This window comes from Mesorhizobium sp. A623 (genome assembly GCF_054489405.1).
In genome coordinates this window covers 1-54,036 of the sequence record NZ_JBTMXB010000028.1, presented here as the reverse complement: position 1 = coordinate 54,036, position 54,036 = coordinate 1, and the positions used below count along the sequence as shown (strand labels likewise).

The 54,036-nt window shown below is 59.3% G+C and carries 58 protein-coding genes and 8 pseudogenes (1 of these 66 only partly in view); 45 read left to right on the top strand and 21 right to left on the bottom strand.

Annotation, left to right across the window (positions count from 1 at the left end):
• The 4 genes and pseudogenes from ACX3P1_RS21680 to ACX3P1_RS21665 form a co-directional block, all read right to left on the bottom strand.
• Window positions 1–142, bottom strand: a pseudogene (locus tag ACX3P1_RS21680) (IS6 family transposase); its annotated part reaches 524 nt to the left of the window's first position; the annotation flags it as partial.
• A 258-nt stretch (window positions 143–400) separates the two neighbouring features.
• Window positions 401–1,054 carry a protein-methionine-sulfoxide reductase heme-binding subunit MsrQ gene (msrQ, locus tag ACX3P1_RS21675; protein ID WP_459081677.1) on the bottom strand — a complete coding sequence of 218 codons (654 nt, stop codon included), beginning with the start codon at window positions 1,052–1,054 and terminating at the stop codon, window positions 401–403.
• Window positions 1,054–1,998, bottom strand: coding sequence for a protein-methionine-sulfoxide reductase catalytic subunit MsrP (gene msrP, locus ACX3P1_RS21670; protein WP_459081676.1), 945 nt, complete (start codon window positions 1,996–1,998; stop codon window positions 1,054–1,056). The genes msrQ and msrP overlap by 1 nt, the downstream gene beginning before the upstream one ends.
• A 301-nt stretch (window positions 1,999–2,299) precedes the next feature.
• A pseudogene (locus ACX3P1_RS21665) lies at window positions 2,300–2,605 on the bottom strand (class I tRNA ligase family protein); the annotation flags it as partial.
• Between the two features lie 419 nt (window positions 2,606–3,024).
• Here ACX3P1_RS21665 and ACX3P1_RS21660 point away from each other — a divergent pair.
• From ACX3P1_RS21660 to ACX3P1_RS21635, 6 genes and pseudogenes are all read left to right on the top strand, one after another.
• Window positions 3,025–3,729: a glutathione S-transferase family protein gene (locus tag ACX3P1_RS21660; protein WP_459081675.1), complete on the top strand. Its 705-nt coding sequence runs from the start codon at window positions 3,025–3,027 to the stop codon at window positions 3,727–3,729.
• A 24-nt stretch (window positions 3,730–3,753) separates the two neighbouring features.
• The gene (gene yghU, locus ACX3P1_RS21655; protein WP_459081674.1) at window positions 3,754–4,632 is read left to right on the top strand and encodes a glutathione-dependent disulfide-bond oxidoreductase; all 879 of its coding nucleotides are present in this window, start codon (window positions 3,754–3,756) and stop codon (window positions 4,630–4,632) included.
• A 154-nt stretch (window positions 4,633–4,786) separates the two neighbouring features.
• A pseudogene (locus tag ACX3P1_RS21650) lies at window positions 4,787–5,502 on the top strand (IS6 family transposase).
• A gap of 371 nt (window positions 5,503–5,873) precedes the next feature.
• Window positions 5,874–6,437 (top strand): cysteine hydrolase family protein, encoded by a 564-nt coding sequence (locus ACX3P1_RS21645; RefSeq protein WP_459081673.1) that lies wholly within the window; start codon window positions 5,874–5,876, stop codon window positions 6,435–6,437.
• Complete coding sequence (locus ACX3P1_RS21640; protein ID WP_459081671.1) at window positions 6,434–6,862, top strand: helix-turn-helix domain-containing protein; 429 nt, start codon at window positions 6,434–6,436, stop codon at window positions 6,860–6,862. Before ACX3P1_RS21645 ends, ACX3P1_RS21640 begins: the two co-directional genes overlap by 4 nt.
• Complete coding sequence (locus tag ACX3P1_RS21635) at window positions 6,859–7,323, top strand: NAD(P)/FAD-dependent oxidoreductase (RefSeq protein ID WP_459081670.1); 465 nt, start codon at window positions 6,859–6,861, stop codon at window positions 7,321–7,323. Before ACX3P1_RS21640 ends, ACX3P1_RS21635 begins: the two co-directional genes overlap by 4 nt.
• Window positions 7,324–7,458: 135 nt before the next feature.
• On the opposite strand, the pseudogene ACX3P1_RS21630 reads toward ACX3P1_RS21635, so the two are convergent.
• The 3 genes and pseudogenes from ACX3P1_RS21630 to ACX3P1_RS21620 form a co-directional block, all read right to left on the bottom strand.
• Window positions 7,459–7,590, bottom strand: a pseudogene (locus ACX3P1_RS21630) (IS110 family transposase); the annotation flags it as partial.
• Window positions 7,591–7,821: 231 nt separating this feature from the next.
• Window positions 7,822–8,397 carry a peroxidase-related enzyme gene (locus ACX3P1_RS21625; RefSeq protein WP_459081669.1) on the bottom strand — a complete coding sequence of 192 codons (576 nt, stop codon included), beginning with the start codon at window positions 8,395–8,397 and terminating at the stop codon, window positions 7,822–7,824.
• Window positions 8,394–8,876 (bottom strand): CMD domain-containing protein, encoded by a 483-nt coding sequence (locus tag ACX3P1_RS21620; protein ID WP_459081668.1) that lies wholly within the window; start codon window positions 8,874–8,876, stop codon window positions 8,394–8,396. Before ACX3P1_RS21620 ends, ACX3P1_RS21625 begins: the two co-directional genes overlap by 4 nt.
• A 170-nt stretch (window positions 8,877–9,046) precedes the next feature.
• Here ACX3P1_RS21620 and ACX3P1_RS21615 point away from each other — a divergent pair, with 170 nt between their 5' ends.
• From ACX3P1_RS21615 to ACX3P1_RS21580, 8 genes and pseudogenes are all read left to right on the top strand, one after another.
• Entirely contained in the window at window positions 9,047–10,036 is a 990-nt protein-coding gene (locus ACX3P1_RS21615) for a LysR family transcriptional regulator (RefSeq protein WP_459081667.1), read from the top strand.
• Complete coding sequence (locus ACX3P1_RS21610) at window positions 10,033–11,529, top strand: NAD(P)-binding domain-containing protein (RefSeq protein ID WP_459081666.1); 1,497 nt, start codon at window positions 10,033–10,035, stop codon at window positions 11,527–11,529. The genes ACX3P1_RS21615 and ACX3P1_RS21610 overlap by 4 nt, the downstream gene beginning before the upstream one ends.
• A gap of 1 nt (window position 11,530) precedes the next feature.
• Entirely contained in the window at window positions 11,531–12,268 is a 738-nt protein-coding gene (locus ACX3P1_RS21605; RefSeq protein WP_459081665.1) for an amino acid ABC transporter ATP-binding protein, read from the top strand.
• 16 nt (window positions 12,269–12,284) lie between these two features.
• Window positions 12,285–13,109 (top strand): amino acid ABC transporter substrate-binding protein, encoded by an 825-nt coding sequence (locus ACX3P1_RS21600; protein WP_459081664.1) that lies wholly within the window; start codon window positions 12,285–12,287, stop codon window positions 13,107–13,109.
• A 55-nt stretch (window positions 13,110–13,164) separates the two neighbouring features.
• Window positions 13,165–13,872: an amino acid ABC transporter permease gene (locus ACX3P1_RS21595; RefSeq protein ID WP_459081663.1), complete on the top strand. Its 708-nt coding sequence runs from the start codon at window positions 13,165–13,167 to the stop codon at window positions 13,870–13,872.
• A 20-nt stretch (window positions 13,873–13,892) separates the two neighbouring features.
• Window positions 13,893–14,585, top strand: a complete 693-nt coding sequence (locus ACX3P1_RS21590; protein ID WP_459081662.1) for an amino acid ABC transporter permease — start codon at window positions 13,893–13,895, stop codon at window positions 14,583–14,585.
• 262 nt (window positions 14,586–14,847) lie between these two features.
• Window positions 14,848–15,059: pseudogene (locus ACX3P1_RS21585) on the top strand (NYN domain-containing protein); the annotation flags it as partial.
• Window positions 15,056–15,270, top strand: a pseudogene (locus ACX3P1_RS21580) (IS5/IS1182 family transposase); the annotation flags it as partial. The pseudogenes ACX3P1_RS21585 and ACX3P1_RS21580, both read left to right, overlap by 4 nt.
• A gap of 155 nt (window positions 15,271–15,425) precedes the next feature.
• Here the strand turns inward: ACX3P1_RS21580 and ACX3P1_RS21575 are convergent.
• Window positions 15,426–15,677 (bottom strand): DUF982 domain-containing protein, encoded by a 252-nt coding sequence (locus tag ACX3P1_RS21575; protein ID WP_459081661.1) that lies wholly within the window; start codon window positions 15,675–15,677, stop codon window positions 15,426–15,428.
• A 710-nt stretch (window positions 15,678–16,387) separates the two neighbouring features.
• On the opposite strand from ACX3P1_RS21575, the gene ACX3P1_RS21570 reads away from it, so the two are divergent.
• The 5 genes from ACX3P1_RS21570 (at window position 16,388) to ACX3P1_RS21550 (ending at window position 21,113) form a co-directional block, all read left to right on the top strand.
• The gene (locus tag ACX3P1_RS21570; protein WP_459081660.1) at window positions 16,388–18,100 is read left to right on the top strand and encodes a ParB N-terminal domain-containing protein; all 1,713 of its coding nucleotides are present in this window, start codon (window positions 16,388–16,390) and stop codon (window positions 18,098–18,100) included.
• Window positions 18,101–18,192: 92 nt separating this feature from the next.
• A complete protein-coding gene (locus tag ACX3P1_RS21565; protein ID WP_459081659.1) occupies window positions 18,193–18,669 on the top strand; it encodes a hypothetical protein in 477 nt (158 codons plus the stop codon).
• Entirely contained in the window at window positions 18,666–19,556 is an 891-nt protein-coding gene (locus ACX3P1_RS21560; protein WP_459081658.1) for a DUF7007 domain-containing protein, read from the top strand. Before ACX3P1_RS21565 ends, ACX3P1_RS21560 begins: the two co-directional genes overlap by 4 nt.
• Complete coding sequence (locus ACX3P1_RS21555) at window positions 19,553–19,765, top strand: hypothetical protein (RefSeq protein ID WP_459081657.1); 213 nt, start codon at window positions 19,553–19,555, stop codon at window positions 19,763–19,765. Before ACX3P1_RS21560 ends, ACX3P1_RS21555 begins: the two co-directional genes overlap by 4 nt.
• Before the next feature lie 760 nt (window positions 19,766–20,525).
• Window positions 20,526–21,113 (top strand): hypothetical protein, encoded by a 588-nt coding sequence (locus ACX3P1_RS21550; protein WP_459081656.1) that lies wholly within the window; start codon window positions 20,526–20,528, stop codon window positions 21,111–21,113.
• A 131-nt stretch (window positions 21,114–21,244) separates the two neighbouring features.
• Here the strand turns inward: ACX3P1_RS21550 and ACX3P1_RS21545 are convergent, their stop codons facing one another.
• Complete coding sequence (locus ACX3P1_RS21545; RefSeq protein WP_459081655.1) at window positions 21,245–22,156, bottom strand: DMT family transporter; 912 nt, start codon at window positions 22,154–22,156, stop codon at window positions 21,245–21,247.
• A gap of 136 nt (window positions 22,157–22,292) precedes the next feature.
• Between ACX3P1_RS21545 and ACX3P1_RS21540 the strand changes: the two genes are divergently transcribed.
• Complete coding sequence (locus ACX3P1_RS21540; protein ID WP_459081681.1) at window positions 22,293–23,177, top strand: LysR family transcriptional regulator; 885 nt, start codon at window positions 22,293–22,295, stop codon at window positions 23,175–23,177.
• Window positions 23,178–23,276: 99 nt separating this feature from the next.
• On the opposite strand, the gene ACX3P1_RS21535 is transcribed toward ACX3P1_RS21540, so the two are convergent.
• Entirely contained in the window at window positions 23,277–24,071 is a 795-nt protein-coding gene (locus ACX3P1_RS21535; protein WP_459081654.1) for a PhzF family phenazine biosynthesis protein, read from the bottom strand.
• A gap of 170 nt (window positions 24,072–24,241) precedes the next feature.
• Entirely contained in the window at window positions 24,242–25,429 is a 1,188-nt protein-coding gene (locus tag ACX3P1_RS21530; protein WP_459081653.1) for a trans-sulfuration enzyme family protein, read from the bottom strand.
• 40 nt (window positions 25,430–25,469) lie between these two features.
• Between ACX3P1_RS21530 and ACX3P1_RS21525 the strand changes: the two genes are divergently transcribed.
• The 5 genes and pseudogenes from ACX3P1_RS21525 to ACX3P1_RS21505 all read left to right on the top strand — a co-directional run bounded on the left by ACX3P1_RS21525 (window position 25,470) and on the right by ACX3P1_RS21505 (window position 28,339).
• A complete protein-coding gene (locus ACX3P1_RS21525; RefSeq protein ID WP_459081652.1) occupies window positions 25,470–26,093 on the top strand; it encodes a helix-turn-helix domain-containing protein in 624 nt (207 codons plus the stop codon).
• 65 nt (window positions 26,094–26,158) lie between these two features.
• On the top strand, window positions 26,159–26,809 hold the full coding sequence (locus ACX3P1_RS21520; protein ID WP_459081651.1) for an FMN-binding negative transcriptional regulator: 651 nt from the start codon (window positions 26,159–26,161) through the stop codon (window positions 26,807–26,809).
• 50 nt (window positions 26,810–26,859) lie between these two features.
• Window positions 26,860–27,002 (top strand): annotated as a pseudogene (locus tag ACX3P1_RS21515) (type II toxin-antitoxin system RelB/DinJ family antitoxin); the annotation flags it as partial.
• Window positions 27,003–27,249: 247 nt separating this feature from the next.
• The gene (locus ACX3P1_RS21510) at window positions 27,250–27,450 is read left to right on the top strand and encodes a hypothetical protein (RefSeq protein ID WP_459081650.1); all 201 of its coding nucleotides are present in this window, start codon (window positions 27,250–27,252) and stop codon (window positions 27,448–27,450) included.
• A 442-nt stretch (window positions 27,451–27,892) separates the two neighbouring features.
• Complete coding sequence (locus tag ACX3P1_RS21505) at window positions 27,893–28,339, top strand: hypothetical protein (RefSeq protein WP_459081649.1); 447 nt, start codon at window positions 27,893–27,895, stop codon at window positions 28,337–28,339.
• Window positions 28,340–28,467: 128 nt separating this feature from the next.
• Here the strand turns inward: ACX3P1_RS21505 and ACX3P1_RS21500 are convergent, their stop codons facing one another.
• Entirely contained in the window at window positions 28,468–29,070 is a 603-nt protein-coding gene (locus tag ACX3P1_RS21500) for a hypothetical protein (RefSeq protein WP_459081648.1), read from the bottom strand.
• A 97-nt stretch (window positions 29,071–29,167) separates the two neighbouring features.
• On the opposite strand from ACX3P1_RS21500, the gene ACX3P1_RS21495 reads away from it, so the two are divergent.
• Entirely contained in the window at window positions 29,168–29,686 is a 519-nt protein-coding gene (locus ACX3P1_RS21495; protein WP_459081647.1) for a helix-turn-helix domain-containing protein, read from the top strand.
• Between the two features lie 39 nt (window positions 29,687–29,725).
• Here the strand turns inward: ACX3P1_RS21495 and ACX3P1_RS21490 are convergent, their stop codons facing one another.
• The 3 genes from ACX3P1_RS21490 to ACX3P1_RS21480 form a co-directional block, all read right to left on the bottom strand.
• Window positions 29,726–31,015, bottom strand: coding sequence for a sensor histidine kinase (locus ACX3P1_RS21490; protein WP_459081646.1), 1,290 nt, complete (start codon window positions 31,013–31,015; stop codon window positions 29,726–29,728).
• On the bottom strand, window positions 31,012–31,566 hold the full coding sequence (locus tag ACX3P1_RS21485; protein ID WP_459081645.1) for a putative pterin-binding protein: 555 nt from the start codon (window positions 31,564–31,566) through the stop codon (window positions 31,012–31,014). Before ACX3P1_RS21485 ends, ACX3P1_RS21490 begins: the two co-directional genes overlap by 4 nt.
• A gap of 194 nt (window positions 31,567–31,760) precedes the next feature.
• Window positions 31,761–32,390 carry a response regulator gene (locus tag ACX3P1_RS21480; RefSeq protein WP_459081644.1) on the bottom strand — a complete coding sequence of 210 codons (630 nt, stop codon included), beginning with the start codon at window positions 32,388–32,390 and terminating at the stop codon, window positions 31,761–31,763.
• A 135-nt stretch (window positions 32,391–32,525) separates the two neighbouring features.
• Between ACX3P1_RS21480 and ACX3P1_RS21475 the strand changes: the two genes are divergently transcribed.
• Window positions 32,526–32,870 carry a hypothetical protein gene (locus tag ACX3P1_RS21475; RefSeq protein WP_459081643.1) on the top strand — a complete coding sequence of 115 codons (345 nt, stop codon included), beginning with the start codon at window positions 32,526–32,528 and terminating at the stop codon, window positions 32,868–32,870.
• Here ACX3P1_RS21475 and ACX3P1_RS21470 read toward each other — a convergent pair.
• Genes ACX3P1_RS21470 through ACX3P1_RS21460 form a run of 3 tightly spaced genes read right to left on the bottom strand, consistent with a single transcriptional unit; the run spans window position 32,867 to window position 34,174 of the window.
• Window positions 32,867–33,031 (bottom strand): hypothetical protein, encoded by a 165-nt coding sequence (locus tag ACX3P1_RS21470; protein WP_459081642.1) that lies wholly within the window; start codon window positions 33,029–33,031, stop codon window positions 32,867–32,869. The genes ACX3P1_RS21475 and ACX3P1_RS21470 overlap by 4 nt on opposite strands.
• Window positions 33,028–33,576 carry a thermonuclease family protein gene (locus tag ACX3P1_RS21465; protein WP_459081641.1) on the bottom strand — a complete coding sequence of 183 codons (549 nt, stop codon included), beginning with the start codon at window positions 33,574–33,576 and terminating at the stop codon, window positions 33,028–33,030. Before ACX3P1_RS21465 ends, ACX3P1_RS21470 begins: the two co-directional genes overlap by 4 nt.
• Entirely contained in the window at window positions 33,563–34,174 is a 612-nt protein-coding gene (locus ACX3P1_RS21460) for a hypothetical protein (protein WP_459081640.1), read from the bottom strand. Before ACX3P1_RS21460 ends, ACX3P1_RS21465 begins: the two co-directional genes overlap by 14 nt.
• 89 nt (window positions 34,175–34,263) lie before the next feature.
• Between ACX3P1_RS21460 and ACX3P1_RS21455 the strand changes: the two genes are divergently transcribed.
• The 14 genes from ACX3P1_RS21455 (at window position 34,264) to ACX3P1_RS21390 (ending at window position 48,110) form a co-directional block, all read left to right on the top strand.
• Window positions 34,264–34,914 (top strand): lytic transglycosylase domain-containing protein, encoded by a 651-nt coding sequence (locus ACX3P1_RS21455; RefSeq protein WP_459081639.1) that lies wholly within the window; start codon window positions 34,264–34,266, stop codon window positions 34,912–34,914.
• Between the two features lie 42 nt (window positions 34,915–34,956).
• Complete coding sequence (locus ACX3P1_RS21450; RefSeq protein WP_459081638.1) at window positions 34,957–35,241, top strand: TrbC/VirB2 family type IV secretion system protein; 285 nt, start codon at window positions 34,957–34,959, stop codon at window positions 35,239–35,241.
• A 4-nt stretch (window positions 35,242–35,245) separates the two neighbouring features.
• Entirely contained in the window at window positions 35,246–35,539 is a 294-nt protein-coding gene (locus ACX3P1_RS21445; protein WP_459081637.1) for a VirB3 family type IV secretion system protein, read from the top strand.
• On the top strand, window positions 35,536–37,938 hold the full coding sequence (locus ACX3P1_RS21440) for a VirB4 family type IV secretion/conjugal transfer ATPase (RefSeq protein WP_459081636.1): 2,403 nt from the start codon (window positions 35,536–35,538) through the stop codon (window positions 37,936–37,938). The genes ACX3P1_RS21445 and ACX3P1_RS21440 overlap by 4 nt, the downstream gene beginning before the upstream one ends.
• Window positions 37,922–39,079: a transglycosylase SLT domain-containing protein gene (locus ACX3P1_RS21435; protein ID WP_459081635.1), complete on the top strand. Its 1,158-nt coding sequence runs from the start codon at window positions 37,922–37,924 to the stop codon at window positions 39,077–39,079. Before ACX3P1_RS21440 ends, ACX3P1_RS21435 begins: the two co-directional genes overlap by 17 nt.
• A gap of 9 nt (window positions 39,080–39,088) precedes the next feature.
• Window positions 39,089–39,823 carry a type IV secretion system protein gene (locus ACX3P1_RS21430; protein ID WP_459081634.1) on the top strand — a complete coding sequence of 245 codons (735 nt, stop codon included), beginning with the start codon at window positions 39,089–39,091 and terminating at the stop codon, window positions 39,821–39,823.
• Between the two features lie 254 nt (window positions 39,824–40,077).
• Window positions 40,078–41,049, top strand: coding sequence for a TrbL/VirB6 family protein (locus tag ACX3P1_RS21425; protein WP_459081633.1), 972 nt, complete (start codon window positions 40,078–40,080; stop codon window positions 41,047–41,049).
• A gap of 50 nt (window positions 41,050–41,099) precedes the next feature.
• Window positions 41,100–41,819 (top strand): VirB8 family type IV secretion system protein, encoded by a 720-nt coding sequence (locus ACX3P1_RS21420; RefSeq protein WP_459081632.1) that lies wholly within the window; start codon window positions 41,100–41,102, stop codon window positions 41,817–41,819.
• A complete protein-coding gene (locus ACX3P1_RS21415) occupies window positions 41,816–42,613 on the top strand; it encodes a TrbG/VirB9 family P-type conjugative transfer protein (protein ID WP_459081631.1) in 798 nt (265 codons plus the stop codon). The genes ACX3P1_RS21420 and ACX3P1_RS21415 overlap by 4 nt, the downstream gene beginning before the upstream one ends.
• Complete coding sequence (gene virB10, locus ACX3P1_RS21410; protein ID WP_459081630.1) at window positions 42,613–44,079, top strand: type IV secretion system protein VirB10; 1,467 nt, start codon at window positions 42,613–42,615, stop codon at window positions 44,077–44,079. Before ACX3P1_RS21415 ends, virB10 begins: the two co-directional genes overlap by 1 nt.
• A complete protein-coding gene (gene virB11, locus ACX3P1_RS21405; protein WP_459081629.1) occupies window positions 44,076–45,101 on the top strand; it encodes a P-type DNA transfer ATPase VirB11 in 1,026 nt (341 codons plus the stop codon). Before virB10 ends, virB11 begins: the two co-directional genes overlap by 4 nt.
• An 11-nt stretch (window positions 45,102–45,112) precedes the next feature.
• The gene (locus ACX3P1_RS21400) at window positions 45,113–47,266 is read left to right on the top strand and encodes a type IV secretory system conjugative DNA transfer family protein (protein WP_459081628.1); all 2,154 of its coding nucleotides are present in this window, start codon (window positions 45,113–45,115) and stop codon (window positions 47,264–47,266) included.
• A 65-nt stretch (window positions 47,267–47,331) separates the two neighbouring features.
• A complete protein-coding gene (locus tag ACX3P1_RS21395) occupies window positions 47,332–47,622 on the top strand; it encodes a type II toxin-antitoxin system TacA family antitoxin (RefSeq protein ID WP_459081627.1) in 291 nt (96 codons plus the stop codon).
• Window positions 47,619–48,110, top strand: a complete 492-nt coding sequence (locus ACX3P1_RS21390) for a GNAT family N-acetyltransferase (RefSeq protein WP_459081626.1) — start codon at window positions 47,619–47,621, stop codon at window positions 48,108–48,110. Before ACX3P1_RS21395 ends, ACX3P1_RS21390 begins: the two co-directional genes overlap by 4 nt.
• A gap of 145 nt (window positions 48,111–48,255) precedes the next feature.
• Here the strand turns inward: ACX3P1_RS21390 and ACX3P1_RS21385 are convergent, their stop codons facing one another.
• Window positions 48,256–49,146, bottom strand: coding sequence for a LysR family transcriptional regulator (locus ACX3P1_RS21385; protein WP_459081625.1), 891 nt, complete (start codon window positions 49,144–49,146; stop codon window positions 48,256–48,258).
• Between the two features lie 166 nt (window positions 49,147–49,312).
• Between ACX3P1_RS21385 and ACX3P1_RS21380 the strand changes: the two genes are divergently transcribed.
• Complete coding sequence (locus ACX3P1_RS21380; protein WP_459081624.1) at window positions 49,313–50,209, top strand: DMT family transporter; 897 nt, start codon at window positions 49,313–49,315, stop codon at window positions 50,207–50,209.
• A 465-nt stretch (window positions 50,210–50,674) separates the two neighbouring features.
• On the opposite strand, the gene acuI is transcribed toward ACX3P1_RS21380, so the two are convergent.
• A complete protein-coding gene (gene acuI, locus ACX3P1_RS21375) occupies window positions 50,675–51,661 on the bottom strand; it encodes an acrylyl-CoA reductase (NADPH) (protein WP_459081623.1) in 987 nt (328 codons plus the stop codon).
• 123 nt (window positions 51,662–51,784) lie between these two features.
• Here acuI and ACX3P1_RS21370 point away from each other — a divergent pair, with 123 nt between their 5' ends.
• Genes ACX3P1_RS21370 through ACX3P1_RS21360 form a run of 3 tightly spaced genes read left to right on the top strand, consistent with a single transcriptional unit; the run spans window position 51,785 to window position 53,573 of the window.
• Complete coding sequence (locus ACX3P1_RS21370; RefSeq protein WP_415726361.1) at window positions 51,785–52,285, top strand: winged helix-turn-helix transcriptional regulator; 501 nt, start codon at window positions 51,785–51,787, stop codon at window positions 52,283–52,285.
• The gene (locus ACX3P1_RS21365) at window positions 52,282–52,875 is read left to right on the top strand and encodes a DsbA family protein (protein WP_459081622.1); all 594 of its coding nucleotides are present in this window, start codon (window positions 52,282–52,284) and stop codon (window positions 52,873–52,875) included. The genes ACX3P1_RS21370 and ACX3P1_RS21365 overlap by 4 nt, the downstream gene beginning before the upstream one ends.
• A complete protein-coding gene (locus ACX3P1_RS21360) occupies window positions 52,872–53,573 on the top strand; it encodes an SDR family NAD(P)-dependent oxidoreductase (protein ID WP_459081621.1) in 702 nt (233 codons plus the stop codon). The genes ACX3P1_RS21365 and ACX3P1_RS21360 overlap by 4 nt, the downstream gene beginning before the upstream one ends.
• Before the next feature lie 305 nt (window positions 53,574–53,878).
• On the opposite strand, the pseudogene ACX3P1_RS21355 reads toward ACX3P1_RS21360, so the two are convergent.
• Window positions 53,879–54,036 (bottom strand): annotated as a pseudogene (locus tag ACX3P1_RS21355) (TetR/AcrR family transcriptional regulator); the annotation flags it as partial.

Sequence of the window (54,036 nt, the reverse complement as noted above, 5' to 3'; positions counted from 1 at the left end):
CGATGATGCCGCGGGCCGCCAGCATCTCCTCGACCATGCGCAGGCTGAGCGGAAAGCGAAAGTAGAGCCATACCGCATGCGCGATGGTCTCAGCGGGAAAGCGGTGGCGACGATAGAGCGGATCACGAACAACTTCTAACATGGCCCATCGTCGCAGATCTTCATCTGCCGTCGGTTAACTTTACGGTGCCAGCCGGACAGCTATTTCGCGCTGGCGCGTGCAGCAGACAAGCTCAGCGAGTTGCCGCGATCAGAAGCCACGTGCAGTGATTTGATGGTTCATCGGACCGTTAGGAATCGACACGCTGAGCACTCATTCGCGGAAGGCGCAATGAACGGGTCGATTGAATTCCTTTTGGCCATGACGGCGCTTAAGGGTCCGAAGCGCAACAATGCCAGGTCAATTCACCACCGCCGAGGGTACACGCTGCGCCTGCTTTCGTTTGCCCGATCTGGGTTTGCGTTTCAGCGCAGGCCGGACGATCCTGTATATCAGCAGGAGCCCAAGTAATCCCAGGTAGAGATATTGCTGCGGCGACAGCACTTTCGTCGCCAGAGAAAAATGGATGCCCCCAGATAAAGCGACAACGTAGACGAGCCGGTGCAGCCGGACCCAGTATTTCCCCAGCCTGCGGATCGAGAAACTGTTGGAGGTGACCGCGAGCGGCACCAGGAGGGCGAACCCCGCCATCCCCAGCATTATGAAGGGCCGCTTCGCCACGTCCGCGATGACGGTGTGTAGCACCAGTTCCTGGTCGAGCACCAGATAAACGGTGAAATGGAACAGGACGTAGTAGAAGCACAACAGGCCGAGCGCGCGGCGGTAGCGGGTGAGGTTCAATCCGAACAGTTCGCGCAACGGCGAGATCGCGAGTGTCAGTATCAGGAAGCGAACCGCCCACAGACCGAGGAACAGTTCGAATGTCTTGACCGGATCGGCCCCGAGATTGCCAGTCGCCCCACGATAGAACTGCCAGGCCGCCGGCAGGAGCCCGACCACGTAGAGCAACCAGATAGCGGCGCCCTTCCAGCGGCGTCCCGCTACCACCCCCATCAGATATTCGCCTTGAGATCCATGCCGCTGTAGAGGCTGGCCACCTCGTCGCCATAACCATTGAAGATCTCAGTCGGAATTCGGTTCGAGCTGAAGAAGCCACCGCCGCCGATGCGCCTCTCGGTTGCCTGGCTCCAGCGCGGATGCGGGACATTCGGGTTCACATTGGCGTAGAAGCCATATTCGTTCTGGGCTGTCAGGTTCCAGGTGTTCGGCGGCTGCTTATCGGTCAGGCTGATACGAACGATCGACTTGATGCCCTTGAACCCGTATTTCCACGGCACGACAAGACGAATGGGAGCACCGTTCTGGTTGGGCAGCGTCTCGCCATAGACACCCACGGCCAGGATCGTCAGCGGGTGGCGCGCCTCGTCGAGACGCAACCCCTCGACATACGGCCAGGCCAACGGCTGGAAGAGCCCCTTCTGGCCGGGCATTTCATCCGGCCTGACAACGGTCTCGAACGCGACGTATTTTGCACTGCCCAGCGGTTCAACCTTGTCGAGAAGGGCGGATAGCGGAAAGCCATCCCACGGGATCACCATCGACCACGCCTCGACGCAGCGCATACGGTAGACCCGCTCCTCCAAGGGAAACATCCTCATAATGTCTTCGAAAGAAAATGTCGTCGGTCTGGACACCATGCCATCGACTTTTATCGTCCAAGGAAGCGGCTTGAAGGCCCCGGAGTTCTCAGACGGATCCGATTTGCCCAGGCCGAACTCGTAGAAATTGTTGTAAGTGGTCACGTCCTGTTTCGGCGTCGGCTTATCGGGAACCGTGTACTCCGTGCTGGCAGCATTCAAGGGGGCTGAGAGCGCCGCAGTGGGGAGGATTGAGCCGACGCCTGCGGCAATGCTACCGGTAAGGAGGGACCTGCGGGAAAGCCATGCATCCTTCGAGGTGATGCATGACGCCGGAATCTTGGGTGGGCGATAGGTCATCTTCATATCCGGGAATGTTCGAGCCTGGAGGTTAAGCTGGCAAGCATGGTCTGAGGTGCTAAAATAAGCATCGCATTCGAAGGATCACACGCACAATTACGTGTATCGAATTTGAAGATCAGTGCTGCCCCACCATCGCAGAGCGGTACAGAGACTTCCAATGCGCCGCGGGTATAATTTCCATAGAGGCGAAGAATATCGCCGCGAAAGTCCGCATCGATCAGCCGAGACACAGAGGATTGCGAAACTCGCCGCGATCATCAATTACCCGCCCCTATGGAAACCATTCGGCACGGGTATTGGGCAAATCGGCTACGCTCGCGCCCAGTTCCGCGCGCGAATCGACGAAGATGTCCATCGTGTCGGTATCGCGCCGCGCTTCCCTGCCGCAGTTCGGGCAGGCGACATGCTTCCAGGTCGGGTGGTGGTCGAGCGGGTTGCCCGGTTTGTCGAACGACACGTCGTCGGGCAGCCGCACCGGCAACTGGTCGGCGGGGACCGGCACCGCGCCACAATCGTCGCAGTGGACCACCGGGATCGGGCATCCCCAGTAGCGCTGGCGCGAGATCAGCCAGTCGCGCAGGCGGAACTGCACCTTTCGGCTCGCCCGCGGCCTGCTGCCGATTGTCACGCCCGACAGACGTTTACGCCCATCAGCACGGGATCATGCACGGCGAGTGGGAAATGACACCACGTCATGAATTCGATAGCCGCGAGTTATGATAGTCATCAGGCACACGAGCGACTCAAGGAGGAGCTTGGGCGAGATCACTTTGAAAGCCGATCCTGGACGGGACGGCATTGTCTCAATTGCCGGCGTGTATCGTTACCATAGCGACTGGTAATTGACCGGCGACGGTGGAGACGGCTATGGAAATCCCTGACCTTCGTAGCCGCAGTTCCCACTATCGTCTTGCACGTCCATGGATCTAACCATGTGATGGTATGGCGGCGGCGCTGATCGTCACCGTGCAGGCTGCTGCTGCCTGTTCGGTTCGAAGCAATCGAACCCGAAGAGAGATTCCCGTGATCTGCTTTTATTTTCATCCGACGCCGAACCCCGCGAAAGTCGCACTCTTCCTCGAAGAGGCCGGCCTGCCCTACGAAGCCATCCCGGTGGACACCAGCAAGGGCGAGCAGCACGCGTCTTCGTTCCGGCTGATCAATCCGAATGGCAAGGTTCCCGCGATCGTCGACACCGACGGTCCGGGTGAACGCGAGGCGCGGGTTTTCGACTCGACTGCGATCCTCATTTATCTCGCTGAGAAATCCGGGAAATTTCTGGGCACGCCTGAGGATCGTCCGGAGCTTCTCTCTTGGCTTTTGTTCATCGGCTCCGGTCTAGGTCCATTTTCTGGCCAGGCCGTGCATTTCCAGTTCGCCGCACCCGAAGGGCTCGATTACGCGGTGAACCGCTACCGCCGCGAGGCGGAACGCCACTATCAGGTCTTGAACGATCACCTTGAAGGTCGAAACTTCATCGTTGGCGACACTTATACGATCGCCGACATCTCGGCCTGGGGCTGGCTCGACCGCGCCTCACGCGTAAGGAAGGGTGCCGAAGATCCACTCGCGCCGTTCCCGAACCTCAAGCGCCTGTTCGAGGCAGTCGATGCGCGACCGGCCGTGGCCCGTGCGCGAAACATCGGCAAGGGCCACACGTTCAAGACGGTCAATGACGAAGAGACGAAGCGGGCGCTCTTCCCGTCGAACGTCCCGCCAGCGCCTTAACAATACCCATGAGGAGGACACGTAGTGAGCGATAGCGGCGAATACATTCCGCCGAAGGTGTGGACTTGGGACAAGGCCAGCGGCGGCGCGGTCGCCTCCATCAATCGTCCGATTGCCGGTGCAACCCACGAGAAAGAACTTCCGGTGGGCACGCACCCATTGCAGCTCTATTCGCTCGGCACGCCGAACGGCAAAAAGGTCACCATCATGCTGGAGGAGCTGTTGGCGCTTGGCCACAGCGGCGCCGAATATGATGCATGGCTGATCAACATCGGCGATGGTGAACAGTTCGGCTCCGGCTTCGTCGAGATCAATCCGAACTCCAAGATCCCTGCCCTGACGGACCGCAGCGGACCGAAGCCGATTCGTGTCTTCGAATCCGGCGCAATCCTGGTGCATCTCGCCGAAAAGTTCGGCGCCTTCCTGCCCGCGGATCAGGCCACCCGCACCGAAACACTCTCCTGGCTGTTCTGGCAAATGGGCTCGGCGCCGTTTCTCGGCGGCGGATTCGGCCACTTCTATGCCTATGCCCCAACCAAACAGGAATATCCTATCAACCGCTACGCCATGGAGGTCAAACGCCAGCTCGACGTTCTCGATCGGCGTCTTGCCGATAACGAATTCATCGCCGGTGCTGATTATACCATCGCCGACATGGCAATTTGGCCTTGGTACGGCGGGCTCGTAAAAGGCTGGCTGTACGACGCGGGCGAGTTCCTCTCCGTGCAGGACTACAAGAACGTCACGCGCTGGGCCGATCAGCTCTTCGCACGCCCGGCCGTCTATCGCGGTCGAAAGGTCAACCGCACGAGCGGCACCCCGTCGAGCCGGCTTCATGAGCGACACGACGCGAGCGACTTCGATACGAGGACGCAGGACAAGCTCATGGGAGAGAAGGTATGAACATCGCCGGCAAGCGCGTCCTCATCACCGGCGGGTCGAGCGGTATAGGTTTATCCCTGGGTGCACCACAGAATAACGTCGGCGCGTTGTTCGGAGCCGTCCGGCGGCACCGTAACGTTAACTGAGCATCGACCAAAATGTGGGATCTGGCGGTATGACCATATTTGCCCGTGATCCTCTTTATCGCCGTCACCGATTTCCAGCGGACGTGATCGCCCATGCGGTGTGGCTCTATTTCCGTTTCCCACTCAGTCTGCGAATGGTCGAAGATATGCTTGCGGCGCGTGGTGTCATCGTCTCTCACCAGACCGTGAGGCTCTGGGCGGAAAAGTTCGGCAGGCATTTCGCCAATGATATCCGGAGGCGATCAACCGGCATGCTCGGCGACAAATGGCACCTCGATGAGGTTGTCATCACGATCGCCGGCAAGAAATACTGGCTTTGGCGTGCCGTCGATCAGGACGGCTTTGTTCTGGACGTCCTGATCCAGAGCCGCCGCAATGCCAAGGCTGCAATGCGTTTGATGCTAAAGCTTTTGAAAGGGCAAGGCCGTTCGCCACGTGTGATGATCACCGACAAGCTTCGATCCTATGATGCAGCCAAGCGGGAGATCATGCCCGGCGTCGAACATCGCTCGCACAAGGGCCTGAACAATCGGGCAGAAAACTCCCATCATCCGATCCGAAGGCGTGAGAGGATCATGAACGCTTCAAGTCAGCGAGGCACCTTCAACGCTTTGTTTCCATTCACGACCCGATCGCTAACCTCTTTCACATTCCCCGCCAGGACATTTCATCCACCCACCATCGCGAACTGCGAGCCGCAGCCATGGAAGCGTGGTGCCAAATCGCACGCTTCCACGCCGCCTGAACCAAAGCCATGCTCCCAAATCTTGCCTTCGCACAGTTAAGTTTACAGTGCCCTCGGAACAGCTACAGTTTCGCAGGGGCGCAGGTCAATTTGAGCCTAAAGCGGACTGTCATTTCTAGACCTGCGGACGGCAGGTTTGCGCCCCATGCACTAACCCGCTGCGCGGTAGCAGTCGCCAGGTTGCTGCGGGCCTTCACACGAAAGGTTCTAACGTCCGGTTTTTCTCCTCGCAGGTACCAGCCGCAGAAATCAGTTTGGTTTGACTATCCTTGTTCGTCTTTTTTTGTCCGATCTTTGTCCGGTGAATGGCTGGATTACCCTGATACAAGGGCTACGTTTGCAACACCCCATGGCTCACGGAGTGTCCAGAAATGACCGATACTGCCCTACTTGTAATTGATGCCCAGGAAAGCTTCCGTCAGCGCGCTAGCTGGGAGGAGGTCGATAGCCCGACCTATCTCAGAAACCAGCAGGCGCTCATCGACGGTGCAATTGATAAGGGCTGGAGGATCGTGCGCGTGTTCCATGCTGAGTCCGAAGGCATTTTCTCCCCTACTTCGGGCTTCGTTAGACCACTCGCCGAACTCAAGCTCGACAAGCCCGATCTCGAGTTCTTCAAGTTCAGGCATTCGGCCTTCGTCGGCTCACCGCTCGAGGTATACCTGATCGAGAACGGCATCCGTCGCCTCGTCGTCTCGGGCATTCGTACCGAACAATGCTGCGAGACGACCACTCGCCATGGTTCGGATCTCGGTTGGCAAATCGACTACGTCACCGAGGCGACCCATACAATGCCGCTTACCGACGCGACCGGAAAAACCTGGACGACCGAAGAGATTAAGGCCCGCACGGCAGCTGTGCTCGATGGCCGCTTCGCCCGCGTCTGCACGATCGCCGAGGCGCTGGCCGATGAGACGACGGCTGCCGCGGCATGACGACGCCGCGTCGGGTTCCAACCTACGTCGTACTACCGGCGCGGACCCTGTTGCTCGATGTTGCGGGGCCAATGGAGGCCCTGCGCTATGCCAATCGGCTGCAGCAGGAAGTGCAGTTCGACGTCGACTACATTGGCGCATTGCCCGAGGTCACGACCTCGATTGGGCTGCGCGTTGCCGGCATCTCGCCACTGCCCGAGGCCGTGGAGGCTGGCGCCATGATCGTGATCGCAGGTGATACCGACGAGCCGATGGACGCCGGGCAGCCGTTCGATGCACTCAATCAAGGGTCCGACGAATTGGTCCAGTGGCTCCGGCGCAGCTGGAAACCCGGCATGTTGCTCGCGTCGATCTGCTCGGGCGCTCTCCTGGCCGGGCGAGCGGGGCTGCTTGATGGCGTCAAGTCGCCCTCAATCGGACGATGATCTTCGCAGAGCGCAAGTTCGTGGCGACGCCGCTTACGATTGGTCTAAGAATCGGAGGTGCGGCCGAATTCGGAGGATTGCGAGCTACCCCGAACCTTGCTCGCTCGCGAGCCCTGGTCAGGCTTGCAAAGGTCTATCTCCCGGGCCTGGAGGATCATGGCGACGTCGCGTGGAGCGGCCACCGACCTGCGACTCCCGACACCTTGCCCGTTATCAGTCGTTCTCCGACCCACGCCCACATTTTGTATGTGTTCGGGCACGGCACCTCGGCCTCACACAAGGTCCAACCACCGGCAAACTCATTGGTGATCTGCTGTTTGGACGTGATCCGCCCATACCACTTGGACCCTACTCGATTGCGCGTTTCCGTGCTGCCAAGCGGACTGGTCCGGGAGCAGTGCATGGTCCGTATCCGCATGATGACTCACACAGATGAAGCAGTGAAAGGACACGAGATATGAGAGTTGGTTTTGTTGGTTTGGGGACGATGGGGCGCAACGCAGCCGCCAACTGCGAACTCACCTCATCCATCGTCCCGCGAAGGACGCCTTTCCACCGGCAGGTGGAACTTTATAGTCTCCTTCCTGGCAGTCTGTTCAGACAACTGCGGGCGAGCTCTCCCTTGTCCAGCGGAATTCGGTGCCGTCGCTCCACATGCGGTGCATGATCACCGCCAGCCGGCGTGCAAGTGCAACGATGGCCTTTTGCCGGCCTCGCCGCTTGGTGACGTTTGTTCGCCGTCAGCACCTCTGTCCCAGATTTGAGGTTGTGATTGAAGGAGGGTTTTGGTCTCGTCGTCTGACGAAGGCCCAAGATGAACCCTAAACCCTCAAGTACCAAAAAGCCTGCCGAGCAAGTGGTAAAGGGCAGCCAGACCTTGACTTTGTGACAGGATCGCCGGGTATTGCAAAATGGGCGCCTAAATGGCATTAACCGTTCGAGTTGAATCTCGTCGAAGGCTAGTCCTTTATCGGCTCGCCGAGTGTGTGCATCAGGCGGTTCGCCCAGCCGAAGATTGCCGACGAGAGGACGAGATCGAGTGCCTGGAGTTCGTCGAGGCCGACATCGGTCAGCATCTGAGCATCGCCAGCCGTGGCCACGGGCGGCGTTGGCGACAACCGGGCCGAGAAATCGAAGATTGCCTGGAGATGTTCATCGAGCGTGGCATCGAGCCCGTCGGCGAAGATGGCGTCGATCACGTCAGTGCGTTTCGTCTGGGCGGTGAACCGGGAGGCATGCACGGCGGCACAATAAACGCATCGGTTAACAACCGATGCTGCAACGGCACCCAGCTCGCGTTCGCTCGACGCCAAACCGTCTTTTCCATACATGATCAAGTTGAAGAGAGGCGAGCGGACGGCAAGCGTCTCGGGGTCGAGCGCCAAGGTGAGCACGTACGGCGAAATGCCCTTGTGAGACGGCGTCGTTTGCATCGCCGCATGCTGCTCGTCGGTCGCCGTCGCGAAATCAACCGGAACGACGTAGGGCTGCCAGCGGGGAACTGTGGTGGTGAAGGTGTGAACGATCTCGCTCATCGCATTTCTCCAAGCAACTTCAGGCCGGCAATGACACGCACCTGGTAATTGACGAACGCCGCAAGCTCAGCCAGCCGAACGATGTCGGCGTCGGTGAGGCCGACTTGGCGCAACGCGTCCACATGCACGCGTGTGGCATCACGAGGCGCAACTGTTAGCCGGTCGGCGTGACGGACGATCTCCGCAATACGCCGCTCCGCGCCGTTTGTCCCAGGATCGGCAAGCGAGGCCGTCGCCGGTTCACCGGCGCGCGCTACCAGGGTGTCGTAGTGGCTTGCGAGCGCGGGGTTGCGGTTCTGCCGCGCCATACGGGCGGCGAGCGCCGCCCTCAGTCCGTGGGATAGGCCGCCTGGATCACGAGGCAAAAGTACGGCGTCGTGCGCCGCTTCGCTCAGGCGCAAGATTTCCGCGCGTTTCTCCATGGCGGCCGCTAGGGCCGTGCCCGGCCGCACGGAAACAAGGGTTTCGATGAGTGTCAAGACTAGCTCCTCATGACGACAGCAGGTGTGCGGGGCAGGTAGGCCCGGCCGTCTAGTATGTCAAATTACCATGATTGCCCGCCAATGATGCGAAAAAATTATCTATTTCCAGTCGCGAATTAAGAACTATCATGCTGTACGCACATTGAGATGGATGGTTGATATCAATTATGCATTATAGCCCACTTGATATCCGGCAGCTTGAAGCCTTTGCAGCGGTGATGTCCGCCGGGAGCGTAACCGGGGCGGCGAGGCTTCTCAGCCGTTCGCAGCCGGCCGTCAGCAGGCTTATTCAGGATCTGGAAGCCGACATCGGCTATGCGCTCCTGCACCGGAGCGGGCCTCGCATTACTCCCACAGCGCGGGGACTGGTATTTCATGCCGAGGTCGAGCGTCATCTAGCGAGCCTGACGCATATCCGCGAGCGGGCAAACGCTATTGGACTCGACGAGCCGGCATCACTCACAATCGCAGCAACACCGTCGCTCGCAGCGGCGGTGCTTTCGCAGGCTATCGCGGCCGTCGCGCCAGGTCTCATTCCACGGCATCTCCACGTACAGGCACTTGCGGCCGAAAATGTCGTGCAAGCCGTACTCGCCCGCTCAGCGGACTTCGGGATCTCCAGTCTCCCGCTGGAACATCCGGGCCTCGACGTACACTGGATCGCCGATGCACCGTGCGTTGTTGCTCTCGCAGCGGACGACCCGCTCGCAGCCAACGACGTGGTGCGTCTCGCCGATCTTGCCGAACGTCGTATCATTACTTTGGCCAATCCCTTCCGTTTGCGGCATCGCATCGACGAGGCGTTTGGGCGAGCAGGAGTGTCACCGCAACGGATCATCGACGTCAACGCCTCTATGACCGCACTCACGATGGTCCGTGCCGGGCTCGGGGCGGCGATCGTCGAGCCTGCGACCGTCGTTGGCGTCCCGTTAGAAGGTATTGTGATGCGCGTACTCGATCACACTATTCCTTTCCTGTTCGGTGCGATCTCACCGGCCGCGCATCCGCTGACCCCGACCGTCGCCGCCATGATCGACGCGGCCCGCGCAGTCGCACTCGCGATGCCCGGTTGCCGGCTGCACGATTCCGGCAGCGTCGAGGTATTGGCCGACGCCGTGTATGGAGACATGCCGCTGCCTGAAGGAGTTTCGTCATGAGCGACCTGTCCTCTCTCCCTGAAGGACTCGACGGTCTCGAAGCGAGGCTGAAGCAGGACCTCGCTTGGCTCGAGCTGCCTGCCAAGTCCTGGGTTCCCCCCCGCCAGATCGATGGCAAAGCGGTGACCGACGTCGTCATCATCGGTGGTGGCATGGCTGGACTGGTCGCTTCTGGGATGCTGAAGCGGATGGGCGTCGCCAACCACGCCGTACTCGACAAGGCGCCTGCCGGGCACGAGGGGCCGTGGATCACTTTTGCACGCATGCGCACCCTCCGCTCTCCCAAGCAATTGACCGGGCCAGCCATGGGGCTGCCCGCCCTAACGTTCCGTGCTTATTACGAGGCGCGCTACGGTAGCGAAGCGTGGGTTGACCTCGACCGGGCGCCGCGTGAAATTTGGATGGACTACCTGATCTGGTATCGCCGGGTGCTCGATCTTCCGGTGCGCAACGGCATCTCGGTGGATGCAGTCCTCCCGCGCGAAGACGGAATGCTCGATCTGGTTTGCGAGCAGGACGGCCGCGCCGAAACGATGATCGCCCGCCACGTGGTACTCGCGACAGGTCGTGATGGTCTGGGTGGGTCTTACGTGCCGCCCATCGCCAACGGCATCGATCGGAAACTCTGGGCTCATACCGCCGACGAGATCAATTTCGCAGCTCTGAATGGCAAACGCGTCGGCGTCGTGGGAGCAGGCGCATCCGCGATGGACAATGCCGCGACCGCGCTTGAAGCTGGAGCTACGCGCCTCGACATGTTCGTGCGCCGCAAGGGATTACCGCGGATCAACAAGTTCACCGGCATCGGCAGCCAAGGAGTGGTGCACGGATTTGCAGGCCTCCCCGACGAGTGGAAGTGGCGGTTCCTGAACTACGCCATGGGTCAGCAGACGCCGCCGCCGCGTCCAAGCGTTCTGCGTGTCAGCGCGTTCCCACAGAGTCATCTCCACCTGGGAAGATCCATCAGCGCATTGGAGCAGCAGGCCGACCATGTTGTAGTGAAGACTCCTAAGGGTCATTATCCCGTCGACTTCCTGATCTTTGGTACGGGCTTCAAGGTCGACCTGACGAACCGGCCTGAACTCGCCGCCGTGGCACCCCATATCCGCCTATGGCGCGACCGCTTCCCTATTCCCGTAGACATGCGAAACGAAGAGCTTGAAGCGTCGCCCGACCTCGGAAACGCATTCGAGTTCCTCGAAAAGGAACCAGGTGCTTGCTCGGCTCTGGCGAAGATCCACTGCTTCAATTTCCCGGCCACGCTAAGCCACGGGAAGCTTACGGGCGATATTCCCGCGATCAGCGAAGGCGCCGACCGGCTGGCACGCGGCATCGTCAGGGCGCTCTTCGTCGCCGATAGTGAGCGCCACTTCGCCGATCTCCAGGCGTTCGATACGCCCGAGCTTCTTGGAGACGAGTGGCCGGACGACGACACCGGATCAGTCGAGGGCCCGACGCCTCCCGAACATTTTCCTGAAAGGACACCGACCTGAAATGCTTGAGCTCAAAAACCTAAAGCTGTCCTACGGAAAGACGCAGGTCCTCAACGGAGTCGATCTTGCGGTAAATCGCGGCGACGTGGTTTCGATCATCGGTCCCAGCGGCACTGGCAAGACTACGCTCCTAAAGTGCATCAATTATCTGGCCAAGCCGGCGTCGGGTACGATCGCCTTCGATCAGATCCGGATGGATTACCAGAGGCCGGATAAAAACGCGATCCAGGCGATCCGGCTCCGTTCGGCCATGGTCTTCCAGCAGTTCAACGTCTTCAAGAACATGACGGTCATCCAGAACGTGATGGATCCGCTCGTGGTCGTCCAGCGCAAGTCAAAAGAAGAGGCGCGCGTGATAGCCCTGCAAGAGCTTGAGCGTGTGGGCCTTTCCGACAAAGTTGACAGCTACCCCTCTCAGCTATCAGGCGGACAGCTCCAGCGGACTGGCATCGCGCGCGCGCTAGCCGTCAAGCCGGACGTGATACTGTTCGACGAACCGACGTCCTCACTCGACCCAGAACTTGTCGGCGAGGTTCTGAAGGTGATCAGGGACGTCACATCGTCCGGCATCACCTCGCTGCTCGTCACGCACGAGATGCAGTTCGCCAAGAACGTCTCGAACCGGATCGTTTTTATGGACCGGGGCATCGTTGCAGCTCAAGGCAGCCCGGCCGAGATTTTCGACGCGCCCTCCAATCCGCGTCTTACGCAGTTCCTCAGCACTGAACACTCCCTCTAAAGAAAGGATGCCTGAAATGTCTTCTACCCCTTCAACTTCCCGTCGTCGTTTCGGTCTCGCCCTAGCCGGCCTCACAATCGCCTTTGCAACAGCCGGCGCTTCCCACGCCCAGGACGTCCGCACGATCAAGATCGCCACCGCGGCAGAATCCAAGCCGCTGTCTTGGGGCGCGATCGGCGTCGAGCCGCAGGGCTACGAACCCGACGTGCTCAAGGCGATCAACGCAAAGCTGCCCCAGTATAAATTCGTGATGGAAGGCGCTGCCGACATTGCGCAGGAAACGGGCCTTGCCACCGGCAAGTACGACATTGCGACCGGCGGCTACTATCGCGCGCCTGCTCGCGAAAAGCAGTTCCTTATGCCTGAGAGCCCGATCGGCGCTAGCCTGATTAAGATCTACAGCCGTAAGGACAGCGGCATCAACGAGATGAAGGATCTTGTCGACAAGAAGATCGTGCCTGTCACGGCTGGCGGCGGCATCTACAAGTTTGCGACCAAGTGGCAGGAAGAGAACCCCGACACAAAGATCGAGGTCACGGCATCGAGCGCAGGCATCCCGTATCCTGATCGCCTGAAGGAAGTCGAGAATGGCAAGTACGACGCGCTGGTCCTGCCGTCTAACCTTGGCGAGCAGACCGTGATCGACCAGCAGAAACTCGACGTCAAGGCAAGTGAGCCAGTGGCGATCAACAATACCTTCGTCCTGATCCACCGCTCCGAGGAGAACAAGGCCCTCTCCGAAGACATCGACAAGGCTTTGAAGGAGCTCAAAGCCGATGGCACGCTCGCCAAGCTCTCGCAGAAATGGTTCGGCGAGGACATCACCACGTACATGAATTAACGCCGCGCGTAGTCCCGACGATCAAGGCCGAAACGACAAGAAGGAGTGTTCCAAGGTGGACCTTTCCATAATGATACCCGAGCTGCTAATGGCATTGCCGCTGACGCTCGCGATCACGTTCACGGCCATGGTCGTCGGCTTCGGCCTGGCGCTGACCGCAACAACGTTCCGGGTGCGCAGGATCCCGGTGATCAGCCAATTGGCTGACCTCTACGTATCCTATGCCCGGAGCGTGCCTGTGGTGCTCCAGCTGTTCGTTGCCTTCTATGGGCTCCCGTTGGTGGTGGCGCTGTTCGAAGTTGAAGATTTCGTGACACCAAACGTCGCTGCGATGGTTGGTCTTAGCCTCTATCATGGCGGTTATCTGTCGGAGGTCCTGCGTCCGGCTTACCTGGCCGTCGAACGTGGTCAACATGACGCTGCCGATAGTCTCGGATATACCTTCCTGCAAAAGCTTGTGCGCGTCGTCGGCCCGCAGGCCGTGCATATTGCGCTACCCGGCTACGGCAACTCGATCATCTACCTCATCCATAACGTCGCGCTGGTCATGTATATCGGGGCTGCCGATGTGATGGCGACTGCGCATCTTGTCATGGAGCGCGACTACAACCAGTACCAGTTCGAGACGTACCTTGTACTGGCGGTGATCTATTCGCTGCTCTGTCTCGTGGCGTGGCTCGTCGTGCGCTACTTCGAAACGCGAAACGCGAAGTTCGCGCCCAACACCATGCCGGCCAAGGCCACCCTGATGGCAAGCGTCTGATCTGAAGAGAAGGTCATCTCATGTTCGATTCCGAAGTCCTGCTCCCCGATTTGTACGACATTCTTGGCGCGGTTCCCGTGACGCTCGCCATGGCTCTGGTCGTCTTCGTGTGTTCAACGATCATCGGCGGCCTGTTTGCGATGGTTGAATATCGACGGATCCCTGTGCTCCGGCAACTCGTCGTTGCCTACAAGGTCGCCTTCAAGGGCGCCCCTATGGTGATCGTGATCTTCCTTGCATATTATGGTCTTCCGCCAGCCTCCCGGTTCCTCGCCTCTTTGGTCGGGGTAGATTACAACGGCCATTCGACACCGAACTGGGTCACGCTCGTCGTCGCGTTGACCGCTTGCGTTGCTGCGTTCCAGGCTGAGGTGGTGAAGGGTGCGCTGAATTCCTTCGATTCCGGCCAAGCTGATGCGGCCTACTCGTTAGGCTACAAGAAGAGCCAAGTGTTTCGACGCGTCATGCTTCCGCAAGTGATCGTTGCGGCTATCCCTGACCTTGCCAATTCGATCATGGTGATCATGAAAGCGCTGTCGCTGGGGTTTGCCATTGAAGTCGTCGATATTTTCGCCCAGTCACAATTGACCGCAGCGTTGAATTTTTACTACCTCGAAGCGTTCCTGATCGCCGTGGTGGTTTATATGGTTATTGCCTATATCGTCACCTACGCAGCAGACAGGATGGAACGGGCTCTTAGGGTATGGGCCTGATGGTAGCCCTCGGCTTTGCTGACTCAAGAGGGCGCTCAACCCGAGCGACATCCTGAGGATCAAAGCGGTGCTCGCCTTGATGGGAATCGAACCGTTGCCCTTTGGCAACCAATGGTGTTCGAGCTCATTGAGATATTTGCGATTTCGATGCCAAAAGAACTGCAATCTGCCGACTGAAAAAATCTCTAAAACCCGTCTCAAGTCGGCTGGAGTAGTGCGCTGGATTAAGGCACAAAGATCGCCTGGAACAAAGGCTCGACAGATGACCGGCACATCCGACACGTTGGCTCTCCCATCGACGGTGACAACGCCTCCCCGAAGATCGTCAGTGGACTCCTGGCCGAGATCGCCACCTATGGCACCGCCAGTGTCAGGCGAATCTATGGAGACTGGACCAAGCCGAACCTCAACGGCTGGAAGGAATTCCTGCTGGAGCACTCCATTCAACCAGTGCAGCAACTTGCCTACACGACAGCCGGATGCATTGGCAGGTCTCCACCGGATACGTCAAATGCGCACTGGTCGAGACCGCCATCGGGCGATACAAATCAGCATCGGGCGGCGTATACGGGCCCGGCCGTTCCATGCTCAGCAGACAGAAGTCGCCATCGGCTGCGCTATTCGCAACGGTATGTTTGCCTGCACACGGCCGAAATCCGTCCGCTGCGAGAAAGCTACGGCATAGTCAGCCGTTTCAAAGATCGGAAACTACGGGGAATCTGACAAACGCATCGACGCGACGCTTGGTGAATTCCACGCACCGGAAATTGCCAATGCCTCACCAAAGAAAAGCGCGCGAAGCATGTCATGATGCCTGTCAGCATCACTTCGGTAGTGCCTTTAAGTAGCAAGCCTTTCCTCAGCCAAGGCGTCTGCTTCATCTAGGAACTCGACAAGGGTATCCTTAGCCTCGTCCGGGAGTATGGATCCTGCATTGGCGGCCTCGATGCTGCTCGCGGCAGCGTGATAGAGAGGGCCTCGATCGATTGCCGGCCAGCTTACGAGAAATATTTGCGCTTCCTCGACCGAGCCTATCGGACGAATGCCAAACTCACCATCCTTTGCCCAGGCACTCACGCTGAACTTCTTCATGGACCGACCTCCCGCGTACTGTGAACCAGAACGCCAATACGCCCCGGAGGTTGCATAACGTCAACGCAATGGTGGCAGCATAACCAATCCGGCCCGATTTCAGAATAAAAGTTGAAGCCAATCTGGACGGATGGTGCACACCGAAGGCATAGGCTGGCGCTCCCGAAGGAGCATTGCCGAGACCCCAGCCCGCTTGCTCGCCAGAAGGTCCGCCGCGTTATGGTTGTAGCGAACCATTCTGCCCGGTCGAACAACGATTTGTGTCAGCTGTGAAATGAACTTAGGCGAAGGCACCGTCGCCACCGCTGTTGAACGGATTAGGGAAACTATCCTACGTCCTGGAGATTGCTGCACCAAAGCATTGGAACATTGTGAGCACGGACTGAAGGAGCGGCATTGATGGCGGATGCAGCGGCCATGTCAACTCGACAAGGTGAATCCGGAAATTGGAGAGAATTAAGAGGAAAGAGGAGAAAACCTTGCTCGCTGATCGGTCGTACCGGTGACGCTTTCGCTCAACCGCCGCCTGCGCGATCCCGGCCGCGTCGTCCTGCGCAGGGCTGAAAGCCCCGCTTGGCCGGACGGGCAGGGCTGCTCGGCCGCAGTTGCACCGGCCCGCCCGCTCCGCGGCGTTGAGGGTGTCTTCGAGAAGAAGACGAGGAAGGACGCAGCGAATGGCGGCGTCCGGAAACCCTTGAAGGAGCATTTCCATGGAACTGAAGTTTGTCGATCCGCGTGCGTTGACAGAAAATCCCGACAGGGCGCGGCGCTCAAAATCCAACCCGCAGGCTGACGCGCTGCTTTTGGCGACGATCAAGGCTGTTGGTATTGTGCAGCCGCCTGTCGTTGCCCCGGAATTCAATGGCGGCAACGGTTTTGTCATCGACGCCGGTCATCGCCGCGTCAAGCAGGCGATCGCGGCTGGTCTCGAAGAAATCGCAGTGCTGGTGGTCGAACGCACTGAGGATGGCGGCGCCATGCGCTCGCTGGCCGAAACGCTGGCGCACGAGCAGCTCAATCCGGTCGATCAGTGGCGCGCCATCGAACGTCTTGTTGCGCTCGGCTGGACCGAGGAGGCCATCGCCATTGCCCTGGCGCTGCCGGTCCGGCAGATCAAGAAGTTGCGCCTGCTGGCCAACGTGCTGCCGGCCATGCTCGACCATATGGCCAAGGGCGACATGCCGAACGAGCAGCAGCTTCGCACGATCGCTTCCGCTTCGCTCGATGACCAGAAAGAGGTCTGGAAGAAGCACAAGCCGTCCAAGGCAGATCCGCAGGTTTCCTGGTGGAGCGTGGCCCAGGGCCTCACCAAGACCCGCATGTTCGCCAGGCTTGCGAGTTTTGATGACGATCTTCGAGAGGCGTACGGCATTGCCTGGGTGGAAGACCTGTTTGCTCCCGCCGATGAGGACAGCCGCTACACTACCGATGTCGAAGCCTATCTGGGCGCTCAGCAGGAATGGATGGCCAATAACCTGCCAAAGCGTGGCGCTATCGCCGAGGTGGGCAGCTATGGCGAGGTCAAGCTGCCGCCCAAGGCGGAGCGGGTCTATGGCAAGCCTGGCAAGTCCGACCACACCGCCATGTATCTCGATCGTGACGGCAAGGTGCAGTCGGTCGCCTACCGCATGCCGGCAGCCAAAAAGCCCAAGGACAAGGATGGCGCTTTGGATGGAGGCGAGAGCGACGATGGCGTCGTTGCGGCAAGGCCTCGTCCCGACGTAACCCGCAAGGGCGTCGAGATGATTGGCGACCTGCGTACGGATGCCCTTCACGAGGCGCTGTCGCGCGCGTCGATCGAGGACGACACGCTGATGGCGCTGCTCGTTCTGGCGTTTGCCGGTCAGAACGTGACCGTCGCTTCGGGCGCTCGCGACATCTCGTACTTCGGCGCGGCAAGTCTTGGCGAGCATGCCGCGCGCCTGTTCGACCAGGACGGCAAGCTGGCGTTCGACATGGATACGCTGCGGATTGCGGCCCGTTCCGCCTTGATCGATGTGCTGTCGTGCCGGCAGAACCGCTCGGCCAGCGGCATCGTTTCGCGGGTCGCCGGCGACGTCATCGGTGCCGATAACTTGTTGGTCAACATGGGTATGGACGAGTTCTTGTCATGCCTGTCGCGTCCGGCGCTGGAAGCCTCGTGCAAGGACACCTCGGTCCTGCCGCGGCAGAAGGTCAAGGACACCCGTCCCGCCCTGGTCGAACATTTCAGGGAAGGGCGCTTCGTGCATTCGGCAGCGTTATTCGCCCCTGATCCGGAAAAGCTCGCATCGTGGCTGAAGAAGAACGAGGTCACGGAGCAGTCCGAGGACGCCGGCACCGAGGAGCATCAGGACGAACTCGACGGCGATGCCATCGTCGAGCCGGCGCATGACCATGACGGCGACAATTTCGGCGAAGGTTTCCGCGAGGCGGCCGAGTAGCCGCGCGTCCATTCTTCTTCCGATCGCAATTCCGCCGCGGGTTCATCACCGGCGGCGGTTTCGTTTCCACCATGAGCATCAAGGAGACCAACATGTCAGCTCAGTTGATCTATGACCTCGTGCCGCTCGGCTCCACCGTCACCTATTCTGACGGTACGCCTCGTCCACCGCAGCGCTTTCGCAAAAAGCTTGCCGCCTGGGAAAACAACAACAGCGGCGGGCGGCTGATCCGCAAGCAGGCTGAACGCCACATCGGCAACACCACGCTGCCGGCCAGCATCACCCTGCATGAAGGCAACTATGGTAGTGGTGGTGTCATTGTCTTGACCGTGCACAAAAGCTTCTCGGTCAATTCCAGCCTGAAGTTTTCTGTAAAGGAGCGTCCCGCCATCGGCTCGGTCCGGATTCTTGACCGTGCCGGTGACGATGCCGAATTGCTGCATCTCGCAGCAGATCGCGCTGATGCGGAAACATGGCTCGAAAAGCATCGTTACCCCAACGCCGTGCTGGAAGAGGTCATCGCCGACAAGGCGGTGGCAGACATTGGTGAGGGGAGGACAGCGGCATGAACGCGTTGTCTCCGAACACCGTCGCAGCGGTGAACGATGCCCCCGGATTTCCGGGGGTTTCGTTTGGACGCAGCGCTGAAGGTTTTTTTGCCGCCCGCGTCGGTGACAATGCCTTCGCCATGGTGCTCGGCGCGCAAGGAAAACTCTATCTCGCCAGTGGTTGGAAAATCTCCCGGCCTATCGAGGCGTGGAAGCGATCCGACTTCTACGGCCACAATGGTGAACTTGCCGATGAGGCTGCGTTCCGCCAGCGTGTTGAGGAGAATGCGCTTCATCAGCAGCAACGCGTTGCCCTTGGCCGGTGGGAGATTTCCTCCCGCGCGAACACGCCGTGGGGTCCGTCGCAAGGTGCGACTGTTTATGCCGATGGTATAATCTGTCATTCGACAGCCGGCCACGGCGGCTTTCATTTGTCGCCAGAGCGCAATGGCTTGGTGCATCCGATTCTGCGATCGGCAAATGCATTCTACGAGGAAGATTGCCATTGGGCAGCGGTGGCCCAGGCATTTCCTGATCTGTTTACGGATTTCGAGAAAGCCTGTGCCGATCGAACCATCCGCGACTACTATCCGGATGCCTGGGAGGCAATCCACGGTAAGGTGCTGGAATCCGGCCAATCCTCGGAGAAGGACAAGCGCGCGTTTGACCGCCTGCATGCCGACGATTGGATCGTCGTCTCGGCGATCACCTCCGATCAAGCGCCGGGTTACGTCGAGGTGGTGGCGACCATCGGCGGCAAACGCGGTTCTGGTGAAGAGCGCCGTTATCTTGTCCCTGCCGGCGAATACCAGGTCGGCCGCTTTGGGTTTGTCATCGATGCGGCAAGGCATCGCCTCTATGACGGGCCTTCGAGCTTCATCAGCTGGCAGGGAAGGGCAGCATCATGACGCTTGATCCCGCCCAGCGCGTCAAGCTTGCCCGCATGGAAGAGGCGCGCCGCCAAACCAGACATCAACTCGACCTGATCGAGCGACAGATCATCCGGCGCATGACGGCGGTCATCCCGTTGCTCCGGCCGACGTTCTTGGGGAAACGCCCGGCGTTTGGTCGCGGCAGGCTCCCCGATCCGAACACGTTCATGCGTCGATACCGCTAGAGGCTCGCAGCAATCACGCTCGAGCGTCAGCCGGAGATCGATGCACTATCCCGCAAACTCGCACGGCAGGAGCGCGCCTTGGCAGCGTTTCGGGAACGCCACGAAATGCCCGATGTGGCCGCCGCCTGATGGCGTTTTTCGCGACGTGGGTGGGTCCGGCGGCGCCCGCCTGTTACGTAACAACTGCCGATCGGCCGCCAGACTGGCGGAATAGAATGCCGGTTGCGGCAGATGGCGGATATGCTTCTCCCCGGTCGACCTTCCTTAACCTGGGTTTCCGCTGACGATCTGCGCAGGTTTGGCGCAACCGCCATGGTGCGAGGGCAAACCGGAATCAGCGATGAGCCTGAAGGCGGCTGGGGCTGGGCCGCCATTTCGTCGGGTGACCGCGCGGCGTCTACCTGAATGCGGTGGGCGTGGTGGAGAGCGAGCGGTCATGCTGTCCCTGCCTGATGCTGTTTCTCTCCTGCTCCACCCCTTGCCGGTCTTTCCTCCGGTTTGCTGCGGTTTGAACCGGCTGCCGTTCGCTTCAAGGCCGCGTGCCGCGCCGCGTTGCGGCCGAAGCCCGCCGATCTCGGCAAAGTAGGGCCGCGCCCCGCGCAGGGCAAAAAACCCCGCTTGGCCGCAACTCGACTTCGCTCGCTCTGGCGTGCCCGGACCCTGAAGCGCCCGTCTTGCGCCGGTTCCAGTTGACCGCACCGAAGGGAAGACCGGCACGAGCCGGAGCCGCTTCGGAGTGAACCAGGACAAGGATCGTATCATGGCCAAGACCGCTCGCTTTACCAACTCCAACTCCCGCGTCGCTCAGTTACGCAAGGGCACCACCCTCGAAATGGTCCGGCTCGTCTGTCCCGACGCCGCCCAGACTATCCTCATCTCCGAAAGCTTTGGGCTTCCCGTCCTCGACAGCGACGGCATCCGCGACCTGCATGAGCGGCTGATCATCGAAACCACCGAGGCCTTAAAGGAAGGCTTGAGCGACTGGGCCATGCAAATCCACCTGCAGCGCATTGTCGGCTCCTATGTCGGTTCCGCCCACGGCGCTGGTCAGTTCTACAGCCGAGCGGTGACCGAGGCCCGCGACGCTACGGCCAAACTCGCCAACGACAGCCGCGACGAGGATCTCGAAGGTCCGGTCGGCTTCGACAGCCAGGCGCAAAGAAAACGCGAGTTCGCCGCCGACATGGGGCTGCAGTCCCATGCGCTGCGAATGGCGGCCGAGGGTGCGGTCAAAGCCTACGAGCATAGCGTTGGCGAACGCTGGAAGCCTTTTCAGCGCCAGGTCGAAAACCTAGGTGCCGGCGTCAGCCGGCAGGCGGCCGAACACCAGATGGCGGCTCTCGGATAGCCGCCATGGGCGGGACTTCGGTCCCGCCCATCTACCACCTCGCCTTATCGCAACTGGCGGCCCTTGCAGGGCCGGTCTGTTCGCATATCACGGCCAAGGCCATCGGGCCTCGGTGCTCCACTATATCGCCGCTACCGCCGGACGACGATAATCCCGGCCAGTGCGATGAGAATAATACCGAGCATGGAAGCCGCATCCAGACGTTCCGAGAACAGCACGACGCCCCATAGCACGGCGAAGGCCAGATAGGAAAAGTCCCAGGTCGAGATAATCGAGGATGGTCCCAACTGGTAGGCGATGGCCGTGCCGACACTGCCGATCAGCATCGTCATGCTCAAAAGCCCGATCAGCGCCCATTGGGTCCAGCCCATCGCAACCCACTCGCCCACGAACAGGCTTTGCCCGCTCTCGCTCCCTGCCATCACGGTCGCCAGGCTTGCGCCACCACCGAGAACGATCGCTATCACGTTGAAGATCAGGGCCAGAACGAAGGGGTCTTCGCCACGGCTCTTGGTGCGCGTCAGCACCATCGCCAGAGCGTAGAGAATGGCGGAGGCCAGTGGCATCACTGCGTATATGCTCAAATCGCCGGCCTGCGGCTTCAGCATGAGCAGTACGCCGACGAAGCCGAGGGCGACCCCGACCCAACCTTGCGCCCCGACAGGTTCCCTGATCCCGAAGGCCGCAAAAAGGGTGATGAACAGCGGGATCGTGTAATAGACCGCCGCCGCCATCGAGAAATTGAGGTGCGGTAGCGAAGCGTAATAGATCAGCAGGCTCGATAGAAGCAGGCTGCTTCGCACGATGGCCCAGCCAGGATAGGCTGGGCGCAACGATACCTGCGGAAAGCACCATTTCAGGATCGCGATCAACAACGGCAGCGTGACGCAGGACCGCAGGAAAATGAACTGCGACAGCGGCATGTCCGAGATTGTGACCTTGATGATCGCGTCTGCGATGGAAAGCGTCAGGTCCGTGAAAACCATCGCCGCAACGGCGATGCCCACCTTGTCCGCCTTCGGTGCCGTCTGAGTGATCGACATTTTTTCGCGTTCCCCTCGTTCCTTCGCGGAGGCTACCGAGGCGAGAGCGTTCCAACAATTCTGATTATACGGAAAGATTGTCCGTGCTATTGTACAATAGACAACGACATGAAGAGGATGCGGGGCTTTGAGCAGCGTGAACGACATGATCCTTTTCGCCGAACTCGCCGAAACGGGCAGCTTTACCCGTGCAGGGGAGCGGATCGGGATGCCTAAATCCACGGTCAGCCAGCGCATCGCCCAGCTTGAGGCACGTCTGGGACTGCGGCTCCTAAACCGCTCCACCCGGCACGTAAGCCTCACCGGTAGCGGTCAAGTCTATCTAGAATACTGCCGCCGCGTTCGCGCAGAGGTGTCGGCGGCGAACATGGCGATGACCAATCTGAAGGAACAGCCTGTCGGAACGCTGAAGATCACCTGCCCAGAGGTAACAGCGACCTATTTCATGCCGGCCTTCCTACACGGATTTACCACGCTGTTTCCCCGGATCACGGTCGAGCTGATCGCCACAAACCGGCATCTCGACATCATCCGCGAGCGGATTGATTTCGCTTTTCGCGTTGGCACGACCACAGGGCAGGACCTGATCGTGCGACGTGTCTCCTCGATCAAACGGATTCTCGTCTCCGCCCCGGCCTATCTGGCAGTTGGCAGTCCTCTTCGGGAACCGACCGATCTTCTACATCACCGCTGCCTGGTGCATGATGCGCAGCCTGAATGGGTGTTCTCGTCGCACGACACACCGATCGCCCTGCGGCCGCCGGCGGCCGCGACCTCGGATTCTATGGGGTTCCTGCTGCAATCCTGCATCGCGGGCGGCGGGGTCGCACTCCTCCCCGCTTATGTGTGCCAGCCGTCCGTCGCGGTCGGCCGCCTCGTGGAATTGCTCCCGGGCTGGGAAATTCCACCCTATGAAATGATGCTGATCTTTCCCAATCTGAAGAACCAGTCCAAAGCGCAGGCCGCATTCCGCGATTACGTCAATACCTTCGACTTTTCAGCGTTTCTCGTTGGGCAATAAATAGCCGGAACTTCCCAGCTTCACGCCGCTGGCTTTCGAACGCTGCAAGTCAGGGTATCACCTCATGCAGAAATCCGGATTGGTACCACTAAATGACAGCTATGCCGCATAGGGCAGAGAAATCGTGGCCTCCATGTAGGTCACGGCATTGCCGCCCAGAATAACGCGGTCATCGGTCAACTCGCAGTCGAGCCATCCGCCGCGTGCCGACGCCTGATAGGCCATGAGCGTGTTGCGGCCCAACCGCGCAGCCCAGTAGGGCACAAGCGTAGCATGGATTGACCCCGTAACCGGATCTTCGGGAATACCTGCGCCGGGGGCGAAGTAGCGGGACACGAAATCCGCTTTTGCGCCTTCCGTTTCCTGCCCTGTCACCACAAGGCCGACAGGGCCGAGACGAGCGATCGCCGCAAGGTTGGGAATGAAACCGCGGACGGCATCGGCGCTGCCGAGATCGGCAAAGAGATTCTCGAAGTTGCGGAAAATGCGGACAGGCGGTGTAGTGAAAATCCCTGCTATCTCTTCAGGTAGAATGTCGATGACCTCCGGCGCCAGGCGAGGAATGTCGAGCCTGTACCCATCCGGTTCCCTTGATACACGCAGCTCCCCGACCCGAGTGTGAAAGACGAGTAGCGTGTCCGCCTTCGCCTTGGTGAACAAGATGTGTGCTGTCGCCAGGGTGGCATGGCCGCAGAAATCGACCTCATGCGCCGGGGCAAACCAGCGCAAATCCCATGTCCCATCAGGGCGGGCTTTGACAAAGGCCGTCTCAGCCAGATTGTTCTCCTGCGTAATCGCCAACATCAATTCATCCGGCAGCCAGTCATCGAGCACGAGAACGGCAGCAGGATTTCCCGCGAAGAGGCGGTCGGTGAAGGCGTCGACCTGATACATGTGCATGAGGAAACTCCTTGCCGCAGATGGCTTATCTTAGCGTTGCTGCCGGCCTGAGTGCTAGCTAGGAAAGGTCCATGCCGCGTCTGTGAATTTCCGTCAGCCAGCATTCAGCGGCCCTTCTGCAGAAGCAAACACTCAGCTTGATGAGCGCCAAAATCTCGGCAGATTCAGCCAAGGACATTCAGAGCTTGTGCCAGGTCGTCGATGATGTCCTCGGGATGTTCCAGGCCGACCGAGAGGCGGAGCAGCCCTGCCGGCGCCATTGTTCTCGGGCCCTCGACGGACGCGCGATGCTCGATGAGAGTATGTGTCCCGCCGAGACTTGTGGCCCGCGTCACGAGCTTAAGCTGACCGGCGACACCCATTGCTGCCTCGGCCCCACCTTGAACAATGAAGGACAGCATTGCGCCGTAGCCGCTCATTTGTCGCTGTGCGAGCGCGTGGCCCGGATCGTCCGGCAAGCCGGGAAACAGCACCTTCTCCACACCTGGATGAGCGGCCAACGCTTCCGCCACTGTCTGCGCACCCTCGCAATGGGCGCGCATTCGTAGTGGCAAGGTCTGCAAACCTCGCAGGGCCAGCCAACAGTCGAAGGGTGCAGCCACACTTCCCTTGTGATGCTGGATCATGCGCAGCGGTCGTTCCAGCGGCGATCCCTCGGGAACGATGACAACGCCTGCCATCAGATCAGAGTGCCCGCCAATGTATTTCGTCGCCGAGTGCATGACGGCATCTGCGCCCAGTTCGAGGGGACGTTGAAGCACCGGTGTCGCCCATGTGTTGTCCACCACGGCGAGCGCACCAGCCTCATGGGCGATTTGACATGCCGCGCTGATGTCAACGACACGGATCATTGGATTGGACGGGGTTTCGATCCAGACAAGTCCCATCGGTGCTGCCGTAACCGCCGTACGCAGCGCATCGAGATCGCGCATATCGACGGGGACGAACTCAAAGCGCTTGCCAATGTCCGTCTCATCGATGAGCGAGCGGATCCCAAAATACATATCGTCCGGCACGACGATACGACCTTCTGTAGCATGCCCCTCGAACACGGCAGTGATTGCCGCCATGCCAGAGGAAAAGGCCAGAGCCGTACTTCCTCCTTCGAGCGAGGCCATTGCAGCCTCGAACGCGTTACGCGTGGGGTTTGCATCCCGGATGTATTCAAAACCAGAGGGAAACGTACCGTCAGCACCGCGATGAAAGGTCGTGCTGGTGTGTAGGGGGATCGAAACAGCACCGGTCGTTGGATCGACGCTGCGGCCGATATGGATTGCTTTCGTCTCGATATGCATCCGGGAACCTCCATGCTGAAATTCTACGGCGAAGTTGAAGATTGCAACGCCGGTCATTATAGTGACCGTAAAAGGCGCGCGACGGAAAGTCAATATAATGACCGACATGATGGTGATGGCCGAGACGGAGCAACAGCTAGGCTCGGTGCTTGCATGCCGAATCCAAAATCTCCGGCACGAGCAAATGCTGAGCCTCGACGCACTTGCCAAGCTCACCGGCCTTTCCAAGGGCACCGTGGTGGCACTCGAAAAAGGCAAGGCCAACCCTAGTATCGGCGTCTTGTGCCGGTTGGCTGCCGCCTTTTCGCTCTCGGTCTCCGATCTCCTGAGCAATCCGGCAAATGACACGGCGAGCAGTCCGATCGAGCGCACCACATCAAAGACCTTGTGGACCAGCCCCAAGGGCAGCCAGGCTGAGCTTCAGGTGTCCACCTCGGGCCGGACCATGTTCGAGTTATGGTCATGGACCATCATGCCGGGCGACGAGTTTCGAGCCGATGGGCACAGCCCAGATACACGCGAGCTGATTTCGGTTGCTGAAGGCAGCCTAAGAATACGGGTCGGTGCCGAAACACTGATCCTGAATGCTGGCGAAGGCGCGCGGCTGGTCACTGATCAGGAACATTCCTACGCCGCAGCGGGCGATCAGCCCGCTCGCTTTTCCATGGCGGTCCTGGAGCGTGGAGGCACTGCCGGTGATTCAGCATCCTTGGAGAACTGACGAAAAGCCAAATCGGCAAGACCAACCTGCAAATAAACATTCACCCCTTTGAAGAAAGAAGCGCCATGTACGTTCCCGCCCATTTTGATGAGCCAAGCCAAGACGTTCTGCACGAGCTGATCGAGAGCCACCCGCTCGGCATCTTGATCACCCATGGATCAAGCGGGCTCGATGCAAATCATATTCCCTTCGATCTCGACCGCACGAGCGGAGATCACGGGACGCTTCGCTGCCACGTCGCACGCAACAACACGGTCTGGCAGGATATAGCGACCGGCGATGAGGTGTTGGTGGTATTTCGCTCAGCCGACGCCTACATTTCGCCGAACTGGTATCCAAGCAAGCACGAGTTTCACAAGCAGGTTCCGACCTGGAACTACATCGTGGCACACGCTCACGGACAGGTCACCGTCCATGACGATGAGCGGTATGTTCGCCGAAATGTCGCCAAACTGACGCACAGGCATGAAGCAAGCCAGACGGTGCCCTGGAAGATGGGTGATGCACCCCGTGAATTCATCGACACGATGGTGAAGGCGATTGTTGGTCTGGAGATTGAAATCACGCGCCTTGTCGGAAAGGCCAAGCTCAGCCAGAACAAGGAACTGCGCGATATTCGCAGCGCGGGAGAGACGTTGAATTCGCACGGCGAACACAAAATCGGGCAGGCAATGCTCGCGGCGGCTGAGCGAAAATCAGATCAGACAGGCCAGTAAACCAGCATCGCCCTCGAATGCCAGCTTTCGGATGAGAGCTGCGGGAACAGCAGGCCCACGATGCCTGGTTCCGCGCCAAGATCTTGCAGGCGCTCGTAGATACCCGTCCTGATAAAACAGGTGAAGATGTCGAGGTGCATTTCGCCGAGAGATGGGGGCCGCCTTGCTGAAGGCAGGCGTTACGAAGCCGTGAGGCTAACGTGGTCCGCCCTCGGCTCCCCGATCGGGACGGCATTCTCACTAATATCGAGGCTGATAGTCCCACGCTGCAGTCACCGTCGATGAACTGATCGCAATAGAAGCGCTTCGTTTGGTCGAGTTCCAGACAGTGGACGGGTGGGCCGGGCGCCGGGTATGACTATACTTGATTCTGCGCCAGGTTCGGCACGTTCCAGCGCTGGACGAGCGCGACATTCCGCAACCGTCACTTGGCGCACGAGGTGATGCAGACCGACTATGCCGGCCACACATTGCCGGTCGTCGACCCCGATACCGGCCGTCATCCGCCAAGCGCCAATTTTCGTGGCATTGCTGGGGCGTCGTCTTTCACATTCGCCTATACCAGCTTCAATCAGAAGTTACCGACTGGATCGATCTGCGACAATCTGAAGGCGGGCGTCACCAAGGCGCTGTGGCTTTAGCCGACGCTCAACCAGGCCTTCGCCGCCATGCCTGAACATTATGATACGACGATCCCCCCGACTCGAGGCCGGTAGGACAAGGGACGACGATCGGCACCGACACGGCCATTCTGATCCAGCGGCTGATGCACGATCGACCTCATCCCGAACACGGATTTCGATCAAAATCCGGTCAAAATGCCAAAATAGGGCCGATAGAAGTGACCGTAGGTGCCTTCAGCGTCTTCGCTTGCATCGGCGAAGTATGGGAAAAAGACGGCTTGGCCTTGTTTTTAATGTGCACACTCTGTGACAACCGCCAGCCCGCAGCGCTTACGTTGCTCCGTGACAATCCCTAGTGTAGTGTCACTTCGATGTGAGTAGAACGCTATGGACCCGTTTGGCGGTACCGACCGGCGATAGCCATACGGCCGCAGTTCCACCTACTACGGAAGGAGCACTGATGCTGAAGGTGATTCTTCTAGCAGCGGCGATGACAATCTGCGTAGCTGCGACAGGGGCCGAAAAGTCAAAGTCGAGTGCGGACAATCCGATGTGGACCGCCTCGCTGAAATGGGACTGCAAGACCTCCGCCAAAATCGTCTGCGAGCGCGATGGCACTTGCAGAACAGGAGATAGCGATGCCGGCTTCCTGTTGAGCTACGACAATAATGTCGTAGAGTTTGCCGACGGCAACGTACATATCAAACGCCATTATCGGCAAACTGTGCAGGGAAGCCCGCTGCAACAAGAGGTCAAGGTGGAGCTTACCGACAACCGCGTGCTGTGGCTGACGGCGGTGGACGCCAGTCGCACCTATTCCGACGCATGGGTTGGCGCGTTGAGCGAATTGAAGGGCGGCGTCGTGCTAATGGAAAGCGAGGGTATATATTGTACACCACACGCCTGAGCAAACCATACAACTGTACGAGGGAACGTGCGAAACGGGGCTTGCGCTATTAGGACTGGTTAAAGGCGTTCATCGTCCGACCCGCTTTTTTTCAAAGTTCTGCTGGAGTAGCGTGCGCATCGGATGACTTACGGCATGTTGAGGTTGAACCAGCTTTTCTGTCGAAGGCCGTTCGCGTCATCATATTCGATGTACCAGGGCTTTTCGCGCAGTGGCCGGGAGATAGTGTAATAGGTAAAACTGCTTCCGAGGGACGATCCTCTATCGTTGCCGATCGTCTGGATCTCTGCCGGCATAAGTTTGCCATCGATTTCGACCTGGGCTTGCCTGGATCCGGTGCCATGATCGTGACCGAAACGCACAACGGTGGACGCGGTGGGCAGCGTGAGTTTGTCAGATCTGATACGGCACAGGCTTGCTTCTTCGCGCAGTCCCGGCCGATCAGAGTCGTTTCGGCTGATCGCTTGCCAGCCAGCAGGACAATCCGCATATCTGTCGAATCTTGCTGCGCTGGAGTTGGCTTGCGGGCAAGTCGGCCAATTGAACCCCGGAGCCTTCATTGCTGCTATCAGCCTATTGATTGGTGGATGGCAAGAAGGCGTACCCTGCCAGTCACCGGATAGACAAAGGAGCACCTGACAGCCCCATTCCGATGCCTGTGATTCGACTGGAAGACACGTCGCGCCTACGACAGCAGCGGTACCCACCAAGAGATATTTGAGCACGGTCATAGCCCTTTCGTCGCTACGGTTTCCGACACTTTACTATGGATTATCGACGCAAGGAAGGGCAGACCGAAAAGGCAGGTTCGTGCGAATACATCGCTTCATGAAACGAGATGACGACGGCGTGGTCGACAACCCGTTGCGCGCCAACATTGCCACTACGCTGGAGCGTGAGAGGGCCAAGCGTGCCTTGCCGCACATGCACATGGCCGAGTTGTTCCGTACCGCCGAAGGCCAGAAGCTTGCGTATCGTACCTATATCCAGACCGTGCGTCAGAGGAACAATGTCACGCTGACCACCTTGCAGATGATGGCAAGCAGCCTGGACTTGGCCATGGCCGAATTGCTCGTCGGTAGTGATGAACTGCCCGAATGGGCACGCCGATTGGACGAAACCTCGATCCGTCAGCGCTTGGCGCACATCATCAACACCGAACGGAAACGGCGCAATCTGCTCCGCTATGAGATGGCCGAATTGATCGGCGTGGCAGAGGCAACGTTTGTGAAACTGGAACGTGCAAGCGGCAATGTCAGCATCGATACGATTGCCGCGATCGCGAACGCGTTAACACTCGATCCGGCAACATTTCTTTTTTCGGATAAAGTTCTGCCGGTCGATTGATCTGCCCTTTTGGGGCACTGCCAGCCGCGGGCCGCGATGTCACGCACGTTGCCAAAGCCTGACCGTCTCAACGCCGTGCGGCCGCTGGCATGGAATTTTGACTTGGACCGTCGTGCCGATGCCGGGGCTGCTCTTGACGGCGAGCTTCCCTTTAAGGGTTGAGACCATCTGAGAGCAAGCAGTCAGTCCGAGACCGGCATGGTTTCCGGCTCGTGTTGAAAAGAACGGGATCGTTGCTTTCTCCAGAATCGCGGGCGTCATGCCTGTGCCGTTGTCGGTTACCTCAAAAAAGAGCGAACTGCGCCGAAAGAACGGATGCGGCTTGACGCTCGCTGCAATGAGAATTCGAGGGTTCTTGGTATCCGTCAGGGCTGTAAGCGCATTTTCAACGAGTTCGTCTGCCAACAATCTGAAAGGGGCGGCCGGGACAGGCTGAGCTCTGGCTGCAGCAGAGGCCGACAACTGAATCAGGCCACGTCGATCTCGTGCGACATCTTCGAGCAGCGTGCCCAGCAGTTCGGCCCGGAAATCTCGTGGTGCATAGGCTATTTTGAGCAGGCTGTCATTGATGGACTCCAACTCGGTGGCCGTGCCACGCGCGGCCTCGAGCAATTCGCTGCCCGGCGGCTCGTCGGGGCGCACATGCTCCAGAAATAGCCGCAAGGCCGAAACGCGCGACCGTGTCATATGCCCAAAGAGTGAAGCGAATGAGCGCATGTGCTGATCGCGGCGGCTTACAAAGGAATAGCGCTGGTGGATGATGAGATATAAGATCGCGCCCAAGCCCAGCGCAGCAGCGAAGATGAACCAGTTGCGCGAAGCCGCAGTATCAATGATGGCCGTTTGACGCAGTGTGGCGCTATGACCGACGGTGGCGCTGGATATCTCGTACATGGCTTGCTCGAGTTCGGTCATTGCTGCGAGAGCGTTGCCGTAGTTGGCACGGGCCTGGACAACGGGCGCGACTTTTTGTTCGAGCATTTGACGGAACTTGCCGAGGAGCGCGACGTCGCGATCGGGAAAAAAGCGATGGAGATAGGGCAGCTTCTGCAGCACGATGACATTGACGCTCAATATCGCCATTTGCCGATCTGTGTCCGGGTCGAGCTTGCCAGTTTCTTGGGCGAGCCGAAGATAGCCGCGTACCCGCAACAGGCGCTCGCGAATCTGCGTCGCGCGCCACTGAATCTCGTAGGTCTGATTGAGGATCTCGTCCGTCTCCTGCCGATAATGGTCCGACTGAATGAACGTCCACGCACTCAGTCCAAGAGCAGCGGCCATACCGAGATACGGCAAGGCGGCGAACGGGCGGCCCTTGAAGAACTTCATTGGTTGGCGCGTAGAATGGTGGGAAAAAACACCCAGATTGAATTCCTGGCGGGAACATACGAAGTAGGCAATTTATCGAACGGCCAGACAATGAAAATGGGGCCTTTTTCGAGCAGGTCGATCGGTCGAAAAGCCTGACCGGGCAAGCAACGCGAGGTGGCTCTGTCCGCATCGCCACATTTGCGTTGGACGGCCAGGATCGGCTTGTAGGACAAGATTTCATCCCGGTGTATCTCGGAAATGAAATCGTCATAAGCGACAACCTTGATGACGTCCGCATCGGCCACGCCCGCTTGCTCCAGGACTGTCTCGAGCAATGGGCCACGAAATGCGATCGTTTCGTGCTCGCCGGTCCAGGGCGTGCGCGTATCATAAGTTTGTTGCTCGAAGACGGACTTTAGCTGCTCTACGGTGAATAGAGCGACCATCCGGCCCGATGCATCTTCCACCCTCAACTCGTTCGGATCACTGGATAAACGTTGGGCAGCACAGTTGAGCGGCAGAGCGAAAATAAGGATGATAGCGAGAACGCAAACCAACACGCCCGGCATCCGTGCATATGCGGGAAATAATGCGTTTGTCGAACACAAAGCCGAGGCACGCGGGTCCTTTCGAAACGTCGGGGAGGCCGCTGGGCAGCCAGGATCATAGGGATGTGGCGAATCTGATCGTAAGGTGTTCGTCAGAGAACAGGGAAACAGGTCCGTCGAGAGCTTTGCTCCGTATATGATCAAAACTGACATTTCTACAGCCCCCGCGGCAATCGCTGGCCTTGTTTCAAGAGCTTCGCACGGGCCTGCTTATAGTACTTCTCGGCAGAACCGGCATCGATACCGAGCCGGTCCGCCATGAGCTCGAAGACTTCCTTGCGCTTCACGCCAGGCGCGCGCTGAGCCATCATGTCGACTATGTCTTGCTCGCGCGGGGTGAGTGCTGAATAATGATAATCGGGTTTGGTCATGGAAACACGCGAGAGGCGAACGGAGAAGCCGTTCCTCGCAATATCGTCTAGAACATCGCCAAACACACCGGGGGCGAGGCCTGTCTTGCCAAGGTAAGCGGCGGCGCCGATCCGCCGGAAACTTTCTGCCTCGAGCCGATTGTCGGAGCCGGTCACAACAACATGGATCGCGCTCGGCGAGGATTCCACGATTTTCTCGACAACGCCGACGCGATCGGATAGCGAGGTTGGATCGTAACCGGGAAGGCCGGGATCGATCACGACAAGATCGCAGCGATTGCTTTGAAGCTCTGCCGCCGCCATCTCCAGCGTTTCCGCGCCCAGAACAATGCACTCTTCAAAGCTCGCTTTCACTTCTTTCATGAGCGCGAGACGCATAAGCGTTTGGTCTTCGACAACGAGGGCCTGGAACATTGAAAGCGTTTCCTTCCACAGGCTCCCCGCCCGGTGTTCAGAATTGTTCGGCCGAAAACAGGGATGGCGTCATCCCTGTTTTTTTCCTCCTCCAAAGGTAACTGTACGGGATGATCGTGCACCGGGAACAGAACGATGCCTATTCGACTTGTGTGTAGCAACGGCGAGAATGAAGCGGCAGATGGTGTCGCGGATCTCATTGCAACACATCACGAGAAAGTTGCCATGGTCGAACGCCTCGGCAAGCGGCTGATGGCTGCTGAAGGAATGGACACCACCGTGATCGGTCGGCGGCTGGATGCAGTGATGGCGGAAGAGAGCGCCTCGCGTCGACGGGTCGCGGCCACGCCCGTAAGCAATGTCGCGGAAATCAAAATGAAGGCCGCGTACTTCCAGAGGCTTATGGATCACGGTTGGTGCGAGGTCGATGCCGATGATCTGCACGAGCTGCTGCGATCTTTCACGCGGCTGCAAGCTTAGGAAATAAGCGACGAAAGCCATGCTGCCACGGCGTTCCAGGCGGCATAGATTCCTGCCGGCACCAAAATGATTGCGATGAACGCGATGGCACCGCCAATTGCGCCATCGGTGCGCCCTTCCACCTGATAGTAATATTTGTGCGCTTCGTCGTCGTAATTCATTGTTTTGTCTCCGACGCTTGCTTCAGTAGCAGCTGAACGGGGTGCTGAAACATTGTACTCCATAAGCCTGTTCGTTTCAACTTAGCGTTGATCTCCGCAACGAGGTAGCTGCTGTCGACGGCATCGCCTTTTGCTGTCGTCGCGGCAAAAGCATACCCTGTCGATATGAGCGCGGTGCCGACATCGATTGTCTCGCCATCCATCTGTCCGCCGCACACCACAAAAATAGCCTTGTCCAGCGCGTAGCCGATTGGCTGGCATGTGACGGCTGCGCTGTCGACCAGTGCGGCGAGATGCGCCAGCGAGGCATTGCCGCAGTCTATCTTCCTGCCATCGGGCTCTTCGGCAATCGTGCCGCGAAGGCATGATTGGACACCGTAGAGGCGGAAAACTCGACCTCCGTCACGCCAGGTATCGCCAGTGAGCAACTGGATCGACTTTGACACCGTGAACGGAATTGGTGCTGCAGGTGCACTGCCATCCTGCGCCTTCGCCGGCGCAGCCACGAACAAATAAGCGAGTAGTGTGAGGCTAGTTAGCTTCATTCTGGAACTGCTTGCCAAGGTCCGCGGAATGATCGAGATCGGGGCGCAGGGATTTGCCGTCCTTGTTGCGGCCGATCGCTGCCATGTCGAAAAATACCATCTCGTCATCGTCATAGGCGACACTGTAAGGATCGTTTGCGTCGCCCGCACCGACGAGGGAAAAACAGGAGACGGCATCTGGCTCTCCCGTCTTGCTTTGCAACACCAGCGTCTTGCAGAGAACAACAAACGCACGGCTGTTGTAGATCGCGCCTTCATAATCCTGCGCTGCCTTTGTGCAGTCCCATTCCTCTGTCTTGTACGTGATCCTAGGCTTCGGGCAGGCCGCCAGGCCGCGCAGGCGATAGGTGACGCCATTGATAACGCGTTCAGTCGCCGACGGCACCTTGATTGGCAGAGCTAAAGCCGTAACGTCGCGCTGGTAGAGAGCGCCCTTGGCATCATAGCGCTCGTAGACGAGGACCTTTTCGCCCGGCTTCGCGAACTTGAGCATGTAATCCTTGGACGGTTGCACGAAGGCATTCGGAGCGCCGGGGCCGTCGCCATAGGCAATGGTGCTACTGAGCAGCAAGGCCATGAGTAAGGCTGTCTGTTTCATCAGAAATCTATCCTCGACCGCACGTATCGCATTGACACTTTACTAGGGCTGCGTGTAGCCATAGTAAAGTGTCATTTTTGGTTAGCGCGATGAATGCTCGAACCATCCTACTGTTTTCCCTTTGCGGCATGACAACGCCGGTGGGGGCGTACTGCCAGGATTTAGGATCAGAGCGCGTCGCAACCGCGTTTGCAACAACGGCAAACGCCCGCGTCCCTGCTGAGTTCGGGGAACGTAGCGTTTGCGAAACTGGTGATCGTGGGCAAATCACCAGCCTCGTGCGTTCAATCGCACAAGACGAAGGGTTCGACGCCGATCTGGCCGAAGCGTTAGCATGGGCCGAAAGCGATCTCGGCGCCACCCAAGGTCCATCGAAAGCTGGCGCCTTGGGAATTATGCAACTGATGCCCGGGACGGCCGCTGATCTCGGCGTAAACGACCGTTGCGATGCAGCGGCGAACGTCCGAGCGGGAATCCGCTATCTCAAGTCACTCTATGACGAGTTTCAGGATCCGTTGCTGATGCTGGCGGCATACAATGCCGGGCTCAACAAGGTTTACGAGGCGCAAGGCATTCCGGTGAATCCGGAGACGGCAGAATACGTCGTGAAAATCCTGAACCGCTGGAAGTTCGGCAGCCTCAAAAAGCCTGCACCGAGCAAATCCGAAATAGTCGCAACGGCTTTGCCCGCAAACGCCGACGCCTGGCAGGACGGCCATGTCATCGATTTTGGTAACTGAAAGGAGCGAAGGGTGAATTATAGGAACGCAGGCAAATTCGCCTTGAAACTGACCTTGGCTTCGGCGGTTGGAATGGCGCTTACGCCGGTGAGCGCCTATGCGCAGTCGGCCGCGCCCATCGAAGGCGTACTGGAATGGTTCGTCGGCGTGCTGCAAGGGAGCATAGCGAGATCATTCGCCATTATTGCGGTTTGTTTCCTCGGCTTCATGGCGATGACAGGACGGCTCGCGTGGATGATGGCATTTTCAATCATCATCGGCATCGCTCTGATCTTCGGAGCCGCGCAGCTTGTGGATTCGGTACGTGCGACTGCAGGAGGCGCATGAGGACATGGATGATGAAGAAGTCTATGTCGAGCCAGTCAGCCTACCTCTGACGCGCCCTCCAATGAAATGGGGCGTTCGATATGAAGTTTTTGCGCTGAACGGCATCCTGGCTGTGATCGGCTTTATCGCGACAAGCAGCTTCGTCCTCGGGCTTGGCATGTTCGGCGTCATACATCTTGTCAGCGCGTATCTGTGCCAGCGCGATCCGTACATGTTTCATATTTTCGAGCGGCGCGTGTCCAAACGCGGAGCTGTGGCAAACCTCGCCTTCTGGGGCGCGAGGAGCTATTCGCCATGAGTGTCGCCGCCGACCTGAAATTTGGACGTGAACGCCGCCGCGAGAAGCCCGCGGCGATGCACGTCCCCTACCTTCGCCATGTCGATGACAATTTGATTGTGACGAAGAGCGGTTTTCTGGTCGGCTTCATTCAGCTCAGCGGCCTGCCGTTCCAGACGATGGATCAGGCGGAGTTGAACAGCCGCATGTTTAACCGCAACACGACGTTCCGTAATCTTTCGACCTCTCGCTTCGCGGTTTACACAACGATCATTCGTCGACACGCCGCGCCGGAAATCGAAGGCGACTTCGACAATCCTTTCGTGGCGGAATTGGACGCCCGCTACATGGATGAGCTTCGGGCTAAAAACCTGTTCGTCAATGAGGGATATCTGACGGTCATACGCCGGCCGATGGTCGGCCATGTCGGCTGGGTGGACAAGGCGCTCAATGCGTTCCGGATTAGTACGGCAGGCGAAGAAACCCGCGATGAGGCGATGGCGGAATTGCATGATGTCCTCGACGGCATTTTCAAGGACTTTGCGGCGTACGGCGCGCGTCTTCTCGGTGTCGTGAAACGCCGTAACAGCTTCTTTTCCGAGCCGGCGGAGTTTCTGGCAAAGATTCTCGCGGGCGGCATCGATGTGGAAATGCCCTTGCCGCGTATGAGCCTGGCCGACGTGCTGGCGACGCGGCAACTGTTTTTCGGAAAGTCCGCCCTGGAAATTCGTGGATCCGATGCAGGCAAGCTCGGCGCCATGGTGTCGATCAAGGAATATCCGCCCTTCACCGCTCCGGGGTCACTGGATGGTCTTTTGCGCCTGCCGCATGAATTTGTCCTGACGCAGAGCTTTGCGATCGAGGACCGCGTGACAGCGATGCGTAGAATCAACACCATCGCCAACCAGGTCGAGGGATCCGACGACGCGGGCACCACAGTCGAGGATTCCGTCCATGACGGCGCCGACAAGCTGGCCGGCGGAGAAGTCGTCTTCGGACAGCACCACATGAGCGTCATGGCGCTAGCACCGGATATGGCTGGACTCAACCGTGCGCTCTCCGACATCACCGCGGAGCTGTCACGCATGTCGATCGTGCCAGTGCGCGAGACACTCAACACCGAATTGGCCTTCTGGGCCCAGTTGCCGGGAAACTTCAGCTATATCGCGCGCCGTGCACTGATTTCGTCGCTCAACTTCGCGGGTCTGTTTTCAGGACATAATTTCCCATCTGGCCAACGCGAAGGGCTGCACTGGAAACGGCCCATCGCCTTGCTCGAAACGACCAGCCAGACGGCCTACCATTTCAATTTTCACGTACACGACGTCGGACACTTCACGGTGTTCGGCCCCACCGGCTCGGGCAAGACGGTGGTCCTGTCATTCCTGATGGCGCAGTCCATGCGCATCGTGCCCCGCCCACGGTGCGTTTACTTCGACTACATGCGGGGCGCCGAAATCTTCATCCGCGCGCTCGGCGGCCGCTACGAGATCATGGAACCCTCTCAACCGACAGGGTTCGCGCCGCTTCAGCTCGAAGATACGGCGGAAAACCGAGCGTTCCTGGAAGATTTACTCATCTACATTCTCACGCCTGATGGCGGCACACTTGAGGTGGCGGAGATGCGCGTCGTCAACGCCGCCGTCGACATGATCTACAAGATCCCGCGCGAACAGCGAACCTTCGATCTCCTGCCGGAAGTACTTCGAGGATCGCTCATGCCCGGCATGAACGACCTCGCCGCACGCATTCAGCCTTGGCTCGACCCGAAGGACAAGGGCTGGCTTTTCAACAACCGTACCGATCTCGTCGATTTCTCGAAGTCGGTCGTCGGCTTCGACATGACCAAGATCCTGGGTGACAAGAAGCTGCGGTCGGCGGCCTTGCTTTACATCTTCCACCGCCTTGAGGAAGTCATCGACGGCACGCCGATCATGCTCTTCCTCGATGAAGGCTGGAAGCTGCTGGATGACGAGGTTTTCTCCGCCTTCATCAACGAGACCTTGAAAACCATTCGGCGTCGCAACGGCGTGGTCGGCTTCGGCACGCAGACGGCGGAGGACGTCGTCAATTCCTCCATCTCGTCGTCTTTGATCGAGCAGACCAAGACCAACATTTTCTTCCCCAACCCCAAGGCGAGCAAGGAATCCTACATGGAGCGCTTCTCGCTCACCGCAAAGGAATTCGAGTTCGTGCGCCGAACAGCGAAGGAAACGCGCACCTTCCTTGTCAAGCACGACAGCGACTCGATCGTCGCCAAGCTCGATCTATCGGCCATGCCCGACCTCATCAAGGTCCTGTCCTCGAACGAAACCAACAGCAAGGAATGCGCGCGGCTTCGGGAAACCTTCGGCGACGAGCCTGAGGCGTGGCTACCATATTTCTGCGGATGGGAGAGCGAGCATGAAGAGGCGGCTTAGCAGCACTTTTCTCGCCGCAGCCATCGCGACAGCGGGCGGTATCACTGCTTCTGTCGCGCAAATCGCAGTCATCGATGACGCTAATCTCGACAAGCGGCACGAGGACGAGCACCACAGCAAAAAGTCGGACGCGGCGAAGAAGGACGAAACCGACAAGAAGAAGAGCGTCGTCTGCACCTATTCGAGCAAATACCGCTCACAGATGTTTCGGCGATCGCCGGCGGATGCGTTGCAGCGGGACGCGGGCAACGTGAAACTGATCCGCTACTACGCGCAGAAATATGGCGTGCCTGAGGGCCTGGCGCTCTCCGCAGCGTATCAGGAATCACGGTTTGACACCTGCGCCGGAAGCCACACGGGCGTCAAAGGCGTCATGCAACTGACAAAAGGCACGGGCAAGTCCATGGGACTCGACCGCGACGTGAACGAGCAGAATGTCGAGGGAGGCGTCAAATATCTTGGCATGGGCGTGAAGCAATGCGGGGCGACGAATTATTCCTGTCTCGCTTCCTTCTACAATGGATCGAACGCTGCCGAACAAAGCCAATGGGCCGGCGGCGTCGGTCGCTGGAACGGCTACTTCAACGAATATGTGTCAAGCGGCAAGGCGCCGGCTGCAGCGCCGCCGCCATTCTCTATCGTTACCGCTGACGGTGCCGGCGGTATTGCCCAGGGTGGAGCCATGGCCGCCGTCAGAAAGGCAGCTGGCGGCCTCGATGCAAGCTCATCCCAGATCGGTGCCAATAGCTCGGCAATCGACGCGCTCATGGGCGCCGTCGGTCAGGCGACGGAATACAAAGACGCCTGGGAGCTGAATTCATCCGCTCGGGGCGTCTACGCCGGTGTCACCAACCAATATATTGCTCAGTCCGGCGATTTCACGGCGTTGCTGGCACAATTTCTGTCGATGCAGAACGTCCAGAAATCGCAGGCTGCCAGGCTGGTGGAAAGCCCCAAGAACGGCGCTCCAAACCCGTTTTCCTGCGATCCTGCCGAACTGGAGCGACTCAAGATCGATCGTAATCGTTGGTTACCGTGCGCGCTCGACAACGCGCGGTCACGCACGGCTGACGGGCGAACGGTCAATATTACCGCTGATCCAGCTGGCGCTTCCAGCGTGATCGATGCTCTGCAGCAATAGGAGGCTGAGATGAAGAAATTTGCGATTGCCGCCGGTCTGGCCCTCTGGTCGAGCGCCGCTCTTGCACAGATCGCTGTCATTGATGGAGCCAATCTCGATATTGCCCGCAAAAACGCGGAAAATACCAACTCCATCATGGATTCCAACAAAGACATTCTGAAAAAGAGCGAGGAGATCCTGCAGGCCCTCAGTGGCAGTCGCGACGGTTCCCTGGGCATTGGAGAAACCGGTCTCGGCGGTAACATGTCGATCGCGCAGGCGCCGTCGTTCGGCTCGATCCTCAATGGCGGTGCATTGTCGTTCGGCGGCCTGCCCCCCGAAATCCAGAAAATCGCCGGCGCTGTCATCAACGGGCTCCAGCTGGTGAAACAACTCCAGCAACTTGCGGGCAAGGAGACGAGCGCCGTCAATACGGCATATGGCGGGAGCGTCAATGTCGCTTCCCTCCTCAGCGCGTTGACCTCGCAAGCGTCGCAGGGCGTCTCGCAACGCGAACAATCCTTGCAATCGGCCAGCGGTCAGATCGGACAGTCCGATGACGTCAAGGGGTCAGTGGACCAGAACACGCGGATGCAATTGGAAGGCGCGCGGGCGGTCAATGAGCTGATCGGCGTCCAGAACGGTGCGGTCGCTGCTTTGAATGAGCAATTGAAGACCGATCTTCTACGCCAAAGCCAGGTGCAGAAGATGATGACGCCGCGCAAGGTCAATCCGTTCACGGATTTTGGCAAGAGCGGAGGCTAGCGGTTGTCAGGGCTGGTCTTGCGCATGGGCGTTGTCATCGTGGTTGTCCTGGCCCTTTCCAGCTGCGCCAGCCGGGAGCTGAAAGCGCCGTGCGGCCCGTTGGCGTATACCGACGAAGATGGATGCGGACCGCTGAAGCCTGTCAATTCAACGCCATTTGTCACCGTGCTTGAAGGCCATCCATGAACGGGCTCGCTGAAAGCATTCTCGGTGGTATCGACAACATCGGTGAGGATTTCGTTCGCAACGTCTACATGCAGCTTGGCAACGCCATGGGGAACGTCTTCACGCTCATGCTCACCCTCTACATAATTTGGTGGGGCTATTCGATCATGAGCGGGCGGGAGTCGATTTCGCCTATCGAAGCAGCTTACCGCCTCGGCCGCGTGGTCATCATCTATCTGTTGCTCAACAGGTGGGGAACATTTTCCGCGACGATCTATCAGCTTGTGCAAAGCATTCCGGACGAAGTCGGCAAGGTGATCGTCGGCGCTGTGTCGCGGGCGACGGGGGAACAGTTGAGCGACCAGGCGGCGATCCCGGCGCTTATCGACAACCTGTATCAAGGCGCGCAGGACGTGGCCAACCAGGTTTATAGCGGCTCCTTCTACGACATCTTCGGCGCACTCTTGTCACTGCTCGTTCTACTTTCGGCCATCCTTTTCGCAGCACTTGCTATCGCTGCGATCATCGCGGCCAAAGTGATGTTGTTCATTACGCTCGCCCTGGCGCCGATATGGATCATTCTTTGGCTTTACCGCTGGTCATCACGCATGAGCGAAGGGTTCATCTCGCTCACCACCTTTCTGATGATCCAGCAGGTTTTGATCTACGGCTTCCTCGGCTTCTACTTCTCGCTGGTCAACGCTGCGCTGAACACCGCCACGTCCGGCGGAGCGACCATGGACAGCAAAATGTCGCTGGTGCTGCCGCTCGTGCTGGTGACGATCATCGGGATCTACGTCCTCATGCAGATACCGTCGATTGCTTCAATCCTAAACGGCGGCGGCTATTTGAGCACTGTCGGAGCATACAACCCGTATAGGAATTTCGGCAGGAACGCCGCCCGCTACTCGGGTACGCGATGGGCCGCAAATCGAGCCATCCGGGGAGCTCGGCAATTTGCCGGAAATCAATTTCGACGCGTGCGCAACGCTCGGATGGACGACGCGACCCGGTCGTCCATCCAGCAAGCCGCGCGCGAGAATTCGCGGCCACTGGCCTAGAAACTGACGCAACATAGTCGATCGCTCCGTGGAAATGAGGCAACAATAAAGTGTCAAATCCAGCGGAGCCGACGACGGAAGACAGTGGTGGGGCTGTAGAGCAGCGCTATTATAAAGCAGGTGCTACCTGGGAAGACGACACGCACCGGTCAATGCGTCGTTCACGCACATTGGCATGGATCGTCAGCGGTATCTCGGGCCTGGTCGCTGTACTGTCTCTGGTAGCACTGGTCTTGATCCTGCCGCTTCGCCAGTTTGAGCCATATGTTGTCGAGGTCGACAAATCGACGGGGTATCTCGAGATTGCCCGCGCTTTGAAGCCGGGAGACTTATCGCAGAACGAGGCCGTCACTGCAGCGAACCTGGTGCGCTACATTCGTGCACGTGAAACCTATGATGCTCGCGAGTTGAAGCAGAATTACGATCTTGCACAGCTCTACTCAACCAGTGTGGCGTCGAAGGATTTGACCTGGCTTTTCACGCCGTCAAACCCGCAATCGCTCGACAAGATTTATGACCGCAACGTCACCGTGTCGGTCGAGATCAAATCCGTATCCCTGCTCAATCGCAACACCGCCTCGGTGCGTTTCGCCACGGCGACGCGGCGGGACAATTCATCCACGATCGACAATTGGGTAGCGGTAATAAAATTTCGCTACACCACGACGCCGCTCAAGAACGAATGGCGTTTTGACAACCCCTTGGGGTTTCAGGTCACGGATTATCGCCGTGATCAGGAGTCGGCGCCGACCGCAGGGAACCTGCAATGAGCCGATGTCTTGGTCTCACCCTGTCGCTCGCTCTGTTCTTCGGCGCAGCATATGGCGCGTCTGCACGCGATGCACGCATTCGATATGTCACCTTCAACAATGACGATGTGACGACTGTGAGCGCGGCTCTGGGTATTTCGACGATGATCGAACTCAGTCCAACCGAGATTATCGAGACCGTCTCGGCCGGCGACACAAAAGGCTGGTCGATTGTCCCGAAGCGCGGATCGCAGTTCCTTTTTGTCAAACCGCTGGAACGCGATGCGTGGACCAATGTCAATGTCGTCACCAACCGACGTGTCTATTCGTTGCTCCTCAAGGCAACAAACAGCGACAGCGATCGAGCGTCTTTCCAGGCGCGGTTCAAATACCCTGACGAGGACGTTAATGCGCGCCTGCTTTCCCAAGCCAGAGAGAGTGCGGCCGATCCGGATTTGAAGGACCTGAGCTATGCGGACCTCAACTACGACTACGCCTACAAGGGCGACGACAGTCTGAAGCCTCGCACGATCTTCGATGATGGCACGAAAGTGTTCCTTGAGTTCAAGGGCGACATTCCCGCGATCTTCGTCGTCGACAACAAGCGCCATGAGTCGCTGGTGAACGTTCGCACCCAAGGCAAATACACCATCATCGACAAGGTCGCGCGGCAATTCACGCTGCGTGCCGATGGGAAAACGCTTTGCCTCTACAACCGGGCGCGCCCCGATGCCATCGACCCGGTCGAGCAGGTCTACGGCCCGGCGAAATTGCAAAGGAGTTCCACACTGTTCGGACCGAGCGGAGGGCGGTGATGAGCCCGATAGATTATAACCAGCTAGATGGCAGCCCGACCGTCGCGAGGCGCGGCGCCGGTACCAGTATGAAGATTGGTTTGGCCGGGCTCGGTGTGGTTCTCGTGGGCGCTCTGATATGGCTGAACTGGCCTCGCGAGCCGGTTTCGCGCGATCTTGGCAGCGAGGGCGAGGAAAGCTTCAATCCGCCAGAATTTCGGTCGCCCGCGCTGAGCGAACAGCCGCAGCCCGCCGATGGCACGATCGATCAGATCGTGGTGCCGCCGCCGACAGAAGACCAGAACAGCGTGCAACAGTCCGACAATGTCGATCAGACGGTGCGGGAAGGCGTCGACCTTGATGCGCAGCGGCGGGCTCTGGAGGCGCAAATGGCGGCCGAGGAAGCTCGTCGCAAGGCGCAAGAGGACGAAGCCCGCCGCAAGGTCGAAGCTGATGAAGACGCACGCCGCCAGGCCGAAGCCGCCGAGCACGAAAAAGCGGTGTGGGAACGCCTGAGATCGAACCAGATGGTGACGAATGATGAAACCGGCTCGACGGATGCAGGCGCGCCGCCGGGACAGGTCGAGATTGCAGCCGACGGCCAGATTGTTCCGATGCCAGGCGCCGACAGCGACCCCAACAAGGCATTTCTGGCACAATCTGAGGCAAGCTCGACCGTTATGGCCAAGGCCAGGATTTTCCGGCGCACCGATGCGCTGATACCGGAAGGCGCGGTCATTCGCGGATATCTGGAAACCGCGATCAACACGGACCTCCCGGGCGCCGTTCGTGCTGTCGTGCGTGAGGATGTCTTTTCACTCGATGGAAGGAGGATCCTCATTCCGAAAGGTTCGCGCCTGACCGGTGAATACCGATCAGGACTCGCGCGCGGCCAGAAGCGCGTTTTCATCGTGTGGAACAGGGTCATTCGCTCGGACGGCATTTCTGTCGATATCAAGTCACCTGGAGCGGATGCGCTCGGCCGCGGCGGCATGGGCGGCCGTGTCGATACGCACTGGCTTGAACGCTACGGCAATGCCATCATGCTTTCCATTGTCGGGGGCGTGTCCGAATATCTATCGTCGCTCGCTGACAGTGGCCAGGATGCGCAACAGCGCCAGGTGACGACGATCGACCCCGTGACCGGCCAGTCGACGACCGTGACCTATGGCGGCGGGTATGGCTCGCAGCGCGATGCGCGCAGCATTGCCTTCGACAAATCTTCGAGTGCCCTGCAACAGCTCGCGCAGGAAGCGTTTCGCGACACGCAAAACATCGGCCCCACGGTCTACGTCGACCAAGGCACGTCCGTTGTCGTTCTGGTGCGGCGCGATCTGGATTTCTCCGATTTGTATGCCGATCCAGTGCAGCAGGAACTCGCACGGCTAAGAGCTGGCGGCAGGCCGAAAACGGCAATCGATCCGACACCGCTCTTCTGGACACCCAAGGATCATTATTATCCCGGCTACGGAAGCCCGGTGAAATGAACGCCGTGCACCCCCTCCCCGATCCCTGGGCAAGAGCACCGGTTCTACGTGCCCATCTGGAACCGATATGGGCGAATTTACACGAAGAGGGGGTGTCGGAAATCGCCATCAACAGACCGGGAGAGCTGTTCATCGAGCGGCTGGGCGTGACAGAAATGGAGCGCGTCGTAAAGCGCGAGATCACTCCCGGCTGGATTCGCACGATTGCGACCGGCGTGGCTTCGGCAACAAATCAGGTCATCAACGAAGAAAGGCCGGTGCTATCCGCCGCCCTGCCCTCCGGCGAGCGCATCCAATGCATATTGCCGCCTGCGGCGCCCGATGGTGGAGCGATCTCGATCCGCAAGCAGGTCATCATGGATATGTCACTTGATGACTACAGAAATCTCGGCGCCTTCGAGAATACGGCAATGGGTAGCGGCCTTGCGCTATCGTCCGAGGAAAAGCGACTTGTCGAGATGTTACACGACACATCGCCCATGGAGTTCTTACAGTACGCCGTTCGCAGCCGTGTCTCGATCGTCGTCTCGGGCGGGACGTCGACCGGAAAGACGACGTTCCTGAACGCGCTGCTGAAGGAGATTCCCGCTCATGAACGCATCATCACGATCGAGGACACGCGCGAACTGAAGCCGCCTGCGCCGAACAGTGTCACCCTGATTTCCTCGAAAGGCGATCAGGGTCTCGCCAAGGTCTCGGCGCAGCAACTGCTCGAGGCCTCCCTTCGCATGCGGCCGGACCGTCTGCTGTTGGGCGAGTTGCGCGGTGCGGAAACCTTCGCATTCCTCCAGGCCATCAATACCGGCCATCCGGGTTCGTTGACCACAGTTCATGCCAATTCCGCTCGGTCTGCTTACGAGCGTTTGGCGCTGATGGTTATGCAGGGTAGCTCGGCCCTCTCGCGAACCGAGATCCTCGACTATCTGCGCGAGGTCATTCCGGTCGTCGTGCAAATGGTGCGCAGCGAGGGCGGCCGGCGCGGCATCAGCGAGATCAGGTTCACCAAGGCGGAGACGATCTAGCGGGAGCGTCCATGAAGAGAATTGCAGAAACAATCTTTATGGCGCTCATGGCGGTGGCCCTGGGCGTCTTGTTTTTCACGGTCGCCTACGCGGCAACGGATTGGTACAGGACCGGCTCCCATATCCTCTTTGACCAGCTCAACACCAATCCGCTGCCGGTAGTTCAATGGGCCTGGGCGGATGTCCAAGCGAGAGATTACGACCGGGTGCAATACGCCGTTGCGGCGGGCGCGGTGGGGTTTTTCCTGCCGCTCGTCAGCGCATTCCTCATGCATCCGAGGAAGCGCAACGATTCCCGCTTCATGACTATGAGCGACGCAGCAAAAACGGGGCTCACCAAGACCGGTGGTATTTTCATCGGCCGCGCAGGTGGCAAGCTCGCCGACATCTTTTCCCCGCACCGCGATCAACGCACTGGCAAGATCCGTTTGACGCGCCCCAAATTGATCGGGGGGAAAAAGCTATGGATTGATGGTGATGACGTCGGCGGCTTCGTCATCGGCCCGCCACGTTCCGGCAAGGGTGCATCCCTTATCATCCCGAACGCTTTGGCTTGGCCACACTCGCTGGTCGTTCTCGATCTGCGCGGTGAGACTTATGAAGCGACGGCCGGCTACCGTTCCACCATGAGCCGCGTCGTGCGTTTCGCGCCGGCCGACCCGGACGGAAAGACCGCATGCTACAATCCGATGGACTTCATCTCGCTGGACTCGGCGCAGCGTGACATCGATCTTCGCAATATCGCCGCGGCGCTGTTTCCGCGGCCGCCTTCCAACGCGGACCCCTATTGGGTCAACGACGCCCGCCTTCTGTTCACCGGTATAGCATCCTATGTCGTGGAATCGCCGGCAATCCCGAACGAGAAGAAGACCTTCGCGACAATCCTCGAGATCATGAATGGTGCGGAGCAACCGCTTTTGGAATTCATCGGCTCGCTGCGCGAGGAGCGCCGACGGGAATGCTCGCAATTCACGCTGCAAAGCTTGCTGCCCTATTTCGAGATGTCTGAACGGCAGTTCTCCGGCATCTACGCCGGCGTGCGCACCGGCATGGCGCCGTTCCTCAACGAACGCATCATGCGGGCCACGTCGCGCAGCACCTTCGACATTCGCAAGCTCAAGCGGGAGCGGGTTTCGCTCTATCTGGACGTTCGGCGCGAGCAGATCACGTCGCTTGGTCCGCTGTTCAATGTCCTGATCACGCAAATGATGAACTTCATGTCCGAAAACCTGCCCCGTCCAGACGAACATCAGGTGCTTGTGCTGCTCGATGAATTCCAGAACCTTGGCAAGCTGGAGAAGGTGACCGAAATGGCGAGCGTGCTGGGCGGCAACGGCGTCCCGATGTGGTTTTTCGTGCAATCGCTCAAGGCGGTGGATGAAGTTTATCGCGAGGAAGGGCGCAAGACGCTCATCAACGCCGCCCGTGTCCAGATATTTTTCGGCGCGCAGGACGCCGATGACCTGCGCTATGTTTCGGAGCAGCTGGGCGAAACTTCGGACGTGCAAAAGGACGAGACCCGCACCAAGGCGACGCTGTTCGACACCTATTACACGCGCTCGGTCCATCGTAAGGAAGTGCGCCGGCCGCTCATGCGGCCAGATGAAATCCGCACGCTCGACAAGAACAAGGTCATCATACTGCCGCGCGGTCAACTGCCGATCCTCGGCACGCGTAATTTCTATTTCGCCGACCGCCAGCTCGCCAAACGTGCATTCATGCCCCTGCCGTCCTCTATCGACGGTTCACGAACGAAAGCCGCTCCAGGCGATTCACCTGCAGTAGTCCCATCACCTCCGCTCCCCACGATTGTGCCGACAGCGCCGGCGTATCGCTCAGGCCTGCTACAAACGCGCCTGCAGCGCGGCGCTACCTTCGCCGCAAAAGCCGGCCGTACAGCTCCTCCGCCACCGCGCCGGCGGGTGATTGGGAAAGAGCCGTCGAGAGCCGCAGTCGATCCAGCTCTGTCCAGCCCTCCTGCTGTAGATTTCTCGGCACTAGCCGCGAGAGCGGCAACGACAAGCATAGCGCCAGACAAAGAGGCGGCAGTTGCGGCGATCCTCGGTAAGGTGCTGTCTCTTCGATCCTACGCAACCGACACGGAGGCGTTTGACCGAAACTTTAGCGTCGTCGAAGACATCTTGCCTGAAGCGCTCGACGGATAACTTGGCGTAATGACATTGACATTACGTGATGCTGTGCTAGATCATGCCCATAGGAGATCCCGGCTATGGCCACATTGAGCACCGCACCCAACAAACGCGAAACGCTGAACATCCGTATCAAGCCCGAAGAACGGAGCCTGATCGACCGTGCCGCCAAGGCGCGAGGGAAAAATCGCACCGATTTCGTCCTCGAAGCCGCTCGCATGGCCGCCGAGGAAGCCTTGCTTGACCAAGCTATCATTGCAGCCAGCCCGGAAGCCTACGCCGCATTCCTGGCGCGGCTGGATATGCCCCCTGAACCCAACGAACGCTTGCGCAAGACCATGCAGACGCCCGCCCCATGGGAGAAAGCATGACGGTTGCGGCGCCCGAACCTCTGGCGGCGCATCACGACGTTCAATTGTTCGTATCCGGCGTTGAAAGCCTAGATCAATGGCTAAAGCACCGCGCCCTGAAAAATCAGACAACGGGGGCGTCCCGCACCTTTGTCGCATGTGATGATCGTCGCGTGCTGGCGTATTACGCCTTGTCGTCGAGCGCCGTCACCGTCGATGCCGCGGTGGGTCGTTTTCGTCGCAACATGCCGGATCCGATTCCGGTGGTCGTTCTCGGCCGCCTCGCCGTGGATCATTCACTGCAAGGCAAAGGCGTCGGTCGTGCCCTGGTGAGGGATGCGACCCTGCGTGTCATCCAAGCGGCAGACACCATCGGGATCAGAGGGATGATCGTGCATGCCCTTTCGGCAGAAGCGAAGGCATTCTACGAGCGAATCGGCTTCGAGCCGTCACCGCTCGATCCAATGACACTGATGGTCACGCTCGCCGACCTAAAAGCGAGCCTGTGATCAGGCTTCAGCCTAAAGAGCCCGCCAAACATTAGCAGATGACAAATTACCGGAATTGGGTGGACAGCAGAACGGCGGCTCCCAGATTCGCGATCAAGAAAGCGGACGCATCGAAAGATGGCAGCGCATGCGCGCTGGGAGCCACCTAGCCCGCCAGTGCCAGCTTCCCGTATCGGCTAATCTCCTTTTCGATTTCAGAGATCAGACCTTCCAGGGCAGGATTCCTAGTCTTCTTGGCTCGACGTATGACGTAGGCGAGCGAAGGCGGCGCAGGCAATTGAGTGTCGATGATTTCCATCTCTGGCCGCATGTGGCGCTCACTCAGTAGAGCGACACCGAGTCCCGCTTCCACTGCGGCAACGATGCCTGCGGCGCTGGAGCATTCGAACACGGTTTCCAGGTCCGCACCTCCATCCTGACCGATGTCAATCGCCCAGCGTCGGTAGAAGCAGTCATCGTCGAAGGAGAGGAACGGGATCGCCGCGTCAGGCGCTAACGACAGCTCGCGGGATTTGACCCAATGAAGGTTCTCGCGAAACAGCACCACGTCGGTCGGTCGGACCTCATGGGCGAAAACCTGCACGATGGCCACATCCAACTCGCCGCGCTCCAGCATCGACCGCAGCACCAGGCTCATGCGGACCTTCGTTCTCACCGCTACCTGCGGGTGCAGGCGTCGGAAACGCCCGAGGATGCGCGACAGGTCCGAGCATGTCGTGTCCTCCGTGAAGCCCAGCAGGATTCGGCCTGCCAAGTCCGACTTCGCGAGGCTGACCAGCGCCTCGTCGTGCAGGCCCAGGATCTTCGCGGCGTACTCAAGAAGACCATCGCCTTCGGGGGTGAACATGCCGCCGCCGGGCCGCCTGTCCAGCAACTCGCAGCCCAGGCTGGTTTCCATGCGCTTTATCTTGTGACTCACGGCGGATTGCGTAAGCCCGAGCGCCTCGGCAGCCCGGGTGACACCCCCGTGGAGCCTGATCGCCCGAAGCGCGCGTAGCGCATCAATGTCCAGCCGCCTGGTGTTGATCTCGTTCATCCTTAGCCTCGATGTGGCCGCATACGAAAACTGCATGCTCCACGAGTATTGCCTTTGCAAGGAATGATTACCATTAGACCATGTTTGTCATCACGTGATCGAAATTTGTCATGTGCGTGATCCTCGGGGAATGAGTAACTCGGGATAATATCCATGTAGGCATCCTATGACCGCTCTTTCCCTATCTCCGGCGGCCGCGCCCCGGTCCCGCTTCCTCTGGCCAGTGATGGCGGCGCTGCTCGTGATCGGCTGGAGTTCGGGTTTCGTTGGCATCCGCTACGCCAACGAGCAGGCTAGCGTGGCCGTCCTGCTGTTCTGGCGCACGCTGCTGTCAGGAGTCATCCTCCTTCCGTTCGCCCTGGCTTTCGGGCCGAGGATGCGCCTGCGCGCCGTGATGTCTCAGATCGGGTTCGGCGTTATGGCCGTATTCATCTACCTGGGAGGCTTCGCGCTTGCGATTGAGCAGCGCGTTCCGACCGGGCTGGTCGCGCTGATCTCCGATCTTGTGCCGCTGGCGATGGCGGCTATGGCCCAACCCCTATTGGGCGAGCGGCTCACTGGACGCCAATGGCTAGGCACCGCTATCGCAGTCACGGGAGTGCTGATCGTTTCCTTCGACACCCTGAGCTTCGGAACCGCCCCCTTGTGGGCCTACGGGCTGACCATTGGCTCGATGATGGTGTTCGCCTTGGCGTCGGTTCTTCGCAGGGGACGGGAGTCGCTGAACATGCCCGTTCACCAAAGCCTCTGCATCCACACGCTGACGGGCGCGGTTCTGTTCGGCATTTGCGGACTAGCTCAGGGCGGGCTGGAGCCGCCGATGACCCGCGATTTCGCGATCGGGATGGTCTGGCTCGTGCTGATCGGCACTTTCCTCGCCTATGCGGTCTACTACACCATGCTGCGCATGTTTCCAGTGGCGAAAGTCAGCGCGGCCATCTACCTGAGCCCGCCTGTGACCATGATCTGGGCCTGGATGCTGTTCTCGGAGCCGCTGACCGTTGCGATGTTCTTTGGGTTGGGGGTGACCCTCGTGGGGGTCTGGCTGACATCGCGCGACTGAGTTGTTTGTCATCCTGTCGGCTGGACCGATGTCCGCTCTCGGCGATAATGAAGTCAGGTGAAATGACTGAAATTGAGGTCGGTTGCTGCCGCTGCTGGCGATCTCGGCTTGAGAATGACGGCAACTGGGTGGAATCCAGCCTGACTGCTTCTAGCGAGCCAAGTTAGCTAAGCGGACGATCGATCAGCCGCTGCGCTTTATCGCTGCGCACCCCATCTCAGTCATTCCAGGATTAAAACGAAGCACTCAAATCGGCCGTTCGTCCATTCCGCTATTCGGCCGCTTGCCATTCCCAGGCAACGAGTATGAAGATATGACAATAAATCTGCTGGTTGCCGCGCACGACTGTCACCTCCTCTGCGCCTGATCGCGCACTTGCCACGAGCAGGCGGCATCATCGCTACCGTGTGGCAAAATCGGAGCCCGACTCCAAGTTCGGGCCCAAAAAGCGGCTATGCACGTCTCTTAGCGATTGACGTCGACGACCGTCCGCCCCCGTATCTTGCCGGAAAAGATGCTGCGCGCGACATCGGGCGCTTCTTCCAGGCCCACGGTCGTCACCATGGCGTCCAGCTTGCCAAGGTCGAGATCGCGCGCCAGCCGCGTCCATGCCTCGATCCGTTTCGCCTTGGGGGCGTTGACCGAGTCAATGCCGGCCAGTGTTACGCCGCGCAGGATGAAGGGCAAAACCGAGCCCGGCAGGTCCACGCCCTGCGCCAGCCCGCAACTGGCGACGAGGCCGCCATAGCGGATTTGCGCCAGCACATTGGCCAGCGTATGGCTGCCGACACTGTCGATCGCGCCGGCCCAACGCTCTTTCGCGATCGGGGCACCTTTTTCCGAAAGCGTGGCGCGATCGATGATCTCCGTCGCGCCCAACGCGGTCAGATATTCGGTCTCTTCCTGCCGGCCGGTGGACGCGATGACGCGGTAGCCAAGCTTCGCCAGCAAGGCGATCGCGACTGATCCAACCCCGCCATTAGCGCCCGTCACCAGCACGTCGCCCTTGTCTGGCGTCACGCCGCCATGTTCGAGCGCAACAACCGACAGCATCGCGGTATAGCCCGCCGTTCCGATGGCGGCTGCATGACGCGTATCGATACCAGCAGGCAGCTTGATGAGCCAGTCGGCCGGAACCCGTGCCTTCTGCGAAAAGCCGCCATCATGGGTCTGGCTGAGGCCCCAGCCATTCAGCACCACCTTGTCGCCGGCGACGAGCTCGGCACTGTCCGACGCCTCGACCGTGCCCGCCAGATCGATGCCGGGGATCAGCGGGAAACGCTGAATGACCGGCGATGCGTTGGTGATCGCCAGGCCGTCCTTGTAGTTGATAGTCGAGTAATCGACTCTGACGGTGACGTCTCCGACATCGAGGTCGCTGTCATCCAGCATCACGAGTTCGGTCGTGACGCCGGCATCGGTTTGGCTGGCACGGATGGCGCGAAACGACATGGCAATCTCCTGATAATTGGGAAGTGAGGATACGAGCGATAACACGTTCGCTCATTTCCGCCTCTTGCATATGATGTGCATTTAACTTACTTCAATGATTGAACTTAGTCGAGAGCCAGAATTATGAAGCTCAAATCCTTTGCGGGAACGCGCTGTTCGATCGCGGGAGCGCTCGAGCTAATCGGCGACAGATGGACGTTGCTGCTGATCCGCGACCTTTCGCTGGGGTTCGGGCGCTACGACGATCTGCGGGCCAATACGGGCATTCCTGCCGCGACCCTCGCCGCGCGTCTGAAACATCTCGTCGAGCATGGCATCGTCGAGCGCGTGCGCTATCAGGAGCGCCCGCCGCGCGACGAATATCGGCTGACGCCGAAGGGGCGCGACCTGTGGAAGGTCAGCACCGCCCTGCGCGAATGGGGCGATCGCTGGGATGCGACCGGCTTCGGCGCGCCGTCCATCGAAATGGTTGACCGGGAGACCGGACGCCCTTTGGCTCTCGCACTCGTCGATACTGAGACGGGCGTTGCCGTTCCTCGCGATCGCGCTCAACTCCGCCCCGGCCCGGGGGCTGACGCCAGCACATTTCGACCTCTCGATCAACACACAGGAGCAGACAGGTGACGCCACCGATCGAATTCTTCTACGACTTCCGCAGTTCTTACAGTTATCTTGCCTTCTCTCAGCTACGCGAGATGCACGTCGACCTCGTGCTGCGACCGATGAAGCTTCCCGAGCTCATGGAGAAGGTCGATAATGTGCCGACGACGCTTACCTGTGCAGCCAAGGGTCGATATGCGAACGTCGATCTGGCGCGCTGGGGTCATCGATACGGGATAACATTCAATCCGTCGGACATGCACGCAAACGATGGCGAAGCCTTGTCGCGAGCGGTTCTGGCGGCGAAATCAGCCGCCGATGCGGCCATGATCACGCTGGCGCTATATCGGGCGATCTGGAGTGAAGGCAAGACGCTTGCGACCCAGGATGACATCCTCGCCGTGATTGCGGCCGCCGGGGTCGACCCTGCTCCCATCGCCGCTCGGATTGATGCGCCGGAGATCTCCGCCCAACTCGACGCCAATACAGCCGAGGCCGCCGAGCGCGGTGTGTTCGGTTCACCCACAATCTTCGTCGGAGACGCAATGTTCTTCGGTAACGACCGTCTCGAATTCGTGCGCGAGGAACTCGTGCGCCTAAAGGAAACAGCATGACCAATCTCATAACTAAGCCACTCGCCCTTGTGACCGGAGTTGGTCCAGGCACCGGCGCTGCCATCGCACGTCGCTTTGCCGAAGCCGGCTATCGCGTGGCGATGCTGGCGCGCAATGCCGACCGACTGGCCGCGCTGGAAAAGAAAATACCGGATTCAATCGCAGTGCCGTGTGACGTGAGTGACCCCGCCGCGCTGGCGCAGGTGATTGCCGAGGTCGGCAATCCCAAGGTCGTCGTCCACAATGCCGTCGGCGGCACGTTCGGCACCTTTACCCAGGTCGAAGCGGAAACGCTCCAACGTAACTTCGAGATTAATACGATGGCGCTATTCCATCTCGCGCGGCTGACGACGCCAGCGATGATCGAGGCAGGAGAAGGCGCGCTGATCGTCACCGGCAACACCTCGGCACAGCGCGGTCTCGCCGCATTCGCCGGCTTTGCGCCCACAAAGGCAGCGCAGCGCATCCTTGCGGAATCGCTCGCACGCGATCTCGGGCCGAAGGGGATCCATGTCGCCTATCTCATCATCGACGCAGCGATCGACGTGCCGTGGCAACGCGAGCTTCAGCCAACCAAGCCGGACGATTTCTTCATCTCGCCTACCTCAATCGCGGCCGAAGTCCATCATCTTGCGCACCAACCGCGTGATGCCTGGTCGTTCCTCGCCGAGGTCCGCCCGTTCCACGAACCATGGTGAGCACGATGGCCGACAAGAACGAGGACGCTGTCCGACGGCCTTGAGCAGCTGCGCACGATGCTTGCGGGCGACTTGAAGGTGCCGATGGGTGAGAAACTCGGCTTCACCTTGGTGGAGGTAGAGCGCGGCCATGTGGTGTCGAGGGAAGGCTCGCAAGCAACTGCGCCATGATCGACCCAGTGAAAATTGATGGCTGGAAAAATATTAGGTTTGTAAAATCATTTTACAAACCCGTTGAACATTTGTGCGTTCTGTTCCCCTGCATTCAGCGACGTTTAACGCCACAGCATCATTGTCAAGGATGTTCATGCCGCGCGCACTTTCGGCGTTGGGACGAGCGGGTCGGGCAGCTTTCTTTCGTCGATCCAGGCCCGCGTCTCAGACAACAGTTCGTCGGACAGCGCCGGGTCATCCATCGATCGGGCGAGGATGAGCGCGCCGACCATCGCCGACCAACTGCCGA

Excerpts from the sequence above, each read along its gene's own strand:
- msrQ (WP_459081677.1), bottom strand. The coding sequence starts at position 1,054 with ATGGGGGTGGTAGCGGGACGCCGCTGGAAGGGCGCCGCTATCTGGTTG.
- msrP (WP_459081676.1), bottom strand. The coding sequence starts at position 1,998 with ATGACCTATCGCCCACCCAAGATTCCGGCGTCATGCATCACCTCGAAG.
- ACX3P1_RS21645 (WP_459081673.1), top strand. The coding sequence starts at position 5,874 with ATGACCGATACTGCCCTACTTGTAATTGATGCCCAGGAAAGCTTCCGT.
- ACX3P1_RS21640 (WP_459081671.1), top strand. The coding sequence starts at position 6,434 with ATGACGACGCCGCGTCGGGTTCCAACCTACGTCGTACTACCGGCGCGG.
- ACX3P1_RS21635 (WP_459081670.1), top strand. The coding sequence starts at position 6,859 with ATGATCTTCGCAGAGCGCAAGTTCGTGGCGACGCCGCTTACGATTGGT.
- ACX3P1_RS21625 (WP_459081669.1), bottom strand. The coding sequence starts at position 8,397 with ATGAGCGAGATCGTTCACACCTTCACCACCACAGTTCCCCGCTGGCAG.
- ACX3P1_RS21615 (WP_459081667.1), top strand. The coding sequence starts at position 9,047 with ATGCATTATAGCCCACTTGATATCCGGCAGCTTGAAGCCTTTGCAGCG.
- ACX3P1_RS21610 (WP_459081666.1), top strand. The coding sequence starts at position 10,033 with ATGAGCGACCTGTCCTCTCTCCCTGAAGGACTCGACGGTCTCGAAGCG.
- ACX3P1_RS21605 (WP_459081665.1), top strand. The coding sequence starts at position 11,531 with ATGCTTGAGCTCAAAAACCTAAAGCTGTCCTACGGAAAGACGCAGGTC.
- ACX3P1_RS21600 (WP_459081664.1), top strand. The coding sequence starts at position 12,285 with ATGTCTTCTACCCCTTCAACTTCCCGTCGTCGTTTCGGTCTCGCCCTA.
- ACX3P1_RS21590 (WP_459081662.1), top strand. The coding sequence starts at position 13,893 with ATGTTCGATTCCGAAGTCCTGCTCCCCGATTTGTACGACATTCTTGGC.
- ACX3P1_RS21575 (WP_459081661.1), bottom strand. The coding sequence starts at position 15,677 with ATGAAGAAGTTCAGCGTGAGTGCCTGGGCAAAGGATGGTGAGTTTGGC.
- ACX3P1_RS21570 (WP_459081660.1), top strand. The coding sequence starts at position 16,388 with ATGGAACTGAAGTTTGTCGATCCGCGTGCGTTGACAGAAAATCCCGAC.
- ACX3P1_RS21565 (WP_459081659.1), top strand. The coding sequence starts at position 18,193 with ATGTCAGCTCAGTTGATCTATGACCTCGTGCCGCTCGGCTCCACCGTC.
- ACX3P1_RS21560 (WP_459081658.1), top strand. The coding sequence starts at position 18,666 with ATGAACGCGTTGTCTCCGAACACCGTCGCAGCGGTGAACGATGCCCCC.
- ACX3P1_RS21555 (WP_459081657.1), top strand. The coding sequence starts at position 19,553 with ATGACGCTTGATCCCGCCCAGCGCGTCAAGCTTGCCCGCATGGAAGAG.
- ACX3P1_RS21550 (WP_459081656.1), top strand. The coding sequence starts at position 20,526 with ATGGCCAAGACCGCTCGCTTTACCAACTCCAACTCCCGCGTCGCTCAG.
- ACX3P1_RS21545 (WP_459081655.1), bottom strand. The coding sequence starts at position 22,156 with ATGTCGATCACTCAGACGGCACCGAAGGCGGACAAGGTGGGCATCGCC.
- ACX3P1_RS21535 (WP_459081654.1), bottom strand. The coding sequence starts at position 24,071 with ATGTATCAGGTCGACGCCTTCACCGACCGCCTCTTCGCGGGAAATCCT.
- ACX3P1_RS21530 (WP_459081653.1), bottom strand. The coding sequence starts at position 25,429 with ATGACCGGCGTTGCAATCTTCAACTTCGCCGTAGAATTTCAGCATGGA.
- ACX3P1_RS21525 (WP_459081652.1), top strand. The coding sequence starts at position 25,470 with ATGACCGACATGATGGTGATGGCCGAGACGGAGCAACAGCTAGGCTCG.
- ACX3P1_RS21520 (WP_459081651.1), top strand. The coding sequence starts at position 26,159 with ATGTACGTTCCCGCCCATTTTGATGAGCCAAGCCAAGACGTTCTGCAC.
- ACX3P1_RS21505 (WP_459081649.1), top strand. The coding sequence starts at position 27,893 with ATGCTGAAGGTGATTCTTCTAGCAGCGGCGATGACAATCTGCGTAGCT.
- ACX3P1_RS21500 (WP_459081648.1), bottom strand. The coding sequence starts at position 29,070 with ATGACCGTGCTCAAATATCTCTTGGTGGGTACCGCTGCTGTCGTAGGC.
- ACX3P1_RS21495 (WP_459081647.1), top strand. The coding sequence starts at position 29,168 with ATGAAACGAGATGACGACGGCGTGGTCGACAACCCGTTGCGCGCCAAC.
- ACX3P1_RS21490 (WP_459081646.1), bottom strand. The coding sequence starts at position 31,015 with ATGAAGTTCTTCAAGGGCCGCCCGTTCGCCGCCTTGCCGTATCTCGGT.
- ACX3P1_RS21485 (WP_459081645.1), bottom strand. The coding sequence starts at position 31,566 with ATGCCGGGCGTGTTGGTTTGCGTTCTCGCTATCATCCTTATTTTCGCT.
- ACX3P1_RS21480 (WP_459081644.1), bottom strand. The coding sequence starts at position 32,390 with ATGTTCCAGGCCCTCGTTGTCGAAGACCAAACGCTTATGCGTCTCGCG.
- ACX3P1_RS21475 (WP_459081643.1), top strand. The coding sequence starts at position 32,526 with ATGCCTATTCGACTTGTGTGTAGCAACGGCGAGAATGAAGCGGCAGAT.
- ACX3P1_RS21470 (WP_459081642.1), bottom strand. The coding sequence starts at position 33,031 with ATGAATTACGACGACGAAGCGCACAAATATTACTATCAGGTGGAAGGG.
- ACX3P1_RS21465 (WP_459081641.1), bottom strand. The coding sequence starts at position 33,576 with ATGAAGCTAACTAGCCTCACACTACTCGCTTATTTGTTCGTGGCTGCG.
- ACX3P1_RS21460 (WP_459081640.1), bottom strand. The coding sequence starts at position 34,174 with ATGAAACAGACAGCCTTACTCATGGCCTTGCTGCTCAGTAGCACCATT.
- ACX3P1_RS21455 (WP_459081639.1), top strand. The coding sequence starts at position 34,264 with ATGAATGCTCGAACCATCCTACTGTTTTCCCTTTGCGGCATGACAACG.
- ACX3P1_RS21445 (WP_459081637.1), top strand. The coding sequence starts at position 35,246 with ATGGATGATGAAGAAGTCTATGTCGAGCCAGTCAGCCTACCTCTGACG.
- ACX3P1_RS21440 (WP_459081636.1), top strand. The coding sequence starts at position 35,536 with ATGAGTGTCGCCGCCGACCTGAAATTTGGACGTGAACGCCGCCGCGAG.
- ACX3P1_RS21435 (WP_459081635.1), top strand. The coding sequence starts at position 37,922 with ATGAAGAGGCGGCTTAGCAGCACTTTTCTCGCCGCAGCCATCGCGACA.
- ACX3P1_RS21430 (WP_459081634.1), top strand. The coding sequence starts at position 39,089 with ATGAAGAAATTTGCGATTGCCGCCGGTCTGGCCCTCTGGTCGAGCGCC.
- ACX3P1_RS21425 (WP_459081633.1), top strand. The coding sequence starts at position 40,078 with ATGCAGCTTGGCAACGCCATGGGGAACGTCTTCACGCTCATGCTCACC.
- ACX3P1_RS21415 (WP_459081631.1), top strand. The coding sequence starts at position 41,816 with ATGAGCCGATGTCTTGGTCTCACCCTGTCGCTCGCTCTGTTCTTCGGC.
- virB10 (WP_459081630.1), top strand. The coding sequence starts at position 42,613 with ATGAGCCCGATAGATTATAACCAGCTAGATGGCAGCCCGACCGTCGCG.
- virB11 (WP_459081629.1), top strand. The coding sequence starts at position 44,076 with ATGAACGCCGTGCACCCCCTCCCCGATCCCTGGGCAAGAGCACCGGTT.
- ACX3P1_RS21400 (WP_459081628.1), top strand. The coding sequence starts at position 45,113 with ATGAAGAGAATTGCAGAAACAATCTTTATGGCGCTCATGGCGGTGGCC.
- ACX3P1_RS21395 (WP_459081627.1), top strand. The coding sequence starts at position 47,332 with ATGGCCACATTGAGCACCGCACCCAACAAACGCGAAACGCTGAACATC.
- ACX3P1_RS21390 (WP_459081626.1), top strand. The coding sequence starts at position 47,619 with ATGACGGTTGCGGCGCCCGAACCTCTGGCGGCGCATCACGACGTTCAA.
- ACX3P1_RS21385 (WP_459081625.1), bottom strand. The coding sequence starts at position 49,146 with ATGAACGAGATCAACACCAGGCGGCTGGACATTGATGCGCTACGCGCG.
- ACX3P1_RS21380 (WP_459081624.1), top strand. The coding sequence starts at position 49,313 with ATGACCGCTCTTTCCCTATCTCCGGCGGCCGCGCCCCGGTCCCGCTTC.
- acuI (WP_459081623.1), bottom strand. The coding sequence starts at position 51,661 with ATGTCGTTTCGCGCCATCCGTGCCAGCCAAACCGATGCCGGCGTCACG.
- ACX3P1_RS21370 (WP_415726361.1), top strand. The coding sequence starts at position 51,785 with ATGAAGCTCAAATCCTTTGCGGGAACGCGCTGTTCGATCGCGGGAGCG.
- ACX3P1_RS21360 (WP_459081621.1), top strand. The coding sequence starts at position 52,872 with ATGACCAATCTCATAACTAAGCCACTCGCCCTTGTGACCGGAGTTGGT.